The sequence below is a fragment of the Nonomuraea deserti genome (genome assembly GCF_004348685.1).
GTDB lineage: Bacteria > Actinomycetota > Actinomycetes > Streptosporangiales > Streptosporangiaceae > Nonomuraea > Nonomuraea deserti.
On record NZ_SMKO01000010.1, the window covers coordinates 1 to 53,728 of the forward strand.

Here is a 53,728-nt window from a genome sequence, read left to right on the forward strand (position 1 = left end):
AACCGGTGACCAGCCAGCCCTGGTGCCCGTCGGGGAAGGGGAAGCGGCTGATCGGGCCGTGCTCGCGGGCGTCGATCAGCCCTGCCGGCGGGTCGAAGGGACAGCCGGGCTGACGCGCCGTCGGCATCGTGGAGACGATGTGTTCCATGGTCATTCCTCTCAAGGGCAGGCCGCACTGGCTGAACGTGTCCACCATCGCCGACCGCTCTGATACCGGGCCGTCGCCGTGCTGACACGGCCGCTGACACGACACCTCCATGGCCGGCGAGGCCGGAGCCGATCGGCCCCGGTGATTGGCCCGGCGACCGCCACGGCGACCGGGCACGGCGACAGCTGGGCGATCGGCCCCGTGATCGGCCCCGTGATCGGTCCCGTGATCGGCCCCGGTGATTGGCTCGTGATCCGTCCGGTGATCGGCTCGGGATGTCGTCGCGGTTCGGCAGAATGACTGATGTGCGCGTCGAATTGCTGGGACCGTTCGCGGTGCTGAACCGCGGTGGGGCCGTCGTGGAGGTTCCCGGCGTCCGGCTGCGTGCCCTGCTGGCCGCACTCGCCCTCCAGCCTGGCCGGATCGTCACCCGGTCGAGGCTGGTGGACTGGATCTGGGGGCAACGCCCGCCCGCCGACGAGGTGAACGCTCTGCAGGCGCTGGTGTCCAGGCTGCGCAGGGTGTTGCCGGAGGGTGTGATCGAGGCGGAGTCCGGCGGCTACCGGCTGGCCGTGGATCCCGACGCCGTGGACGTGTGCCGGTTCGAGCAGCTGGTGGGTCAGGCCCGTGCCGCCGAGCCCGCGGCGCGGGCGGAGCTGCTGCGCTCGGCCCTGGCGTTGTGGCGCGGCGCGCCCATGGCGGACATCGCCCTGGAGGGCAGCGATGCGTTCGACGCCGCCGTCGCGCGTCTGGACGAGCTCCACGTCGCCGCGCTCGGGGATCGGGTGGATGCCGACATCCGCCTCGGCCGTGGCTCGGCGCTGGTCTCCGAGCTGACCGGGCTGGTCGCCGCGTACCCGCTGCGGGAAGGGTTCGTGGCGGCGTTGATGCGCGCGCTCGCCGAGGCGGGGCGCGCGAACGAGGCGTTGACCCTCTACCAGCGGACGCGCGAGCGGCTCGCTGAGGAGCTGGGCGCCGATCCGTCGGCCGCGCTCTCCGCGCTGCACACCGCGCTGCTGCGGGGCGAGCTGGGCGAGCGGGCGGAGCACCGCAGGACGAACCTGCGCGCCGAGCTGACGAGTTTCGTCGGCCGGGACGATGATCTTTCCGCGGTCGCGGGTCTGGCCGTCAGGCACCGGCTGGTCACCTTGACGGGGGCGGGCGGCTCCGGCAAGACCAGGCTGGCCACGGAGACCGCGCGCACGATGCTTCCCGAGCTGCCGGACGGGGTGTGGCTGGTCGAACTGGCCTCGGTGCGAGCGGGCGGCGAGCTGGCGCAGGCCGCACTCACCGCGATCGGCCTGCGTGACCAGCCGCTGCTCGGTGGTGGTGCGCGGGGCGGGGAAACGATGGATCGGCTCGTCGCCGCGGTCCGGGAGCGCGCGATCCTGCTGATCCTGGACAACTGCGAGCACGTGATCGAGGCGGCCGCGGCCTTCGCGGACCGGCTGCTGGGGGAGTGCCGGAGGTTGCGGATCCTGGCCACGAGCAGGGAGCCGCTCGGCATCACAGGGGAGGTGCTGTGGCAGGTCGAGCCGCTCGCACTGCCCGTTGAGGGAGCGGACCCGTCCGAGGTCGGGGCCTCGCCCTCGGTGCGGCTGCTGCGGGACCGCGCGGATCTGGTGCGCAAGGACATCGGCTCCGACGCGCGCGCACTGTCGGCCATGGCGCGGATCTGCCGGGCGCTCGACGGGGTGCCGCTGGCGATCGAGCTGGCCGCGGCGCGGCTGCGTACGATGTCCGTCGATCAGCTGGCCCGCCGGCTCGACGATCGCTTCCGCCTGCTGACCGGCGGCAGCCGTACGGCGCTCGCCCGGCACAGGACGCTGCGCGCGGTCGTGGACTGGAGCTGGGATCTGCTGACCGAGGCCGAGCGCGGCGTGCTGCGGCGGCTGTCGGTGTTCGCCGGCGGGGCGAGCCTGGAGGCGGCCGAACGGGTGTGCCGGGACGAGGGGGTCGCCGGGGAGCAGGTGCTCGAACTGCTGACCGCGTTGATGGAGAAGTCGCTGGTGCTCGCCGACGGCGCCGGCGCGCCACGCTACCGGATGCTCGACACCATCAGGGAATACGCGGCGTACCGGCTCGCCGAGGCCGGGGAGACCGAGGCGGCGCGCCGGGCGCACCTTGACTACTTCACCGAGCTGGCCGAGACGGCCGACCCGCACCTGCGCCGGGCCGAGCAGCTGGAATGGTTGTCCACGCTCGAGGCCGAGCACGACAACATCAGCGCGGCCCTGCGCGGGGCGATCGCCGAGGGACGGGCCGAGGAGGCGATGCGGCTGGCCGGGGCCGCGGGCTGGTACTACTTCCTCAGCGGGCACAGGGCGGAGGGCGCCGAGTTGAGCATCGCGGCGACCTCGCTGCCCGGCGAGGTCGCCGATGAGGTGCGGGCGCTGGCGTACCTCATCGTGACGGTGTTCGTGACGTCCGGAGTCAGCGGCGATCAGTATCAGGCGCGGGAGTTGATCCACGAGGCGCACCGGTTCGCCCAGCGCAGTGGGGCGAGCCATCCGCTGCTCAAGTTCGCCAGGGTGCTGGAGCTGACGCTGCAGGGCCCGGCGGAGCTCCTGCCCGCGTTCGAGCCGCTCATCGCGGGTGACGATCCCTGGGTGCGCGCGCAGGCCAGGCTCACTCGTGGCCGGTTCCGGCTCACGTTCGGCGGCGACGAGACCGACGTGGACAACGACGCCGAGATCGCCCTTGCCGAGTTCCGCACGCTGGGCGACCGGATGGGGATCTCGCTGGCGCTGACCTTCCTGGCCGATCGGCTCGCCACGCGCGGCGAGTTCGCACGCGCCTGTGAGCACTACGAAGAGGCGGTCGTGGCGCTGTCCGAGGTGGGCGCGACCGAGGACGTGGTCGGCATGCGGGCGCGGCTGGCCCAGCTGTACTGGCTGCTCGGCGATGAGCAGTCCAGCGCTTCCGCCACGGCGGAAGCGCAGCGGTGCGCGGGCGGGATCGCCTGGCCGGACGCGCTTGTCGAGCTGGCTCTCTCGAATGCGGAGCTGGCGCGCTGGCGCGGCGAGCCGGACCAGGTACACGAGCACCTGGCCACAGTGCGGGGGGTGCTGGGCGACGCGGCGATGGCCGACTCCGTCCGTGCCATGACCATGCACCTGTACGGCTACCTCACCGACGATCTGGAGAAGGCCCGCGCGTATCGGGCCGAGGCGTTGCGCGCGGCCCAGTCCGTGGAGCGCACCTTCCCACCGACGATCGCCAACATGTTGATCGGGATCGCGGACCTCGCGCTGCGCCAGGGGCAGTACGAGCAGGCCGTGCGACTGCTCGCGGCGAGCGAGGGCGTGCGCGGTACACCGGACCGTTCGCAGCCGGACGTTTCCCGGATCGCCGCGGAGGCGCGCGACCGCCTCGGCGAGAGCGCGTTCGCCGAGGCGGCCCGTGACGGGCGGCGGCGCGATTGGCGTGAGCTGGCCGCGATCACACTCGCTTCGTGAACGACACGCGCGCCCACACGTAGCCGATCGACGCGAGCCCCGCACACCAGGCGATCGCCGTGATCGCCGAGCCCGCGGATGGCGTGCCGGTCAGCAGCCCGCGCAGCGTCTCGATGATCGACGTGAACGGTTGGTGTTCGGCGAACTGCCGCGCGCCCGGCCCCATCTTGTCGGCGGGCACGAAGGCGCTGCTCAGGAAGGGAAGGAGCATCAGCGGGACGGCGGCGAGACCCGCGCTTTCCGGCGTTTTCGCCGCGAGTCCGAACGCGACGGTCAGCCAGCCGATCGCCACCACCGTCAACACGACGAGGCCGATCGCGCCGAGCCACTCCGGAAGACCCGCCGACGGCCGGAATCCCATCAGGAACGCGACCCCGACGACGAACGCGATGGCCACCAGGCTCCGCAGCATGGTCGCGATCACGTGCGCGTTCAGCAGCGCGGCCCTGGACACGTCCATGACGCGAAGCCGGTTGACGAACCCGCTCGTCATGTCGGAGTTCACCGCGGTCGCGGTGGGACTGATGCCGTAGCAGATGGTCGTCATGATCAATCCGGGCGTCGCGTAGTCGGCGTAGTCGACGCCGACGTCGAACGCGTCGCCGAGGATGTAGACCATCAGGAACATCAGAACGATCGGCATGACGATGGCGTTGAACAGCGCCAGCGGGTTGCGCATCGTGTGCCGGAAGTTGCGCCGCAACATGGTCGCGGAATCCACCATGACCTTCATCGTGCGTTGACCTCCTTGCTCGCGTGACCGGTGAGGGCCAGGAAGACGTCGTCCAGGTCGGGTGTGTGCACCGAGAGTTCCTCGGCTTCGACGGAATGCGCGTCGAGCCGTTCGAGCAGCGCGCGCAGCGACCTCACCCCGCCGTCGCCGGGCACCCGCAGGGTCAGCTCTTCGTCGTCCCTCGTGGACTCGGGCAGGATCCGCGCCGCGAGGTCGAGTGCGGGCCGGTGAGCGAACCGGAGCCGGACATGGCTGCCGGGAACGCGGCGCTTGAGCTCGGCGGCGGTGCCCTCGGCGACCAGCCGGCCCCGATCGAGTACGGCGATCCGGTCGGCGAGCTGGTCGGCCTCCTCGAGATACTGGGTGGTGAGGAAGATGGTCGTGCCGTCGGCGACCAGTTCCCGGATGATCTCCCACATGGTGCGGCGGCTGCGCGGATCGAGACCCGTCGTGGGCTCGTCCAGGAAGATGATCTGCGGCTTGCCGACCAGCGTCATGGCGAGATCCAGCTTGCGGCGCATGCCGCCGGAGTACGACACGGCCGGCTTGCCCGCCGCCTCGACCAGGTCGAACCTGTCGAGCAGCCGGCCGGCGACGCGTCGGCCCCGATCCTTGGGCAGGTGCAGGAGGTCCGCCATCAGCAGCAGGTTCTCCTCGCCGGTGAGCAGGTCGTCCACCGAAGCGAACTGCCCGGTGACCCCGATCGCCGCGCGCACCGCCCTGGTCTCCGTGGCCCCGTCGTGCCCGGCGACGACCACCTTGCCGGCGTCCGGGGCCAGCAGCGTGGTCAGCACGTTCACCGTCGTGGTCTTCCCCGCGCCGTTGGGCCCGAGCAGGGCGAAGATCGTGCCGGCCCGGACATCCAGGTCGATGCCGTCGACCACGACCTTGTCTTTGTACGCCTTCCGCAGCCCCGAGGCCGCGATCGCTGAACCGTTCATGGCGTCCACCATCGGCGACCGCTCTGACACCGGGCCGTCGCCGTGCTGACGCCGCCGCTGACACGACCGTTCGGCGACGACCCGCAGGGGGTTGCATCCGGTACCCAGGTACAGGTTTACCGTCGAGACATGGCACAACACATCGACCTGGCCTGGGCCCCTTCGTCGTGCACGCTGCCCACCGCGGAGCAGCCGCTGCGCCTGGCCGAGTTCGACACCCTGTTCGCCGACGCGGTGCGGAGCGTGGCCCGGCCCGATCGCACGCGGCTACGCCTGGACCTCGTCCTCAGCCCCGGCAACGCCTCACGGGCCGCCGGGCTGGCCGCGCGGGAGAACGGCTGCTGCTCGTTCTTCACCTTCACCCTCACCATCGCGGAGGGCGGCCTGGCGCTGGACGTGACCGTACCGCCCGAGCACGTCGAGGTGCTGGACGCCCTGCAGGCACGCGCCGGCGCGGCGGGGCGGCCGACGTGAGGCAGGACATCGACGGTCCGTACCTGCGCAGCGGGCAGGTGGCCGAGCAGGCCGGGGTCAACCCGCAGACCTTGCGTTACTACGAGCGCCGCGGCCTGATCGCCGAACCGCGGCGCAGCCCCGGCGGGCACCGCGCCTACCCGCCCGACACCGTCACCCTGCTGACCGTGATCAAAGCAGCCCAGCGGCTCGGCTTCACCCTGGACGAGGTGGCCGAGCTGATCGACACCGGCCGGCGCGGTCACCCCACCCCGGACCTGCGCGCCCGCGCCCAGGACAAGATCGCCGAGGTGGACGCGAAGATCGCTGACCTGACCACCATCCGGGCGGCGCTCACCGCGGTGGTCGACGCCGGCTGCGACAGCCTGACCCACTGCACCTGCCCCGACTGCCCGCTGCCGTTCGCCGACCTGGCCGAAGGCCGGGCCCGCGACGAGAACTGATCGCCTGGGCCCCCGCTCCGGGCCAGCCGCAGTTTCCTCCTCCGGAGGCGGACACCTCGGCCAGCGGCAGCGGGGTGGACAGCAGGCCGCCGCTGATGCCGGTGGCCAGGCCGGCCCGCTGCCGCTGCGCTTCGGCCAGGCCGGAGGAGCACACGCCGGTCTCGAACAGTTCGAGCTGGACGTCGCCGGCCGGCCCGACCGGGCCCGCGCCGATCACGACGACGCGGCCGGTCAGCCGCACCCGCCGCCGGGAGTCTCCTCGGCCGGCGGGCAGCAGGCGTCGAGGCTGGCCTTCAGGTCCATCAGCGCCTTGCGGATCCGGGCCGGGTCGGCACGGTAGTAGACCGTCTTCCACTCCCGCCGGGAGGTCAGCACGCCGCCCTCGCGCAGGGTCGCCAGATGGGTGGAGGTGGCCGACTGGGCCAGCGACATGCGTTCGGCGACCTCGTTGACGGTCAGCTCGGCGCCGCCGTCGAACAGCTCCATGATCTGCTGGCGCGTCTCGCTGGCCAGCGCTTTGAGGAAGCCGCGAGCCTCGGTGCTCAGCTCGAACGCATTCGTCGCCATGGTCATAGCATCACCCCGACCGAATCATATTGTGATTTCTGGATATGAGGATATGATGCGGCGGTCATCGGAGCCGGCCAGTCCGGCCTGCCGCTTACAGCGCCCTGCCCGGCCAAGCGTTCCCCGGCGATCCCGATCACTACCCCAGCCGGGACGAAGTCGTGGCCTACGTGCGGAGTCCGGCGGCGCCGGTCAGGACAACCGTCTCCATCGTCATGCCGGCAGTATGCCGACGCCGTCCGACACTCCCGCCCGCAGGAGGGGCCCTTCGCCGCCGCACGCCGTTCGGGCCCGCTCGCGATCGGGACGTCACACCCTCCAGGTGCTGGTGCACTTGGCCGCGCTGCCACCGAGGCCGGGCTGCTTCGTGCAGGCCTTGTACAGCCAGTTGGCTTTGGCCCGGTGTCCCTGGCTGTAGGTCGTGTTCTTGATCGACAGCGGTTGCGGCGAGCTCTCCCACTTCCCCTTCGAAGGGTTGTAGACCGACAGCCACAGATGATTGCCGTTCGCTCCGGAATTCTTCGGGACACGAGCCCAGATGTAGGTGTTCGCTCCCCACTTTCCCGAACGAAGCTGCAGCGTGTAGGTCTTCTTGGCGACGGTGACCTTCTTCGTCGTCAGGTTGCCGACGTTGGTGGCGTATTTCGGCGCGCTCGCCGACCAGTAACCCGCCGCCTGGGCGCTGGAGGCGGACATGGCCAGAGCGGCCGACGCCGCCAGGACGACAGTGCCCATGGACGCGACGCGCCCCACGATTCTCCGCATGCGTGCGATCTTCTCCTTCTCCCGGCCTCTTGGGTCCGGGTCGGCTGACTCCGGCCCGTCAAACGCTAGGGAGCGGCGGTATATCCGGGGTATGCCGCCCGATTGATCTGTCCGGGCGGGTCCGGCCTCGTCACCTGCGTCGGCAGCACGTTCATTGGCTGCGCCAACGATGTAGGGTGGCTGTCGTGGAAGAGACCCCTGCACGCCTGAGCGCTAAGCCGAGCTGGCTGCTCACCCAGCTGGCAGTGCACGCTCACCGGTTGGCGTCCGACGGCTTCGGCAAGGCGGGTGCGCGCGGATACCACTACCGCATCCTGGCCGCGCTGGCCGAGTTCGGGGTGGCCAGCCAGGCCGAGCTCGGCCGCCGGTGCAACATGGACCGCAGCGACGTCGTGGCGGCGATCAACGAACTGGCCGAGCAGGGGTTCGTCGAGCGCACGCCGGACCCTGACGACCGAAGGCGCAACATGGTGACCCTCACCGGGGCGGGCGACCGGCAACTGCGACGCCTGGACCGAGCCCTCGAGAAGGTGCAGGACGATCTGCTCGGACCGCTTCTGGCCGAGGACAGGCAGACCCTGACCCGCCTGCTCGCTCGGCTGCTCGCGCACCACCAACGGGGGTGAGGGGAGCCGGTCCGGGGTAGGCGCCGACGCGCCGCCACCGCGACCCGGCACAAGCTGACCTCCAGGCCTCGCCGCCCGGCCGGGCCGCGCGAAAAGATCGAGCATGAACGGCGCGGCTCGTGTCAGGATGCTCGGCATGTCCAACCGCGCATTGAGCTTCGGGGTGATGGCGGAAGCATACGAACGGTTCCGGCCGGGATACCCTGTGCAGCTTTTCGACATGGTGATGGCGTACGCGGCCCAGCCCGTTCCGACCGCCCTCGAGATCGGCGCCGGCACGGGCAAGGCAACCCGCCTGTTCGCCCAGCGAGGGATCACCGTCACCGCCACCGAGCCTGATGGGGCCATGCTCGCCGAGCTGCGCAAGCACGTGCCTGCGAACGTCAGCACCGTGCGAGCCGCCTTCGAGGACCTGCGGCCGGGCGAGACGTACGGGCTGGTCTACGCGGCGGCGGCGTTGCACTGGACGAACCCGGAGGACCGGTGGTCCCGCATGGCGGCGCTGCTCGAGCCGGGCGGCGTGTTCGCCTCGTTCGGCGGTCCCGTGCGGCCGGCTGACCCGGCCGTGGAGGAAGCCGTTCGCGTGGCACGGTCACCGTTCCTGGCCGGCGACGAGATCCCGTCTCCTGACGGGACGCCTCCGGAGCAGGACATGCAGTGGCCGGGTACGGAGCTCCAGCGGTCCGCGTGGTTCGCCGATGTCCGGCAGTCCGTGGTCGAGCGGCGGTTGACGATGAGTGCTCGCGACTACGTCGGTTATCTCTCGACCGTCTCGGCGTATCTCGTCCTGCCGGCCGTGGAGCAGGAGCAGGTGTTCAGCCGCATCATGCGGGCTCTGCCCGCGACGGTCGAGATCGTCGCCGACGTCACCGTCCATGTCGCGCGCCGGCGCCGGGAGCCCTAGTCCGCGCTGGTGGAATACGTGACGACACTCATCCCCGGCGGCGCGCGGAGACCTACGTACGAGGGTGCAGGACGACGAACAACCCCCGGGCCCGGGAGCCGTCCGGCAACCGCCAGGAGCCGGCGACGTGGCCGAGCGCTCGCGGGGGAAGGGACGGCGCGTCGTCCGGTGAGGGACGCAGGGCCCGGTGCAATCGGAGGGCCGTAGCCCGCGACGCGGGCAGCAGGGTGCCCTCCTGGTCGTCGGTGGCGGCGGTGAAGCCGGCGAGGCCGTCACCGCTGTAGGACCGGGTGACCTCCCGGTCGGGGGTGTCGCTGGTGTTCTGGTCCTGGGCCTGGACGCGGCCCTCGATCAGGGCCAGCAACTGGGCGACGAGCACCGGGTCGTGGCAGCCGTCGTAGGCCCAGCGCCGCCCCAGCACGCCGTGCTCCATGGTGCCGACGAGAGCGTGCTCGGCCCCGTCGAGCGGGGCGCCGCGATAGGTGAGCGGCACCAGGTAGCTGGTCGGGTGGGCGCCGGAGCTGTCGGTGACCACCATGAACTCGATCCCGACCTCACCCTGCGGGTCGTCCAGCCGGAAGCCGCCGGCCTTGGCCAGTTCGGGTGCGCCCGCGCCGCCGAGGTACCACGGCCGGGTGGGGAGCCACGAGGTGAGGAGCTCCAGCTTGGTCGGCTTGAGGGCGGTGCGGTGGATGACGGCCATGCCGGGTTCTCTTCCGCTGCGGGCGTACGGTCTGGTCGTTGCTGGCAAGGCCCACGAGCTCCCCCGGAGATCGTGGACCCGGCCATCGTGCCACGTCGTCCCGGCTCACGCGTCGCCGGGGTCGCGCAGCGCCAGTGCCTGGGCGTCGGCCAGCCCTTTCCTGGCTGCGATCCTGCGCCGTGCCCGCACCTGCGCGCTCGTGTGCGGGCGGTATTTCGGCTCCCTCCCGCAACCGCACGTCTCGAAGCCTTCGTACCGGAGCCCCGCTCCCAGCACGGCCGCGACGGCCGCCCATTCGCGGTCCTTCGTCCTGCGCGGGGCGGCGAAGTCATGGCCGGCGAAGAGCATCGGCCGGCGGCAGCGCGTGCACAGGTGCTCCGCGCCGTCCCAGGCCAGCTTGCGGCTCTGCCGGCAGGAGACGCACACGTAGTGGACCTTGTAGGTGACCTCCGCGTATGTGCACACATGACCAGAGTACCCGCGGGCTTCGGCGAAGATCGTCACGCTTGCGCCCCCAGACCCGAGGCGCCCGGGCCACGGGCGAGGAGACCGTCGCCCGCCGCCGACGTCAGGAGCTCGTGAGGATGACGAGTTGCCGGGTCGCTCGGGTCATGGCGACATAGTGGTCGACCGCTCCTTCGACGCCCGTGCCGAACGCCTCCGGGTCGACGAGCACCACGAGGTCGAACTCGAGCCCCTTGGCCAGCTCCGGGGTCAGCGACCGGACGCGGGGGGCCGCCTGGAACGCGGGGTCGCCGATGACGCAGGCGGTCCCGTCGGCGTGGGCGGCGAGCCAGGCGTCGAGGATCGAGCCCAGATCCGAGGTGGATCCGTGTACGACGGGGACGCCGCTGCTGCGGATGGAGGTCGGCACGTTGGCGTCCGGGAGCACGGCCCGGATGACCGGCTCGGCTTCCGCCATGATCTCTTCCGGCGTCCGGTAGTTGATGCTCAGGGAGGCCAGGTTGACCCGGTCGAGCCCGATCCGTTCGAGCCGTTCCTGCCACGACTCCGTGAACCCGTGCCTGGCCTGGGCGCGGTCCCCGACGATGGTGAAGCTCCTGGACGGGCACCGGAGCAGCAACATCTGCCATTCCGCGTCGGTCAGTTCCTGGGCCTCGTCCACGACGATGTGGGCGAACGGGCCGGCGAGCAGGTCGGGTTCGGCGCCGGGCAGTGCGTTCTCGTCGACCAGGGCGTCGCGCAGGTCCCGTCCGTGCAGCATCGTCACGACGCCTTCGCCGTCGTCGTCGGCCTCGAGAAGGTGGTCGACGACGCCGGCCATGCGCTCGCGTTCGGCGGCGATGGACGCTTCTTGGCGGCGCCTACGCCGTGACGTCTCCGGATCGCCGAGCCGTTGCCGTGCGGCGTCAAGGAGCGGCAGGTCGGACACCGTCCAGGCCTGGGCGTTCTCGCGCTGCAGCAGCAGGACGTCCTCGCGGCTGAGCCAGGGGGCGCACTTGCGCAGGTAGGCCGGCACCGACCACAGGTCTCCGACCAGGTCGGCCGCCTCGATCACCGGCCACGCGCGGTTGAAGGTCGTGAGCAGTTCCCTGTTCTGCAGCAGCGACCTGCGGAGCAGGTCGAGGGAGATGTCGCCGTCGTGCTTGTCGGCCACGATCGTGAGCAGTTCCTCCCAGATCTGGTCACGCGCCTCGTTGTGCGGGGTGCCGGGTTCCGGCGCCTCGAACGCCTCGGCCCAGTCGTCGGCGCTCAGCCAGATGTCGGACCAGTGGGTCGTGACCGCCATCCCCTTGGTGGGCGGGTTCTCGTAGAACCTGACGGCCGGCTCGATCGCCTTGATCAGGTCCGCGGACGACTTCAGGCGGGCCACGTCCGGGTCGGTCTCGATCGCCGCGCCGGCTCCCTCGGCGACGAGGTCCCGCAGGGTGCAGGTCTGTACGCCCTCCTCGCCGAGGCTGGGGAGCACGTCGGAGACGTAGGCCAGGTAGGGCTGGTGGGGGCCGACGAACAGCACGCCGCCCCGGCGGTGACCGAGGCGCGGGTCGGAGTAGAGGAGGTAGGCGGAGCGGTGCAGGGCGACGACGGTCTTGCCCGTGCCGGGGCCGCCGTCGACGACGAGGGCGCCGCGGGATCCGGCGCGGATGATGGCGTCCTGGTCGGCCTGGATGGTGCCGAGCACGTCGCGCATCCGGGGTGACCTGCTGCTGCCCAGGCTGGCGATGAAGGCGGACTGGTCGTCGAGCGCGGCGTGCCCTTCGATCCGGTCGGGGGTGAACACCTCGTCCCAGTAGTCGCTGATCCGGCCGCGGGTCCAGCGGTACCTTCGGCGGCTGGCCAGGCCCATCGGGTTGGCGTGGGTGGCGCCGAAGAACGGCTCGGCCGCGGGGGAGCGCCAGTCGAGCAGCAGCCGGCGGCCCGCGCTGTCCGTGAGGCCGAGCCGTCCGACGTACACGGGTTCGGGGTGGTCCGCGCCGACCATGTGCCCGAGGCACAGGTCCAGGCCGAAGCGGCGCAGGGCACGCAGGCGAGCGGTCAGCCGGTGGATCTCCAGGTCCCGGTCCAGCGCCTGCCGCCCTTTGCCGCCGGGCGCCCTGCGCTCGGCTTCGAGGCGGTCCGACAGCTCGGCGATCGACTGCTCGAGGCTCTCCGCGATGGCCGCGAAGTGCTGCTCATCGCCGGCGATCAGCGCCGGGTCGGCCTTGGGGGCGAGGTGGTCGGGAAGGTCAAACGCGCTGGTGGTCAGCGGGTTCACGTCAGCAGCTCCGATCTGAGGGCGCGTGGGCCATCGCCGTCCTGGGACACGCCGGCTGGGGCGGCCTTGGTCGTCGCGCCCGCGCCGCCGTGGCGTACGACGGCGCATCCCCCGTTCACGCAGGTTGTTCCGGCCTTGGCCGACGATTGTGCGGCACGACCCGGGTCTTGCCGCAAGCCCCCCGGTGCGCTATAGGTTGAGAGTGGAAAGGAGTGGGAGTCCCCTTTCCCCTCTGGTCCGCTGTGGACGGACGACCTCTTCGCGAAGCCGCCGCCCTCGTTCCGGACGCCCAGGACCGGAGAACGGCTTCCGGCGTCCTTCAGAGCCGTATGTCGGCGGAGCGCGACGGCACTACGTCGAGAGCGGCGAGCGTCGCGTCGTCGAACGTGATGGCGCCGGCGGCGACGTTCGCCTCGAGGTGGCCGGGGTTCGCGGTGCCGGGGATGAGCAGCACGTTCGGGGCGTGCCGGAGCAGCCAGGCGAGGCCGACCTGTGACGGGGTGCAGCCGATGGACGCGGCCGCGTCGCGGACCGCCGGCTCGTCGGTCACCTTCGGCATCTGCGGGAACGCGCCGCCGAGCGGGAAGAACGGCACCCAGGCGATCCCTTCGCCGGCGCAGAGCCGGACCAGGTCCTCGTCGGCGCGCGTCACGAGGCTGTACGCGTTCTGCACGCAGGCGATGCCCGCAGGGAGCGCCCGGCGCAGCCCGTCGAGGGTCACGCTGCCCAGGCCGATCGCGCCGATCTTGCCTTCGTCGCGCATCGCCGTCATCACCGCGAGCTGGTCGTCGAGGTCGACCACCTGGTCGCCCACGGCCCGGACTCCGGGGCCGATGTCGAGCCGCCGGAGGTTCACGACCGGCAGCCGGTCGAGGCCGAGGCTCCTGAGGTTGTCCTCGACGCTCGCCCGGAGCTCCTCGGGACGTTGCGCGGTGCGGAGCGGGAGGGGGCCGCCGGGGTCGGGGTCGGCGCCGATCTTGGTCACGACGACGACGCCGTCCTCGGGGCGCACGGCCTCGCGGATGATCTCGTTGACGAAGCCGTTGCCGTAGAACTGGGCGGTGTCGATGTGGTCGACGCCGAGCTCGACGGCGCGCCGGAGCAGCGCGACGGCTGCGCTCCTGTCGCCGTGCAGGCGCTCGATCTGCATCGCGCCGTATCCGACTCGGGAGACGGTGTGGCCGGCGAGCCGGCCGGAGCCGCCGGGGCGCGGAACGCCGGTGGCCGTGACGTCGAAGGATGAGGTGCCGGTTGGCATGATGGAAGTTCCGTCCGTCCTACGTGAGAGGGCAGAGAAAGCGGAGGGGCCTCCGCTGCGACCGACTGTAGCACTATCGGAGGTGCCTCCGTTTTGAGTTCCCCGGAATCGACGCCCACCGCTGCCCGTACCGGCCGTCCTGTCCGCGCCCATGCCCGGCGCAACCGCGAGACCCTCATCGCCGTCGCGCGGGCCACCTTCGCGGCCGCCGAGGGCACCGTCTCGCTCGAGGGCATCGCCCGGGACGCCGGGGTCGGGATCGGCACGCTCTATCGCCACTTCCCCACCCGCGAGGCGCTCGTCGAGGCCGTCTACGCCGCCGAACTCGACGACGTCACCGCCGGCGCCTCGACCCTGCTCGACGAGTTCCCTCCCGAGGTCGCGCTCCGCGAATGGATGGACCGTTACGCGGCGTTCGTCGCGACGAAGCGCGGAATGGTCGACACGCTCCGCGCCGGCTGGGCCTCCGGACGGATCGCGACACCGACCACCAGAGAGCGCATCACCGCCGCGCTCGGGATGATCCTCGCGAGCGGCGCACAGGCCGGCACGCTCCGCGCGGACGTCGATCCCGACGATGTCACCGCGATGCTCCTCGGGGTGTTCCTGTCCACGGCCGCGAGCGACCGGTGGGAGCAGACCGGCCGGCTGCTCGACCTGGTGATAGACGCCCTCCGCCCCTCAGGAGCACCCACCCGGCCCTGCCGCGGCGGGGACGCGGCGGGCGGGAGCCGGCCCTCTCCCTAGTCGCTGAAGGTCACGAAACTCTGGATGGCGACCACGGCGCCGCCGCGGGCCCATTCGCGGAAGTCGTCCGCCTCGATCACCACGTCGGCCGAGCCCGGCACGCCCCGCCGGTTCGCGGTGAGCGCCGAGTCGAGGTCGTCCTTGCCGACGCGGGCCAGTTCGACGCCCTCGCCCGCCAGGATCACCGTCTTCACCATGGAGATCGTCGTGATGTGCGCGATGAGCCTGCCGAGGGCCCGCGCGGCCTCCCGGACCACGCCCAGGCACACCTGCTCGCCGGCCGCGGCGCCCCGCATGACCTCCTCGTACGTCACCGCCCGCCGCAGCCCGAGCCCGGCGGAGATCTCGATCGAGTCGCTGGACAGGTACGCCGAGGCGCAGCCGCGGTGACCTTCCGTGCACATGGGCCCGCCGGGGCTCAGCACGGCCGCCGCGACGACAGCGCCGGGCTCGGCGACTGGCACGTCGACGCGGACGTGTGACCCGATCGGGCTGCATCCGCTGGTCGAGCGGGTCAGGGAGCTCGGCATGCAGTTCGGGCTCTGGCTGGAGCCCGACATGATCAACCCGGACTCCGACCTGGCCCGCGCCCACCCCGGCTGGATCCTGCGGACCGGCGACCGCCTCCCGCCCGGCACCAGCAGGTCCTCGACCTCACCAATCCCGAGGCGTACGCCGCTATCAAGGAGCGGCTGCTCGCCCTGATCACCGAGTACGACCTCGACTTCGTCAAGTGGGACCACAACCGCGACCTCGTGGACGCCGGGTCCACGATCCGCGAGGGCCGCGCCTCGGTCCACGCCCAGACCCTGGCCGTCCACCGGCTGCTCGACGAGATCCGCGCCGCGCACCCCCGGCTGGAGATCGAGTCGTGCTCCTCCGGCGGCGCCCGCGTCGACCTCGGCATCCTGGAGCGCACCGACCGCGTCTGGGCCAGCGACTGCATCGACCCCGCCGAACGCCGGCAGATCATGCGCTGGACCGCCCAGCTGCTGCCGCCCGAGCTGGTCGGCAGCCACATCGGCGCCGGCCGCTCCCACACCACCGGCCGCCGCCATGAGCTCTCGTTCCGGGCCGCTACCGCCTTCTTCGGCCACTACGGCATCGAGTGGGACCTCACCTCGCTCACCGACGCCGAGCTCGACGAGCTGGCCGGCTGGATCTCCCTGCACAAGCGGCACCGCCGCCTGCTGCACACCGGCACGATGGTCTGCCTGGACGACACGCCGGAAGGCGTGTCGGCGCACGGCGTCGTCGCCGCAGACGCCGGCGAGGCCGTCTACGAGATCGCCGTGCTGGACCGCCCGGCCACCTGGCCGCCCGGCCTCATCCGGCTCCCCGGGCTCGACCAGGACACCGTCTACCGCGTTCGCCCGCTCGTGCCCGTGACCTCACGCGGGGCCGCGCCCGCCTGGCTGTCCGGCGGCGCCGAGCTGCCCGGTTCGGCGCCGGCCACCGCGGGCGTCGCGGTGCCGCCGCTGTTCCCCGAACAGTCCGTGCTCGTCCACCTCGAGGCCGTGACCCCGGCCGCTACGGCGTGACGGCGCCGCTCTCCCACGCCCAGACGGCGATGCCCACGCGGTTGCGGGTGCCGAGCTTGCGCTGGATGCCGGCGATGTGGTTCTTGACCGTGCCGGGCGAGATGAACAGGACGGCGGCGATCTCGGCGTTGGTGTGGCCGCGGGAGACCAGCCGGGCGATCTGGAGCTCGCGATCGGTGAGGGCCGGTTCCCCCCGCGCCGCCCTGGGAGGGGGCGTCATGAGGTGCCGCAGGAGCCTTACGGTGATCTGCGGGCTGATGAGGGTATCGCCGGACATGGCGGCGCGGACGGCCTCGGCCAGCAGGGCCGGGCCCGAGCGTTTCAGCAGGAAACCGCAGGCGCCGTTGCGCAGCGCGGTGTGGACGTACTCGTCGAGGTCGAAGGTGGTGACGACCACGACGCGGATGGGGTCGGCCACGTCCGGTCCGGCGAGCAGGCGGGTGACCTCGAGCCCGTCGACGCCGGGCATCCGGATGTCGGCCAGCACCACGTCCGGGCGCAGGTGACGGGCCTGTTCGACGGCGGTGGCGCCGCAGGCGGCCTCGGCGACGACGGTCATGTCGGGCTGGCTGTCCAGGATGATCCGGAAGGCGTGGCGGATGTTCTCCTGGTCGTCGGCGATCAGGATGCGCGTCGGACCGGGGGTCATGCGCGGACCTGCCGGGTGCCTTCGGGCGCGGGAGCCAGCGGGACGGTGGCGGCGACGCGCCATCCGCCGGGAGCGTGCGGGCCGGCGGTGAGCGTGCCGCCGAGGGCTTCGACGCGTTCGGTCAGACCGGCCAGGCCGAGACCGCCGCCACGGGCCACGCCGCGGGGGGAGTGCCCGGCCACGGCGTCATCGGTCACGGTGACCACGAGAGCGTCGGCGGCCGGGGTGCCGCGGACGCTCACCTCCACCCGGCTCGCCGTCGCCGCGTGGCGGCGTACGTTGGTCAGCGACTCGACGACGACGCGGTACGCCGTGGCGGCCACCTCGCGGGATACGCCGCCGGGGGCGTCGACGTCGAGGTGGACCGTCGCGGTGCCCGAGGACGAGAACCTCTCGGCCAGCTCCCGGAGGTCGGCCAGGCCGGGCAGCGGTGTGCGGTGCGCCGGCTGCTCGGCGGCGAGATCGTCCTCGTGCAGCATCCGTACAGTCCGGTCCATCGACGCCAGCGCCTGCAGCGCGGCGTGCTCGATGCGCCGGAACGCCGCCACCGACTCCCGCGGGTCCCGCTCGGCGAGGATCTGCCCGGCCTGGGCCTGGGCGAGCATCTCGCTGACGTCGTGGGCGACGAAGTCGTGCAGGTCGCGGGCGAGCTGTGCGCGCTGCGCCTGGCGGGCCGCACGCACCGAACGGGCCCGGTAGTCGTCCAGCGACCGCAGATAGAGCCCGACCATGGCCGCGAGCACCGCGGACAACACCCATACGGCGAAGCCGGCCAGTGCCGCCAGAGTCGGTGTTCCCGTGCCGAAGCGCAGCAGGAGGACCGGCATGGCGCAGCCGGCCAGCGCCGCGGAGACCAGCGCGTGCCGGGCGGGCGCGACCCGGACCGTCACCAGGATCAGGATCAGCAGGCAGGCGGACTCGCCGAGCAGCCAGCCACTCGCGGCGCCCTCCTGCCGCTGCTCCTCGCCGAGCAGCAGGAGGCCGCCGGTCACGGCCAGCGACACGACGCCCGCCGCGCACGTGGCCGCCGCGACGCGCCGGCCCGCGACCGCACCGGCCCGCCGACGCCACCACAGGGCTCTTCCGCTTTCCGCGCGCACATGTCGAGCTTAGACATCCGGTACCGCATCTCACCTGTGCCGAACGGCACATTCCGGGCCCGGATCCGCGTGCGGCCGTGCCGTTCGGCCCATGGGCCGCTCGCCCGGCCTCCTCGATGCTGAACCCGGGACGTGATCGGTTCATGACAGAGGATGTGGTGAGGCGTGTTTCGCTGGCTGGCGAGCTGGCCGGCCTGGTCGGCATACGCGGCGGCCGGGTGGTCGGCGCTCTACGGGGCGCTGGGGCTCTTCTGGGCACGGGGTGGCGGCGGTTTCCCGTTCGCGCCCGTCGACGACGACCATGCGTCGGGCTCGGTCCTTGAAGGCAGCACCGCGGGGTCGGTCGCGCCGGCCATGGCCGCCATCGGGCTGATCGGCGTGCTGGCCGCGCTGGCGATGGCCCGGCAATGGGGACGAAGCGGTGCGCGCATGGCGCTGCTCGCCTTCGGGTGGGCCCTGGCCGGCACGCTCGCCCTGGTGATCCAGGACTACACCATGCTCGCGCTGGTCGCCTTCGCTCCGTTCCTGCTGGTGTTCGCCTTCACCGGTGTCCCAGGCCCGCAGGAGGGCATCGGGGACATCCTCTACTGGCACCGGGTCAACCTGATCATCATGTTCGCCGGCGGGGTGCTCTGGGCCCTGGCCACCCTCGCCTACCAGCGGCGCACCAGGCGGGCCTGCGCGCACTGCGGCCGGGGCGGCCAGGCGATCGCGCGCTGGACGACGCCGGAGGCCACGCGCCGCTGGGGCCGGTGGGCGGTGTACGTGGCGTGCGCCGCGCCCGTGCCGTACGAGGTGACGCGGATCGCCTGGTATTTCGGCATCCCGCTCGGCATCTCCGACGACTTCCTCCGCATGATGCGGGAGACGCCCGGCATGGCGGAGGTGGGGCTCGGCTGCGCCCTCGCCTCGATCGGCGGAGCCATCCTCACCCACGGCCTCATCCGCCGGTGGGGCGAGGTCTACCCGCGCTGGGTCCGGTTCAGGGCGGGGCGGCGCGTGCCGCCGGCGCTCGCCGTCGTCCCGGCGTCCATCGTGGCGATCGTCGCGATACCGGCCGGCTTGATGAACCTCCGCATGGGCGTCGAAGCCGGCGCCGACCGGACGTGGGGCATGAACGCGCCCGGCGCACTGTGGATCGTCTGGGGCGCCGCCCTCGGCGTCGCGGCGTGCGCCTACGGCCTGCGCCGGCGGCGGCCCTGCCGGCACCACCGGCCGGAAGCGCGGCGGGAGGTCCCCGCGTGCCCCGGATGACCGCGGCCGCTGCCTGGATGGCGACTCCGCAGGTGTTCGTGGTGGACCTCTGGGTGCAGGCCGCCTGGAGGGGACCGTACCCCGTGCTGGACGGATACCTCAGCGACCTGGGGAACACGGCATGCCTGCCCGACGCGTGCTCCGCACGGCACGCGCTGATGAACGCCTCCTTCGTCTGCCTCGGCCTGCTGCTGGGAATGGGCCTGCCGCTCGTTCCCGCCTCCCCGCGCCGCGTGCGAACGCTGGTGGGCCTGGCCGCGCTGGGCTGGTGCCTGGTCGGTGTGGCGCCGGAGAACGAGAGCATGCCGCTCCACCTGGCCGGCGCGCTGCCGATCTTCTTCTGCGGCAACGCGGGGATGATCCTCGACGGCCTGCACTCGTGGAGCCACGACCGCCGGCGGGCCGTGTGGAGCGGGTTCACCGGCGCGGTCGGATCGGCCGCGACAGGGCTCTTCCTCGGCGGCCAGTTCCTCGGGCTCGGGCAGGGCGGGATGGAACGGCTGGCCGTGTACGCGCCGGCGCTCTGGGCCGCGGGGCTCGGCGCGGCGAGCGTGCTGACCCGCGCGGACACAGGTCGAGCCGCGCCCCTGCGATGAGCCGGCGACGTCAGGCGATGCGCAGCATCGCCCGGCTGTTGTGCAGGATGCGGAAGCGCCCGTCGGCCCCGGGGTCGAGGAAGACGACCTCCCGGCGCTCCCCGTGGTCCTGGCCGACCTCGACGAAGCGGGAGTCGTCGAGCGCGGCCAGCGTCGCGACCGGGTTCGTGACCAGGGATTCGATGTAGCTGTAGCGCGGGATGGTGGTCATCGTCAACGCGTTCCGCCCGTCGTGGTCGATCCTGATGGTGGCCAGCCCCATGTCGAAGTCGCCAATGTACCGGCGGGGGTCGATGGGCGCCCCGGTCTCCGGAGGGGTCGCCGGCACGGGGGCGCGCACGCCGGCCAACTCGTTCAGCAGCGGATGGACGAGGTCGGCGTGGAGCTCGTCAGCGGCGCCGCCGTTGGTGAGCAGGGCCACGGCCACGTCCGCTCCGGGGACCATGCGCAGGTAGGCCTTCTGCCCGATCGTCGCCCCGGAGTGGCCGGTCACCGTGCCGCCGTCCCAGTCGTGCACCTCCATGCCCAGTCCGTACGAGCGGGGGAAGGCGGACAGCGGCGGCGGCGTCACCTGCGGCGTGCTCATGGCCTCGACGGCGGCGCGCGAGAGCAGGCGCGTGTCGTCGCGGGCGAGCCCGTGGCGCAGGTGCAGGCGCGCGAACTCCAGCAGGTCCGAGGCGCTCATGGCCAGCCCCCCGGCCGGGTCGAGCGCGCGCGGGAGCGACCAGACGGGAGCCGGGTTCGTCGTCCCCGCCGTCTCGACGTGGCCGACCGCGGCGCGGTGCATGAGCGCCTGCTCCGGCAGGGTGACGACGGTTCCCAGCCGCAACGGCCCGGCCAGCTGCCGCTGTGTCACCTGGCCCCAGGCGCCGTCCCGCAGCACCTCGACCAGGCGGCCGAGGACGACGAAACCGGCGTTGTTGTACGAGAACAGCGCCCCGGGCCGGGTCACCTTGGGAGCACCCGACAGGTTGGCGACGAGGGCGGCCACGGCGTCCTCGTTCCTGCCGTAGTCGGCGAGGTCCTCCCCCGGGAATCCCGCGGTGTGCGTCAGCAGGTGACGAGGGGTGACGGCGGCCGCGGCGGCGTCGTCGGCGAGCGTGAACTCCGGGAGGTGGTCGCGGACCGGCCGGTCGAGGTCCAGCCGCCCCTCGTCCACGAGCTGCATGACGAGCGTGGCCGTCCACGTCTTGGTGACGGATCCGATCTGGAAGACCGAGTCCGGGGTGGCCTCGACGCCGGTGCGGGTGTTGAGCACTCCCGTGGCCGCCTCGAGGACGGTCCCGTCGTGCAGGGCCGCGAGTGCGGCGCCCGGCACCCGGTGCCGGCCGGCCAGCGTGGCGAGGCGCTCGCGCAGGTCTGATGCGGTGATCGTCATGGTGTTCCCCCCAGGTCGATTGATCTCACATTTAAGACCATAGCCAAAAATGGAGTCAATGGGGCGCTACGATTTGCGCCAGGACGATCGGAGGAATGCCCGTGAGTGATGTCGGTGTGCTGCACCCGGTCCGAATCCGGCTGGCGCAGATCCTGGCCCTCGGCCCCCGCACCGGGACACAGCTGCGCCGTGCGTTGCCGGACGTCCCCTACAGCAGCCTCTACCGGCACATCCGATGGCTCGTCGACGCGGGCGTCATCCGCGTCATCGGCGAGCGCAAGGTGCGCGGAGCGGTCGAGCACACCTATGAGCTGGACGAACGCGCCGTCCAGGGCGCGGTGCCCGATCCGGCGGGGTTGTCGGCCGGCGACCACGAGCGGGCGGTGACCGCCTTCGTCACGGGCCTGATGGCGCAGGCGCACGCCTACCTGGAGGGCGACCCGGACGATCCGGTCGCCCAGGGGCTGACCTACACGTCCGTCCACGTGTGGGTGGACGACGAAGAACTGGCCCGGCTCCGCGCGCGCCTGCGCGACCTGATCGACCCCCTCGCGCATGCCACCCCCGGGCCCGGGCGGCGGCAGATCACCCTCGGCGTCGTCGCGATCCCGCAGCCGGGCGGCGCGGACCCCCGGTGAGGCCTGGTCCGGCTCCTACGGCGCGGTGAGCGGTTCGGCCTCGTACGCGTCGTGCAGCAGCTTCACGAAGGACGGCGCTTCTGGCAGGGACACGGGCCCGATCCGGTGCACGGCCAGCCCCGGCGTCCACGAGTTCATCACCACGGCGCCCGCCAACGCCGGCAGGCCGGCGAGCGTGACCTCCTCGACGCGCTGGGGCACGCCGAGGCGATCCAGCTGCCTGCGTACGATGCCCATCGTGATCCCGGCCAGCATCTCGGCCTCGGGCCACACCACCGCCGAGCCGTCCCAGAAGGCCACGTTCCAGATCGAACCCTCGCTGATCCGGCCCCGGTGGTCGACGAAGGCGGCGTCGTCGAAGCCCTGGTCGACGGCCTGGCGGAGGTAGTAGGTCTTGGCCACCTCTCCGACGTGCTTCACGGCAGGGAGGACTCGTTCGTGCTCGACCGCCGCCAGGGCGAGCGGGCCCAGCGGGCCGGTCGCGGCGGGTCCGGTGCGTACGAGCAGCCCCGGCTCCACCTCGGGGCTCGCCACGGTGAACTCGCCCGCCGGGGAGTAGACCGTGGCGCTCAGAGAGAGGTCGGCCGGCCCTGCCTGGATCGCCGCCCGCAGGCAGGCGCGCACCCGGTCGTCGGGCAGGGCCCGGCCGAACAACTGCAGCGAGGCGGAGCGCAGCCGTTCCAGATGGAGGTCAAGGCCCCGGACCCGGCCGCCGCGCACCTGCATGGCGGTGAAGTGGGCGTAGCCGGCGAAGGCGAGCGGCGCCAGGTCGTCAGCACTCGCCGCGTGGCCGTCGCGTTGGACAACGAAGGAAGACATACGTCGCTCCAGCAATGCTCATCAGGTGGAATGTCCGTTACCACAGCGACGTTAAAGCTTGACATCGATGGAAAGGTCAAACCCCATGCTGATCGGTGAGTTGTCCCGGCGCACCGGGGTCAGCGCGCGCCTGCTGCGCTACTACGAGGCTCAGGGGCTGCTCCACACCAGCCGCGGGCCCAACGGTTACCGCCACTTCGACGAGGATTGCGTGGTCACGGTACGGCAGGTGCGCGCCTTGCTGAGGGCCGGGCTGTCCACCGAGGTGATCCGGTCGGTGTTGCCGTGCGCGCGGGGCGAGCGCCCGGACATCGAATGGTGCGCCGAGCTGTGGGACATCCTGAACGGTGAGCTGGCGACCATGGACCAGCGCATCGACGAGCTCCAGAGCAGCCGTGACGCTCTCGCCGGTTTCCTGGCGCGGCCCTGAGCCGTCAGGAGGTGGCGGTCCGTGTCGCGGTGATCACCACGGCGGTGTAGCGCATCGTGAAGGCGCCGCCGTTCGCGTCGATCGCCGCGCCGATGGCCGACAGCAGCTCGTCCAGCTTGGCGGGCGGGAGCCGGTTGCTGCCTCCGTGCGTGGGCACCTGGTCCAGCCACTCCTCCCGGGTGTAGGAGCGTTCCCAGTCGAAGTGCCACTGCTCCGGATCGCTGAACGCGCCGACCTCGCGAAACCCGTCCGCCGCGTGGGTGAACATCGCCGAGTACGCCTCCATGAGCGGCATCACGCTGTCGTACGCCGGCATTTCGGGTAGCACCCGGCGATAGGCCGCGGCGAAGGCCTCGTTCAGGTCGGCCGGGGGCTGGAACACGTTCCAGAACAGCGCCAGCCGTCCCCCGGGCCGCAGCACCTCCGCCGCCTTGGCCGCGCCGGCGACCGGGTCCACCCAGTGCCAGGTCTGCCCGGCGGCGACCGTGTCGAAGGTCCGGCCCGCGGCGTCCCAGGTCTCGAACGTCGACACCTCGCATTCGACCCCGGTGTGCCGGGCCAGGTCGGCCATGCGCTCGTCGGGCTCGACGCCGAGCACCTTGCAGCCGGCGGCCTGGAACTGGCGGGCGGCGATGCCGGTGCCGGTGCCGACGTCGAGAAGCTCGGGACCGGGGCCGGCGGCGACGATCCGCTCTATCAGGGCGTCAGGGTAGCGGGGGCGGGTGCGGTCGTAGCGTTCGGCGTGCGTGCCGAACGACTCCGCCACCTGCCGGAGACGATGGGGCTGGTTACCGCCGGGCGGTATAGTGGGCATGTGCCCACCATAGTGGGCAAGCGCCCACTCGTCCAGTCGCGTGGGCCCGGCGAGGTCGAAGGGAAGGACGCGCGGTGCCGACAGGGGTGGCCATGCGCGACGTGCGCGAGCAGTTGTTCACCGCCGCGGAGCGCATCCTGCTCCGAGCCGGGCCGAGCGGGCTGACCAGCCGGGCGGTCACCACCGAGGCCGGCTGCGCCAAGGGCGTGCTGCACCGGCACTTCGCCGACTTCGACGCCTTCCTCGCCGAGCTCGTCCTCGACCGCATCGGCCGCATCGACGCTCAGGCGGTCGCCCTGCGCGACTCCGCCGGCACCGGCACCGTCGCCGGCAACCTCACCGGAGCGCTGACCGGCGTGTTCGAGTCGGTCGCCGTGGCGATCGTCGGCCTCATCACCTTCAGGGACGAACTGCGGGCCCGGCTGCGCCAGACCCGCCCGGCCGGGATCCCGCTCCTGGCCGAGGCCACCACCATGATCGCCTCCTACCTCGCCGCCGAGCGCGAGATGGGCCGCATCGCGGTGGACGCCGACGTCGACACGCTCGCGCTCACGCTCATCGGGACCGCGCACCTGCTGTACGCCGGCAGGGAGGGCGCCCCGCCGGAGGCCGGAGCCGTCGAGAAGGTCGTGACCACGGTCATGGCCGACGTCGTGCAGAGACGGTTGCTCTGACCCCGCGTGACGGCTGCTCAGCCGGCGTCGGGAACGTACGTCAGGTTGAGCACGCCGGTCTCGAAGGTCTCCGACTTGACCAGCTTGAGCGGGTGGGTCGGGGTGTCCTCGAACAACCGCTGGCCGTGACCCACGGCGATCGGATGGACGAGCAGGTTGAGCTCGTCGAGCAGCCCGTTGGCCAGCAGCCACCGCACGGTCGTCGCGGAGCCGGACATCTGGATGTCGCCGCCGCTGATCTCCTCCTTGATCTCGCGCAGCCTGGCCGCGACGTCACCGGAGACGACGGTGGTGTTGTCCCAGTCGGCCTTGTCCAGGGTGCTGGACACGACGAATTTGCGGGCGTTGTTGATGGACGCGGCCACCTCCGGGTCGGCGTCCGTCGTCGTCCAGTACGCGGACCACTCGTCGTACAGTCTGCGGCCCATCAGCATCGCCGCCGCGCTCTGCATGCCCGCCTGGACCACGGCGCCCATCTCGTCGTTCCAGTAGGGGAAGTGCCACTGGTCCGGCGACTCGACCACGCCGTCCACGGAGATGAAGAAGCTCGAAATGATCTTAGCCATCGTTGGGTTCCCTAGTCGTCGGAGTTGCTCAGGGGTGGCGCGCATGCGCCCGAAGTGAAGGTTAGGCGGGAGGGGCGCTCACGTCTTGTACAGAAGCGACAGCGGCTCACCCGGATGCCGGCCGCTCAATTGCGTGGCGGTCCGCCCGACATAGCGGGTCAGCGACCGCGCCAGGTGCGGCTGGTCGAAATAGCCGAGCCGGTGGATCACGTCGCTGACCGGCGTGCCCTCCTGGATCAGGATCGCCGCCTGCCTGGCGCGGGAGATCCGCTGGGCGGCGCCGCGCGTGAGGCCGGTCGCCGCCATGAAGCGCCGCTGGACGGTGCGTTCCGACACGTCCGGCGCAGCGCCGCTGAGCACCGAGGCGACGACGGGGTCGCAGTCCACCACCTCTTCGCGCACCATCCGCCGGACGAACGCCTCGGCGTTGTCGTAGCCGGGAAGGTGCCAGGTGGAGCCCTTCAGCCAGAACGACCTGCGCGTCGCGCCGGGGATCTCCACGGCGCCGTTGACGAGCCGGCCGCTGGGAAGGTGGGGCATGGACGTGCCGAGCGAGAACGTGATCCCGAAGAACGTCGCGTCCTCGGGCACGGGGGCGGCGCTCGCCGCCGTCTCGGGGCCCCGGACGGCCACGCTGACCTGACCGCGATGAGCCCAGACCACCAGCTCGCAGTGCGCGGTCGCGATCGACGTCATCCGGGCGATGTCATGGCTGCTGCTGCGCCACACCCGCTCGATGTACGGCGAATCGGATGGTCGACTCTCGACGTCCAGCCCCATCCGGGTCATCCCCCCTTCGCCGCATATAGGCCACTGAGCAGGCAGTCTGGCACGATTCTGGCCGGCCGTGTAGGGCGCAGGGGGGCACGGATCGCCGGGAGAAATAACAGTCCTTATATAAGAGCTGTTATAGTTACCTCATGGCTGACCCCAACACCCCCGATCCCACCCGCGAGAGCCTCTGGCGGCCGCTGCGCGTCCTGCAGGCTTCGATGGACGCCGACATCGCCCGGCTCTACTCCGAGAAGCGCATCGACGGGCTCAAGCCGAGCTTCGTGATGGAGCTGCTCCGGCTCAACGCCCTCGGGCCGATGACCATCACCGAACTGGCCGAGTCGGTCGGCCGGACGCACTCGGCGCTCAGCCAGAAGGTGGCCGCCATGCGGGAGGCCGGCTGGGTCGAGACCGTGCCGGGTGACGACGCGCGCAGCAAGAAGGTGACGCTCACCGACCACGCCCGCGGCGTCGTCGGCCGCCTGGCGGCGGAGTGGCGGGCCACCGAGGCCGCCGTCGCCGAGATCGAGGCGGAGATCCCCTACCCGCTCACCCGGGTCGTCGCCGACATCGAGCAGGCCCTGGCCCGCAAGAGCTTCCACGACCGCATCGCCGAGAAACTGGCGCAGGACCCCGCGTGGGAGTGACGCGCGCCGGACCTGCCTGTCAGGCCCGAGCGTGGGAGCGACGCGCTGACCTGCCCGATCGAACCCGAGCGTGGGAGTGACGGCTGGACGTGCCTGTTCAGGCCTGAGGGCCGCGGGGGAGGGTGGCGGTGTACGCCGCCCAGTCCGCCGGATGCGCCATCCCCTTGCGCACGGGCACCTTCCGGGCCCCGCCCGCCTCGTCGATGACGATGCGGTTGCCCTCCAGGCGCGGGCTCCCGCCCGTGGGGATGTGGAATCTGCGTTCGGCCGGTCCGATCGGCGCGGTGAGAACGATGGCCTGGGGCTCGACCAGGAAATACGGCCGCCGCAAGTAGACGGCGCCGACTCCGGCGAAGATCAACCCGACGACGATCGTCGGGCTGAACGAGCCGAGCAGGAGGAGCCAGAGCTGTAAGAGGACCATGACCGTACCGAGGACCAGGAACGTCCAGCCCACGAGCGGGTTGTAGCGGATCTTCATGGAGTGAGCCGTCCTTCGCCGACGATGCGTGCCGGCTCATGATCCTCGCCGCCGGCGGCTCAGGGGGCAAGGGCCCAGGCAGGGCCGGGCAAGGGCCCAGGCAGGGCCGGGCAGGGGCGCCAACGAGACGTCCGAAGGCCGCCAGCGCCCGGCCCTGGTCTGCCGCAAGAGTGGGGGGCCATGAGCACTCTCGCCGACACGCACACCCTCATCGAGCCGAACATCCTCTACTTCGGCACCCCCGTGGTCCTCATCTCCTCCACGAACGAGGACGGGACCCCCAACCTGGCCCCCATGTCGTCGGCGTTCTGGCTGGGCTGGCGTGCGGTGCTGGGGCTGGGGGCGCGGGCCAAGACGGCACAGAACCTGCTCAGGACCCGCGAATGCGTGCTCAACCTCCCGTCCGACGCGCTCGCGCCGGCCGTCGACCGGCTGGCGCTGACCACCGGCTCCGACCCCGTGCCCGAGCGGAAACACGCGCGCGGCTACCGGCACGTGGCGGACAAGTTCCGGCGGGCGGGGCTGACCGCCGTCCCGTCCGAGACGGTGGCGCCGCCCCGGGTGGGCGAGTGCCCGGTCAGCATGGAGGCCGTGCTCGAACGCCATCACCCTGTGGGCGACGACGGTGGGATCCTGTCGTTCGAGGTGCGGGTGCAGCGGGTCTGGGTGCACGAGGGGATCCGCATGGCGGGCACGGACGACCGCATCGACCCCGACGCCTGGCGCCCGCTCATCATGAGCTTCCAGAAGTTGTACGGGCTCGGCCCGCAGGTGCATCCGTCCACGCTCGCGCGGATCCCCGAGCGGCTCTACCGCAGCGCCGACCTAGAGCGGGCCCGCGCCGTCCAGCAGGGCCAGCCATGAGCGGCCGGCGCAGACCCGGTTGATCTCCTCGATCGCCAGCCACTCGGCGGCGCTGGTCTCCGACCCGGCGGGCGGCCGGGTCGGGGAGCCCAGTGCCGGGAGTGAGGCCCGGAACATCACCATGTACGCCAGCGGCGGGTAGCGGTAGCCGTCGGGCGCCGGGGCGAGGAGTTCGATGCGTTCCCAGGCGAAGACGGACAGCGCGGACGAGGGCAGACGCAGGCCGGTCTCCTCGTAGAGCTCGCGGGCCGCGGCGTCGGCCGCCGTCTCCCCGGCTTCGAGGTGGCCACCGGGGAGGTCCCAGCCGCGCCCGTCCACGCGCGTCATGAGGGTGCGGCCCGCCCGGTCCGACACGAACGCGAACGCGCACGTGGTCTGCTCCAGCGGCGGGAGGGACCCGGAGCGCATCAGGTCCATGCGGTGCGCCACGGGGATGTAGGGGAGCGTGCCGGTCACGACCAGATGAGTCATGCCTCCATCGTGCCCGCGATCAGACGCCCCGGCGCATGGCCCGGTTGCCGAGGTAGAGGCCGGCCGCGGCCACCGCGCAGGCGGCGGCGGTTCCGTACAGGATGGAGGGGCTCGCGAGGTGGCCGGCGAACAGGGCACGCTGGGCGTCGACGATGTACGTGACCGGGTTGGCGTACCCGATGGCCCGCAGCCAGGCGGGGGCGGTGTCCAGCGGGAGGAGCACCCCCGAGCACAGGAGCAGCGGGAACAGGATCGACTGGCTGACGATGTAGAACAGGGTGCCGCCGGGCGCCGACTTGATGGCGAGGACGAACGAGAGGGAGCCCAGCCCGACCCCGAAGATCACCAGCTGCACCAGGCCGGCCAGCACGCCCGCCGGATGGAGGTCGAAGCCGAGGGGCAGCGCCAGCAGGATGATCAGCACGGCCTGGGCCAGCAGGATGATCATCTCTTTCATGGTCCTGCCGACGAGCATCGCGGTGCGGTTGAGCGGTGTGACCATCAGGCGCTCCATCGAGCCGCCGATCAGCTCGACCAGCAGCGTGTAGCCGGCGGCCATCGGGCCGGTCAGGCACATCATGACCAGGATCCCCGGCACGAACCACTGCCACGACGAGCCGACCGCCCCGTCCAGCAGCGACCCGAACAGGAACAGGAACAGCAGCGGCTGCCCCATCTCGAAGAGGAGCCCGACGGGCTCGCGCAGGGTCGGCCTGAACTCGCGCGAGAAGATGGTGGCGGTGTCACGCAGGAATGTCGTCATCGGTGAGGCTTCTCCCGGTAAGCGCGAGGAACACGTCGTCAAGGGTGGGGCGGGCGGTCTCGGCGGTGGTGACCCTGATGCCGGAGCCGTCCAAAGTGCGGAGATAGTCGGGCAGCGCCGCGGCGGCGTTGGGCACCTGGAGGCGCACGGTGGTCCCGGTCGCGGTGCCGTTGCCGATGCGGGCGGCCGTCGCCGCCTCCTGCTCGGTGCTGGTGGTGATGGTGATGTGGTCGCCGGCTAGGTCGTTCTTGAGCCGTTCTGCGGTGCCGTCCGCGATGATCTTCCCGCCGTCGATGATCACCACGCGTTCCGCCATGTTGTCGGCCTCCTCCAGGTAGTGCGTGGTGAGGAAGAGCGTCGTGCCGAACGTCTCCCGAAGCCGGAGGATGTGCTGCCAGATGTCGGCGCGGCTCTTCGGATCGAGCCCGGTCGAGGGCTCGTCCAGGAAGAGCAGGTCGGGGCGGTGGATGAGGCCGAGGGCGATGTCCAGGCGGCGGCGCTGGCCCCCCGAGAGGGTGCCGGGCTTGCGCCTGGCCAGCGGCACGAGGTCGAGCAGGTCCAGCAGTTCGTCGGCGCGGGCGGCCGCGTCGCGGGTGCTCAGGCCGTAGCAGCGGCCCTGGGTGATGAGCTCGTCGCGGACGAGGAAGTTCTCGCCCGCGCTGTTCTTCTGGCCGACGTAGCCGATGCGGGCGCGCACGCCGGCCGGGTTCTGGCCCACGTCGTGGCCCGCCACCGTGGCGGTGCCCGAGGTGGGCGGCAGCAGTGTCGTGAGCATGCGCAGGGTCGTGGACTTTCCCGCGCCGTTGGGGCCGAGGAACGCCACGAGCCGGCCGGCCTCCACGTCGAGGTCGATGCCGTGAACGGCGGTGACGGTCTCCTTCTTGACTTTGAACTCTCGGGTCAGGCCCCGGGCGTGGATCATGGTCGGTCTCCTCTGGGCATGGCGAAGAAACCCCTGGTCGGGGCGCGAAAAGCAGGAATGAGACCAGTTTGGGCAGGGGAAACCCGGTTTGGCAAACGCGAATGTCACGTTCATAAACGGATGTGACCTGCGGAAACGACGTCTTCGACGTCCCCTCCTACAAGGGCGATTTCGGGGCTCTGAGGTGCGGGTTTCCCGGTGACGGAGAAGTTTTTCCCGAGCGGGGCCCGGGGGCGGCGGTTCTGGCAGCATGTCGGGGCATGCGCAGGCTTGCCGTGCTGGTGAACGGGTTGCCGGGAGCGGGGAAGAGCACGCTGGCCCGGGCCCTCGGCCGTGAGCTCGGGCTGCCCGTCTTCTCCAAGGACGTTCTCAAGGAGACGCTGGCCGACGTGCTCCCCAGGCCCGACGGGGTGGAAGGGCGGGAGTGGAGCAGGCGCCTCGGGATGGCCGCGGGCGAGAGCATGTGGACGTTGCTCGCGAACTCCCCGCCGGGCGCGGTGCTGGAGAGTCCGTGGCTCGCGCCGCTGCGTCCCGTGGTGCTGGCCGGGCTCGACCGCGCGGGCGTCCCGCCCGCGGGGGTGCGGGAGGTCTGGTGCGAGGTGCCGCCCGACGTGGCGAGGAGCCGGTACGAGCGCCGGGTGCGGCATACGATCCACCATGACGCCGAGGTCGACGACGAGCGGTGGCGGCAGTGGACGGCGGCGGCGCGGCCGCTCGCGCTGGGGCCGGTCTATTCAGTTGATACGTCGAAGGACGTGAATATAGCCCGACTTGCACATTTGTGTGTGGCTCCGGAAGGATCTCCGGCGTGAAACGTCTGTGGTTATCAGCGGTGATTCTGGCGACCGGGATGACGGGAGTCGCCGAGGCCGCCGACGGAGTTCCCGGGGTCGACGTCAGTAACTGGACCGGTGACGTCGACTGGGAGAGCGTGGCCTCCGAAGGCGGCAAATTCGCGTTCGTGCAGGCCACCGAGGGGGCCGACTACCGCAACCCACGTTTCGACACGCAGTTCGGCGGTGCGGCGGAGGCAGGGCTCTTCCGCGGCGCTTATCACTTTGCGCAACCGCACGAATCCGATGGGATGACTCAAGCCGACTATTTCCTCCAGAATGGCGGCGACTGGGTCAGTGATGGCCAAACCCTGCCGGGGGTCCTCGATGTGGAGGACAATCCGTACAAAGACAAGAACGGCAAGAACTCCTGCTACGGCCTGTCGACGAAGGACATGGTCACCTGGATCAAGGACTTCACCGTCAGATACCGCAGGGCGACCGGCCGGCACGCGATCATCTACACCACGACGAGCTGGTGGCGGACCTGCACGGGAAACTCGGCCGCGTTCACATCCAACCCCCTCTGGCTGGCCCGCTGGGGCAGCGAGCCTGGTTCGCTGCCGAAGAGCTGGAAGAGGCACACGTTCTGGCAGTCGGCGGAGAAGGGCACGCTGTCCGGCGGCCAGAACTCGTTCAACGGCAGCGAGTCCCAGCTCAAGGCGCTGGCCAACCCGCCGGCCGAGGTCATGGTCTCGGGCGAGGCCACGAGCCGGACGTCGTACAGGGTCGTCGTGACGAACACGGGCCCGCACCCGGTCAAGGACATCAAGGTGTCGGGGCGCGCGTTCGGCGGGCAGCGGGTGGTCGAGGCGCCGGCGTGCAAGTTCAGCGGCACGGCGGTGTCGTGCCGGATCGAGGAGCTGCCCCGGGCGAAGAAGGTGATGTTCGTGTTCACCACCAAGCCCAGGAAGCCGAAGGGCACGGTCGGCATGAACGTCACCGTCGGTTCGGTGAAACTCACTCTCAAAGCGCGATAAGGCAGGATTAATCCCAAGTCCCGGTGTTGGAGGGGGTTTGGGATGAAGCGGCGGTTGGCTGTGGCGGCGGCGCTGATCCTGCTGACCGCCACGGCCTCGGTGCCGCTCGGCCTGTCCCTGCCGCCCAGGATCGTCCAGCTCGCCTACGAGATCGAGCGGTACGGCATCGCGTACTCGTGGGGCGGCGGCCACGCCGAGGAGCCCGGTCCTTCGAAGGGCACCTGCAGGGGTTACCGGGGCAGGATCAAGCCCTGCCCGGCGGCCAGGACACGCGGCCTCGACTGCTCGGGGCTGGCCAGGTGGGTGTACGCGCTGGCGCACGGCGAAGACGTGCTGGGGCCGGGTAACACCGACGCGCAGGTACGGAAAATGCGCCGGGTGAAGTCCCCGAAACCAGGGGATCTAGCGTTCTTCGGAAAGATCACCAAAAAGACTGTCAAAACCCATCACGTCGGCATCTATCTGGGCAATGGGACGATGATGAACGCACCCGAGACCGGGGCGATCGTGCGCGTCGACGACATTAAGGAGAAGGAGGACTTCGCCGGCTTCTACCGGTACCGCCCGCCGCGCAAGGGCTCCCGCTGACGATCCTTCAGACCGGTGACGCGTGTGACTGGCCGGAAATTGAGAGACCCGACGGCTAATGTGTGCCGCTATGGACAGGCGATGGGTCGGCCTCGACGGTTACGAGGTCGTGGCCGCCGTGCGGGGCGGGCGGCAGGTGCTGCGGGTGCGCCGGCACGGATGGATGGTCGCCGACTGCGTCTCCGTCGCGGAGGTGGCCAGGCTCGTCGATCTGGCCGACCTGTGCGAGGTCATCGAGCTCCCCGCCCGGCGCCGCGCGGAGGTCCCCGCGGAGGCCGGAACAAGTTCGCATCAGGGCTGAGCGCCGTGTATGGTTACACCTGTCCGCAGCGCCGGACAGGCCCCTATAGCTCAGTCGGCAGAGCGTCTCCATGGTAAGGAGAAGGTCAACGGTTCGATTCCGTTTGGGGGCTCGCAATCCGAACAGGCAGAACGCCCGGTCCAAGAGATCTTGGAGCCGGGCGTTTCCCGTTGTGCGCGATGAATTCGCCCTGAGAGCCGGCCGCGCGGAAGCGGTGTCCCGCGCACCTGCACCGTAGCCCGGGGGTGTCGAGGCTTCAGGAGGTGCGGTGCTGCCGACTCGGCGGCGGGCTCGGGCAGCGCACGGGCCTGGTCTGCGGCCGGAGCGGTGAGGGTGTCCGACCCTCTCCCACCCTGGCGCTTGCGGAGCAGCGGCTCCATCGCGTGCTCGCCGTACCCGGACGGGGTCAGCCGTCGACGATGGCGGGGGATGTGCGGATATATGCGACTTGTATGGGTGGGCGGAGGAGGTCTATCGTCGCTGGTGATGCGCGAGCCCCTACTGCGCTCCTGATTTCGGTTGCCGGGGATCCTGAGGCATACTGGAGAGACCCCGCCCGATGGAGCGAGTTGCTGATGTGCTCGCCGCGTCGGGTATTCTCTACGATGGTCGGTGTCGTTAACCGGCTCAAAGGCGGAGTAGCTCAGTCAGGCAGAGCAAACGGCTCATAATCGTTGTGTCGCCGGTTCAAGTCCGGCCTCCGCTACTGCCCAATCCCAGGTCGACGGCCTGGGCACGGGCGTGTCCATGTCCCGAACGTAGAAAGGCACTCCCAAGTGGCTGCCACCGACGTTAGGCCGAAGATCACGCTGGCCTGCCAGGAGTGCAAGCACCGCAACTACATCACGCGGAAGAACCGGCGCAACGACCCGGATCGGCTTGAGCTGAAGAAATACTGCCCTAACTGCCGCTGCCACCGCGCGCACCGCGAGACCCGCTAGGTTCGCACCGGGCAGGGGCCTCGGCCCCTCTCATACGCTCCATCGCACAGCCGGCGTCCCCTTCGCAGGGCGCCGGTTCGTCGTGTCCGCCCCCCGGCAAAATCACGGCCATCTCCCGCGACAGCCGAACGTTGTTCTGTTACCGTCGCCCTCAGCAGCGCTCGGTTGGAGACTACGAGGAGCCACTGATGGCCTTGAACCGTGACTTCGTGGGCCGGAGCTATCCGCCCAGCGCCCCTTACGAGGTCAGCCGGGTGAAGATCAGGGAGTTCGCCACCGCGATCGGCGACAACAATCCTCTCTACCGCGACAAGGAGGCCGCGCAGGCCGCCGGCTATCCCGACGTGATCGCGCCGCCGACGTTCCCGATCGTCTTCAGCCTGCAGAGCGGCGGCGAGGCACTCGCCGACCCCGGCCTGGGGCTCAACTTCGCCATGGTCGTCCACGGCGAGCAGCGCTTCGAGTACGTACGCCCCGTCATCGCCGGCGACGAGCTGGTCACGACCGCGACGATCACCGACATCCGCACCGCCGGCAGCAACGAGCTGCTGACCGTGCGCAGCGACGTGACGACCGTCGAGGGCGAGCCCGTCTGCGTCACCTACAACACGATCGTCGAGCGCGGAGGGGCCGCCTGATGACCGCCACGGTGAAGTACGACCAGGTCGAGGTCGGCCAGGAGCTCGCGGCCATCGACTACCACGTGCGCCGCTCCAACCTCGTCATGTACGCCGGGGCCTCCGGTGACTTCAACCAGATCCACTGGAACGAACGCTTCGCCAAGATGGTCGGGCTGCCCGACGTGATCGCGCACGGCATGTACACGATGGCGCAGGCCGGCCGGTACGTCACCGACTGGGCGGGAGATCCCGGGGCGGTCGTCGACTTCGGCGTGCGGTTCTCGTCGATGGTGGTCGTGCCCGATGACGACCAGGGCGCCACGATCACGGTCAGCGGCGTGATCGAGGAGAAGCTCGGGGACAAGCGGGTGGTCGTCGGGCTCGTCGCCAGGTCGGGTGAGGCGCAGGTGCTGTCCAAGGCGCGCGCGGTGGTGCAGCTGTCCTGACCGTCGGTGCGGGCCGGGATGATAGGTCGGCCCGCTTCCGGGTACTCCGTGACGGTATGTCTGAAGCCGCGCGAGAAGTCTGGCCCACGGTCCGATCGATCCCCGTCTCCGCCGTCACCGACGCCAAGCCCCCTGGGCACCTGCGGCCGCCGCGCCTCGAGGACGTGGCCGGCACCTCAGGCTCCGGCCGCGACACCGCCGGCGGCCCCGGCCCGGCGGGCGGTTCCGGTGCGACGGGCGGCTCTGGCTCTGGCTCTGGGTCGGGGGCTGGCTCTGGTGCGGCGGGGAAGGCACGCGGCTCCGGTGCGGGTGCGACTGGTGTCGGTACGGCCGGGGCCAAGCGGCGGGGCACGCACGCCCGCCAGAACCCCGCCGCCGAGCTGGGCTTCTCCGGCGACCCCGGCCAGCACGGCGACGACGACGGCGACGGCATGCTGCACGCCCAGCGCACCTGGGACGCCTCGCTCGCCACCAGCCGCCTCGACGACCTGGGCGTCAACACCGAGCGGCAGCGCGTCGAGACCGCGGACATCACCACGAGCGTGGGCCTGCTCGTGGACGGCTGGCCCGAGGACGTGCAGCGGTGCGTGCAGTCGCTGCTCGACCACACGAGGGCCCGCGTGCTCGCCCTCGACCTGGGCAACGTCGACGGCGCCGGCAACGTGCTGGACGACCTGGCCCGCCGCTGTCCCGACCGGATCGCCGCCTGGCACGTCGCCGAGCGGCCGCACTGGCGCGGCGGCACCGCCACCTGGGGCGAGAGCCGGGCCAAGCTGCTGCGGCTCGACATGTCCGAGGTGCACGTACTGATGGAGACCACCACCGTGCTGCGCGGCGACGCGCTGACCCCGCTGATCGCGGCCATCGCCGAAGGCGCCGTCGCGGCCGGCTGGTGGGGCGCGGAACCGCTCGACGACGGCCGGAGCTGGCGCGAGGCAGGGCCGGGCCGGGTGCGGGCGCTCACCGGAGACCTCATGGCGGTACGCCGGTCGGCGGCGCTCGGAGCGCTGCCCGAGGACGCCCATCACGGCACGAACGCCGACCTGGAGCTCTCGCTCGCCCTGCACGGCAAGCTGGTCGTGCCCCGCGACCGGGCGCCCGTGGAGCGCCTCGGCCGGCACGACCTGCCCGACGACTATCTGGAGCGGGAGTCGCGGCGCAACTATGACGGGGTGCTGCGCCTGCTGAGCGCCTCGGCCTGACGCAGCGGCAGTCCCTTGGGCGGATATCCCGTTAGTAAGCTGTGGATCCATGGAGATGCTCGCGCCGTACACCACGTTGGGCCTGGGCGGGCCCGCCCGCGATTTCGCCGAGGCGTCCACGGCGGAGCAACTCGTCTCCCTGGTGGCCGATGCCGACAGGAACGCCGTGCCCACCCTGGTGCTCGGCGGGGGCAGCAACGTCGTGGTGGCCGACGAGGGTTTCGACGGGCTGGTGATCAAGGTCGCCACCCGGGGCGTGACCGTGTCGCGCGACGGCGAGCAGGTGCTGGTCACCGTCGAGGCGGGCGAAGACTGGGACCCGCTGGTCGCCCGCGCCGTGGCAGAGGGCTGGTCGGGCCTCGAGTGCATGTCCGGCATTCCCGGGCAGGTCGGGTCGACCCCGATCCAGAACGTCGGCGCGTACGGCCAGGAGGTCGCCCAGACCATCAGGTGCGTGCGCGCCTACGACCGGCGCACCCGGCAGGTGGTCGACCTGGAGGCGCGGCAGTGCGGCTTCTCCTACCGCGACAGCGTCTTCAAGCGCGATCTGGCGCGGCACGTGGTGCTCGCGGTGACGTACGCGCTGGACGTCTCGGAATTGTCCGGCCCGCTGGCGTACGCGGAGCTGGCCGGCCGGCTGCGGGCCGAGCCGGGGAGCCGGGTGCCGCTCGCCCGGGCGCGTGAGGCGGTCCTGGAGCTGCGGCGGGGCAAGGGCATGGTGCTCGACCCGGGCGACCCCGACACCCGCAGCGCCGGGTCGTTCTTCACCAATCCGGTCCTGACGGCCGAGCAGGCGGAAGCGCTGGCGGTGCGCGCTCCCGGCCATCCGCAGTGGGACATGCCCGACGGATCGGTCAAGGTGCCCGCCGCCTGGCTGATCGAGCAGGCCGGCTTCCCGAAGGGTTACGAGCTCGGGCCCGTACGCATCTCGACCAGGCACACGCTGGCGCTCACCAACCCCACGGGGGCCGCCACCACCGCCGACCTGCTGGCGCTGGCCAGGCAGGTCCGCGACGGGGTGCGGGAGAAGTTCGGGGTCACGCTGGTCAACGAGCCGGTGCTGGTCGGCTGCGCCCTCGGGGAATAGCGGCCCGATCTGGTCTGTTATGGTGTCTCGGAATTACCGAAGGGGAGTAGTCCCAATCGTGTGATCGACACACTGGCGCTTCATCGCGCCCGGTCGCACGGGCCTTAGACGGGCGGACGAGACCTTCGGCCTGGCAGCCATGCGACAAGTCGCTGCCGGGCCGAAGCCGTGCCCGCATCTCCCCGGGTTTTCGCTTCCGGCCCGGTCGCGCGGAAGAGGACCGTTGGAAGCGTTCTGGATCAGTCTCGGCGTCATCTTCGTGGCCGAGCTCGGCGACAAGAGCCAGCTGATGGCGATGACGTTCGCCACCCGTTTCAAGACCTGGCCCGTGCTGCTGGGCATCACGATCGCCACGACCGTCGTGCATCTGCTCAGCGTCGCCGTGGGCGGCCTGATCGGCGACGCGTTGCCGACGACGGCCATCTCCGTGGTGGCCGGGCTGGCCTTCCTCGGGTTCGCGGCGTGGACGTTGCGCGGCGACGAGCTGACCGAGGACGAGGCGCAGAAGGCCCGGCGCACCACCAGGAACGCCCTGATCGCGGTGACGGTGGCGTTCTTCCTGAGCGAGCTGGGCGACAAGACGATGCTGGCCACGATCACGCTGGCGACGCAGCACGGCTGGGTCGGCACCTGGATCGGCTCGACGGTCGGCATGGTGGCGGCGGACGCGCTGGCCATCGTCGTGGGGCGGCTGATGGGCAGGCACCTGCCCGAGAAGGCCATCAGGTACGGCGCCGCCGCGGCGTTCGCGGTGTTCGGCGTCGCGCTCCTGGTCGAACCGCTGGTCTGAAGGCTGTCGTGTCCGTGGTCGAGCCGCTGCTTGTAGGCCGTCGCGCTCCTGGTCGAACCGCTGGTCTGAGACCTACGGTGACAGCAGCGACAGCCGGTGGGCCGCCGCGGCCGCCTCACCCCGGGTGGTCACGCCCAGCTTGGCCAGGATGTTGGACACGTGCACGCTCACCGTCTTCGCCGAGATGAACAGTTCGGCGGCGATGTCCCGGTTGGTCCGGCCCTGGGTGACCAGGCGCAGCACCTCCAGCTCGCGCGGCGTCAGCAACTCCGACTGCTCCTGCCCCTGTGAGAGCCCGCCCACCCGGCGGGACAGCGCCTCGATCTCCTCGACGAGCGGCGTCGCGCGCAGCGCCTCGGCCAGGGGCAGCGCCGTCTTCAGCCGCGCCGCCGCACCCTCGCGGTCGCCGCCGCGCGCCACCACGGTGGCCGCCTGCAGCAGCGCCTTGGCCTGGTTGTGCGGGCGCTGGAGCCGCTCCCAGGCCGCCGCCGCGGCGTCGAACTCCCCCGAGTACGACAGCCGGTACGCCTCCACGACCGGCCCGATGACCGACAGCTCGGCCGCCACCTCGGCGGCCTGCCGGCGCACGGCCGCGGTGCCCTCGGCCGCGGCGGGTTCGGCGGTCTCCGCGGCGTCGCAGACCGTGCGCAGCAGGGAGAGCAGCCGCCAGCCGAGCATGGCCTTGCTCGACTGCCGGGGACGCGACAGCACCCGCTCGGCCACGTCCAGGGCGGCGTCCGGCTCGCCCTTGGCGAGGTGCCAGCGCATGAGCAGGCGGGCGTTGTTGGTGACGTCCTGGACGAACTCCTCGGGGCGCTCCTTCAGGATGCCGACCTCCGACAGGATGCCCTCGACCAGCGGCAGCTCGCCTCTGGCCAGCGCGATGTCGGCGCGCACCCGCAGCAGGGCGTAACGGGTGCGCAGGACGGGCCCGTGGCCGAGCGCGGTTTCGACGGCCTCGACGGCTTCGTCCCAGCGGCCGAGCGACTCCAGCACCTCGGCCCGGTTGTTCAGGATGAACAGGCCGCTGCCGCGCAGCCTGCCGTACTGCTTGGCGAGCCGCCAGCCGTCCTCCGCCATGCGCAGGGCCTCGTCGTCGCGGCCCATGTCGGTCAGGGCGTCGATGTTGTTGCCCATGGCTCTGGCGATGATGCGGCCGGCGTTCGCCGTCCTGCCGAGCTCCAGGGCCTGCTCGTTGACCATGATCGTGGACTCCAGCTCGCCGTTGAGCGAGTGGCCGAGCGCCAGGTTCATCAGCAGGTCGGCTTCGAGGCTCCGTTCGCCGTGCTCCCTGACCAGCCGCAGGCCGTCGGCGATCAGCTCGCCCGCCTCGGCGATCTCGCCTCTCAGCATGAGGTGGCGGCTCAGCGGCGTGACGACCTCGGCCCAGTCGAGGCTGTTCTCGGGGACGAGCCGCAGCGCGTGCCTGAGGTCGTCGATGACCCCCGGATGCCCCTTGGAGTTCTTGATGCCGGCCCGCCGCACGATCAGCTGGGCCACCCGCGCCGGCTCCGCTTCCTCGTCCAGGTCGCACAGCGCGCCCTTGACGAACTTCAGTGCCGTGTCGACGTCGCCGCCGGCGTTGGCGGCCTCGGAGGCCCGTTCCAGCACGGCGGTGTGGTCGGCGCCGATGAGCTCGGCCGCGTCGGGCACGCGGTCCCACAACATGAGGACGCGTTCGAGCAGGGGAACGGCCTCGGTGTAGGCGTACGCCTTGAACGACTTCTGCGCCGCCTCCCAGGCGGAGATCAGCGCCCAGTGGTCGTCGCGGGCGCCGTACCAGTGGTGGGCCAGTTCGACGGCGGCGCGGCCGGGCGGGACCAGCCTGCGGTCCTTGGAGATCTCCTCGGCGTACCTGGCGTGCAGCCGCTGGTGTTCGCCGGGCAGCAGCTCGTCGTGGACGGCCTCGCGGATCAGGGAGTGGCGGAAGACGTAGGCGCGGTTGTCGGCGATCTGCAGCACGTTCCCCGCGATCGCGGGGCGCAGCGCGCTCTCCAGCTCGATGTCGGACAGGCCGCTCACGGCGGCCAGCAGCGCGTGGCTGACCCTGGTGCCGCCGGCCGCGGCGACGCGCAGCACGCGCTGGGTCTCCTCGGGCAGGCGTTCGACGGCGCTGAGGATGAGGTCCTGCATGGAGTCGGGGACCGTGCAGTCCTCGCCGCCGTCCAGCAGGGCCTCGACGAACAGCGGGATGCCCTCGCTGCTCTCGTAGACCTTCTGCACCTTGGCGTACTGGGGGACCTCGCCGAGGATGCCGGTCATCTGCTGGGCGACCTCGTCCCTCGACAGGCGGGGCAGGTCGAGCCGGTGCACGCCGTTGACCCGGCCCAGCTCGGCCAGCACGGGCCTGAGCGGGTGCTGGCGGTGCAGGTCGTCGGAGCGGTAGGTCATGACGATGAGGACCTGCGGCGTGTGCAGGTTGCGGCTGAGGAAGGCGATGAGGTCGCGGCTGGACCTGTCGGCCCAGTGGATGTCCTCGATGACGAGGATGGTGGGACGGCTTGCCGCGAGGCGTTCGAGCAGGGTGAGGAACTGCTCGAAGAGCCTCGCGCGGCCGGCGTCGGTCTCTCCGTCGCCGTTGAACTCCCCGAACTCGGGCAGCAGCCGGGCGAGATCGCGTTCGGCGCCGTCAGGCAGCAGCCCGGTCACCGTGCCGGGCCCCCGCTCCCTGACGAGCTGCCGGAGCGCGGCGGTGAAGGGCGCGTAGGCCAGGCCCTCCGTGGACAGCTCGACGCAGCCGCCGTACAGCACGTGAGCGCCTCCGGCGGCGCAGTGCTCGGCGAAGCGGTGGACGAGCCGGGTCTTGCCGACCCCGGCCTCGCCGCCGATGAGGACAGCCGTCACCGTGCCCTTGAGCGCCTCGTCGAAGGTCTCGGAGAGCGCCTTCAGCTCCTCTTGCCGCCCGACGAAGACGGGACTGACAGATCGTCCCCGCATGTCATCCAGCATGTCATGCCTTATCGGTTGCTTTCGACGCCTTTATGGGGCTGCGCAGACCCTGTTATGGGGGTGCGTAGGCCCGGCCACGAGGGAGGATGTGGCCGGGCACTCGTGGGACGGTCATGAGGAACGGCGCTTGCCGAAGACCGAGCGGCGCCCGGCCTTGTTCGCCCGCTGCGCCTCGCGTACGCGGCGGTGCTCGGCGGCCGCCTTGCGCAGCTCGCTGGCCTGGTTCTTCATGAGCTCGAATTCGATCTCGGGATTCATGGTGTCTCCTGCTTTTTCGTGCTTTTCCTGACACCCTCAAGACTCGTCCTAAGGCCCGGCCCGCCACATCGGGTGGATGCCTTATCTCTGGTACGCGGACACGCCAGGCGTACCTAGGACCTGGGGCACGACCGCCCTAAGGTGGTCCGGTTTGGAGCTGGAGGCCCTGGTCGGCGATGCTGTGATGGTGTCAACTGTGACTACCTCGCTCACGGACGTCGCTTCGTCCGACACCGCGTTGCGAGCATTCCTGCACGGCCTGCCCGGTGTCGACCGGGTCGGCGCGGACCAGCGGGCGGCCATGCTGGGCACCCGTTCGATCAAGACCACGGCCAAGGCGCAGGCCATCGACCTGGCCATCTCGATGGTCGACCTGACCACGCTGGAGGGGGCCGACACGGCCGGCAAGGTGCGCGCGATGTGCACCAAGGCCGTGCGGCCCGGCGGCGACGCGCCCAAGGTGGCGGCCGTCTGCGTCTATCCCGACCTCGTCCCGGTCGCGGTCGAGGCGCTCGGCGGCGCCGGGGTCAAGGTCGCCTCGGTGGCGACCGCGTTCCCGAGCGGCCGCTCCTCGCTCGAGGTCAAGGTCGCCGAGACCACCGGAGCGGTTTCGGCGGGCGCCGACGAGATCGACATGGTGATCGATCGGGGGGCGTTCCTGTCCGGCCGCTACATGAAGGTGTACGAAGAGATCGTCGCGGTGAAGGCCGCTTGCGGGGCGGCCCACCTGAAGGTGATCCTGGAGACCGGGGAGCTGGCCACCTACGACAACGTCCGGCGGGCCTCCTGGCTGGCGATGCTGGCCGGCGCCGACTTCATCAAGACCTCGACGGGCAAGGTGTCGCCGGCGGCGACACCGCCGGTGACGCTGATCATGCTGGAGGCGGTGCGCGACTTCCGTGACGCGACCGGCCGCCAGGTGGGGGTCAAGCCGGCCGGCGGCATCCGCACCACCAAAGACGCCATCAAGAACCTGGTGCTGGTCAACGAGACGGCCGGCGACGACTGGCTCACGCCGGAGTGGTTCAGGCTGGGCGCGTCGTCGCTCCTCAACGACCTGCTCATGCAGCGCCAGAAGCTGGCCACCGGCCGCTACGCCGGTCCCGACTACTTCACCCTGGACTGATGATGGCGATCTTCGAGTACGCCCCCGCGCCCGAGTCGCGCGACGTCGTCGACATCAAGCCGTCGTACGGACTGTTCATCAACGGTGAGTTCGCCGACGGCTCCGGCACCCCCTTCAAGACTGTCAACCCCGCGACCGAGGAGCAGCTGGCCGAGGTGGCCACGGCGACCTCCGACGACGTCGACAGAGCCGTGCAGGCCGCGCGCAAGGCGTTCGGGGTCTGGAGCGCGCTGCCCGGCGCGGAGCGGGCGAAATACCTGTTCAGGATCGCGCGGATCATCCAGGAGCGGGCTCGCGAGCTGGCCGTGCTGGAGTCGCTCGACAACGGCAAGCCCATCCGCGAGTCGCGCGACGTGGACGTGCCGCTGGTGGCGGCCCACTTCTTCTACTACGCGGGGTGGGCCGACAAGCTGGCCTACGCGGGGTTCGGCGGCGCCCGGCCGCTGGGCGTGGCCGGGCAGGTCATCCCGTGGAACTTCCCGCTGCTCATGCTGGCCTGGAAGATCGCGCCCGCGCTGGCCTGCGGCAACACGGTGGTGCTCAAGCCGGCCGAGACGACGCCGCTGACCGCGCTGGCCTTCGCCGACATCTGCCGTCAGGCCGACCTGCCGCCGGGCGTGGTCAACATCGTGACCGGCGCGGGCGAGACCGGCGCCGCCGTGGTGGGCCACCCCGACGTGAACAAGGTGGCCTTCACCGGCTCCACCGAGGTGGGGCGGACCATCGCGCGGGCGGTCGCGGGCACCGACAAGAAGCTGACCCTCGAACTGGGCGGCAAGGCGGCCAACATCGTGTTCGAGGACGCCGCCGTCGACCAGGCCGTCGAGGGCATCGTCAACGGCATCTTCTTCAACCAGGGCCACGTGTGCTGCGCCGGGTCGCGGCTGCTGGTGCAGGAGTCCGTCCACGAGGAGGTGCTGGAGTCGCTGCGCAGGCGGCTGAGCACGCTCAGGCTGGGCGACCCGCTCGACAAGAACACCGACATCGGCGCGATCAACTCCGCCGAGCAGCTGGCGAAGATCCGTTCGCTGAGCGACCTCGGCGAGAGCGAGGGAGCGCAGCGCTGGTCGCCCGCGTGCGAGCTGCCGGACAAGGGGTTCTGGTTCCCGCCGACCGTCTTCACCGGGGTCGCGCAGTCGCACAGCATCGCCAGGGACGAGATCTTCGGTCCCGTGCTGTCCGTGCTGACCTTCCGCACGCCCGCCGAGGCCGTCGAGAAGGCCAACAACACCCCGTACGGGCTGTCCGCCGGCATCTGGACGGAGAAGGGCTCGCGCATCCTGTGGATGGCCGACCGGCTCAGGGCCGGGGTCGTCTGGGCCAACACGTTCAACAAGTTCGACCCGGCCTCGCCCTTCGGCGGCTACAAGGAGTCCGGGTACGGCAGGGAAGGCGGGCTGCACGGGCTGGAGGCGTACCTCGATGTGTGAGCGTCACCAACCGGGCCGCACGCCCGGCTCCAGGTGCGGGCTGCGCCGCGCCCGTCGCGCGCAGGCCACAGGAGGGCACGCCTTCGCCAGGGTCGGGCGTCCCGTGCGCACCGGCTGGTTCGCCCACCGCTGCGGCGTGAGCCGGTGCGGCCAGGTCTTCGTGCCGGTCCAGATGTCGCAGGAGTCCACGTGGAGGGGGCGCGGCGATGAGTAGGTTGTCCGTCAGAAAGACCTACAAGCTGTACATCGGAGGGGCGTTCCCGCGCTCGGAGAGTGGGAGGTCCTACCCTGTGACCTCGGCCAAGGGCGACTTCCTCGCCAACGCTTCGCGCGCCTCGCGCAAGGACGCCCGCGACGCCGTGGTGGCCGCCCGCAAGGCGTTCCCCGGCTGGTCGGGCGCCACCCCCTACAACCGGGGGCAGATCCTCTACCGCGTGGCCGAGATGCTGGAGGGCCGGCGCGGCCAGTTCGCCGAGGAGCTCGGCGGCGGCAAGCGGGCGGCGGCCGAGCGGGTCGACGCGACGGTCGACCGGCTGGTCTGGTACGCGGGGTGGTCCGACAAGATCGCCGCCGTGCACGGTGCGGCCAACCCGGTGGCGGGACCGTACTTCAACCTGTCGTCGCCCGAGCCGACCGGCGTGGTGGCCGTGGTGGCGCCCGCCGATCCGCTGCTCGGGCTGGTGTCGGTGGTCGCCCCCGTGATCGTCACCGGCAACACCTGCGTGGTGGTGGCCTCCGAGCCGTCCCCGCTCGCGGCGATCACCCTGGCCGAGGTGCTGGCCACCTCCGACCTGCCGGGCGGGGTGGTGAACATCCTCACCGGGTCGCAGGCCGAGCTGGCTCCCTGGCTGGCCGCCCACATGGACGTCAACGGGCTCGACCTGACCGGGGTCGACGACGCCGACCTCGCGCTGCGGTGCGAGCAGGCGGCGGCGGAGAACCTCAAGCGCGTGTTGCGCCCCGCGCCGGAGGACTGGACGGCCGACCCCGGGCTCGGGCGGATGACCCGGTTCCTGGAGACCAAGACCGTCTGGCACCCGATCGGCATCTGACCCCGCCATCCCACGCCGTCCCCCCGGTTCAGGCCGGGGCGGTTCCTCTCAGGATGCTGAACGGGACGTGCATAAGTCCAAAAGATAGATCGTATGAGATCTAGAAGAACTGGTTATCAGAAACCGAGGCCCGGCGGCCGCAGCGGCGGATGGGCGGCCTGCAACTGGGCCGCCAGGCCGAGCAGATGAGGCTCCCCACCGGGCGGGGCGACGATCTGCACCGCGATGGGCAGCGCGGTCGAATGCGTGGCGATCGGCACGGTGATCGCGGGCCAGCCGCACATGTTCCACGCGCCGGTGGCGGGGGCGTACCTGACGTTGGTCACCGCGTTGCGCACGAAACCGCGCCTGCCCCAGCGGTCGGCCAGGGGCGGGATCGCGGCCAGAGCGGGCATGACCATGGCGTCGGCGTTGCCGAACCACTGGTCGGCGCCGTAGCCGCTCCAGCGCTCGCGACCGCGCGCGCCGTCCAGCTTGAGCGCGCCCAGGGCCCGGCCCGCGCGGCTCAGCGCCCGCGTACGCCGCTCCAGCCGGTTCCTGTCCAGGCCGTCCGCCGCCGCCGCGGCCCTGACCAGCCACGCCGCGACCGACGCCGGGCCCAGCCAGCCCGGCAGCTTGCGGGTGTGCTCGACCACCGTGTGCCCGGCCACGCGCAGCGTCTCGCCCGCCGCGCGTACGGCGGCCTGGAACTCCTTGTCCACGGTCATGCCCGCGGGCAGCGGCTGCGGGGCGTACGCCACCCGCAGGTCGAACGGCTCAGGGCCGTCGGACGGCGGCTGCGGCTCCCACACCTTGTCGTCGTCGGCCCAGACCGAGCGCAACATGGGCGGGCTCGGCTCCTCCCGCCGCCCCGACCGCCACGCCCGAGCCAGCGACGGGTCCGCGGCCAGCACCGACAGCGCCAGCGCCAGGTCGGGCGCCGTCCGGGCCAGCGGGCCGTTCTCGCACAACCGGTCCCAGTCGTCGGAGGGCGGCGGCACCAGCCCGGTGCCCGGCTTGATGCCCAGCACCCCGCAGCACGCCGCCGGGATGCGTACCGAGCCCATGCCGTCGTTGCCGAGCGCCAGCGGCACCATGCCCGCCGCCACGGCCGCGGCGCTGCCCGCCGACGAGCCGCCGGGCGTGCGCGCCAGATCCCACGGGTTGCGCGCGATGCCGTAGGCGCTGTCGCCGAACGCGACCAGCCCCAGCTCGGGCAGGTTCGTCAGGCCGACGACCACCGCGCCGGCCGCGCGCAGGCGCGCCACCGTCTCGTGATCCTGCCGCGCGGGCACGTCCGGCGTCGCCCTGGACCCGGCGCGCATGGCCTCACCGGCCACCTCCAGGTTGTCCTTCACCGCCACCGGCACGCCGGCGAGCGGCAGCTCCGCGAGGTCGCGCCGCTTCTGCAACGCCCGTGCCTCGTCCACCGCCTGCTCTCTGACCAGCCGGAACGCCCGTAATCTGGGATCGCGCTCCGAGATGGCGTGGAGATGCTCCTCGACGACGGTCGCGGCCGTGACGTCCCCGCTCCTGACGGCCGTCGCGATCTCGACAACGGACCTGCCTGCCCACAACATGACTAGAGTGTGCAGCTTTTCCTTGTGAGTTGCGAGCCTGGATAGAGTCGGTACGCGTGAACGGACCGTCTCTCGCCCGCCGCCAGCGCTCCCTCGGTGACCCCTCGGCCGAATATCCGCTGTTCCCGCCGCTGACCCGGGGCTGCCCTCGGACCAGCACCGCCGAGATCGCCTATCCGCTCGACGTCGACTACGACTACGACCAGGTCGACCCGGGCCTTTTCGCGCAGGAGCCGGGCACCGACATCGCGCGCTGGTCGCCGCTCCTGCCGCCCCTGGAGGCGCCCACGCTGGGGGAGGGCGGGACACCGCTGGTGGCGTTCGACGGCGTGTACGTCAAGGACGAGTCGCGCAATCCCACCTGGTCGCACAAGGACCGCCTCAACCGGGTCACCGTGAGCGCCGCCCTTGCCTCGGGCGCGCCCGGCGTGGTCGTGGCCTCCTCCGGCAACCACGGCGCCTCCGCCGCCGCCTACGCGGCCAGGGCCGGCCTGCCCGCGATCGTGCTGACCTCCGCCGCGTCGCCGCCCGCCGTCCAGGCGTTCGCGCGGGCGTACGGGGCCAAGGTCGTGTCCGTGCCCATCGAGGCGCGCTGGCCGCTGCTCCGCGAGGTCGTCGACCGGCTCGGCTACCACCCCGTCAGCAACCAGACCGTGACGCACACCGGGCACCCGTTCGGGCCCGAGGGCTACAAGACGATCGCGTACGAGCTGTTCCGGCAGCTCGGGCGGCCGCCCGCGGCCGTCTTCGCGCCCACCGGCTACGCCGAGCTGCTCTACGGGGTGTGGAAGGGGTTCACGGAGCTGCGGCGGCTCGGGGTCGCCGAGACCGTGCCGCGGATGTTCTCCTGCGAGACCGCCGCGGGCGGTCCCCACGCCAGGGCGCTGGCCACCGGCGTGCCCGCCGCGATCGTCGAGCTCGGGCGGAGCGACGCGTACGGCATCGCCGGGCCGGTCGGCGGGCACCGGGGGGTGCTGGCCGTGCGGGACAGCGGCGGTGAGGCGGTGCTGCTGACCGACGAGGAGCTGCGCGCCGCGCAGCGCGACCTGGCCAGGCAGGGGATGTGGCAGGAGTTGTCGGGGGCGGCGGGGGTGGCCGGGTACCGGCGGCTCGGGCGCGACTTCGACGGGCCCGTGGTGTGCATCGCCACGTCGAGCGGGTTCAAGGACGTGGGAGTGGGGTCCGGGAGCTTCCCCGCCCTCCCCGAGCCGACCCTGGACGATCTCCTGGCCTGAGCCCGTCTCTGAGCGATCTCCTGATCGGAGCCCGTCTCCGCGTCCGGCCGGGCGTGATCAACGTCGGGGTGGTGGCGATCAGGGTCTGAGCCACACGCGGAGCGGGCCGATGCAGGTGAAGCCGTGGTTCACGGCGGCCTCCGGGTCGCTTTCGTAGCCGACCAGCGGGCGGCCGGGCAGGAGCTCGGCCGCCATGGCCAGCGTGCCCGCCCACGCGGTGTCCAGGTCGCAGCCGGAGGCGAACACGTTGGAGACGCCCGCCACCGCACCGCTCGCGGTGAGCACCGAGCCGCAGACGATCTCGCCGTCGATCCGGCCGCAAAGGATCTCCACGTGGCCGAGGAGCGAGGCCGGGAAGAGGCCGTTCACCTCGCCGGAGAAGGCCGTCCGTTCCCAGTCGGCGAGCGTGGCCGCGTCGCCGACGACCTCCCACCCGACCACCTCAACCGGGCGCCGCCGGGCCGCCGGTCCGGTGCTCGTCCGGCTGATGCCCGTCCGTCCGGGAGCGGAACGCCACAGCCACTGGGCCTCGAACAGCACGTCGAAGCCCGGTAGGTCGAGTGTGGCGTAACTGTCCTTGACCGAGGCGCCAGGGCCGGAGTCGATGCGGTCCAGCACGTCGGCCGCCGTCGCGGCGGGGGAGAGGGTGACGGCGTCCGGATAGAAGAGCGGGGTCCTGACAGGATTGGTCCAGGCACTGCCGGTGAACGTGCCGGGAGAACCGTGGGCGCGGCACATCAGGTCGCACCACTCGGCGTTGTCGCGCACGGCCTCCGCCAGCATGCCGGTCACGATGCGCTCCGTTTCACCCGCCGGGTCGGCGTGGCCGTGAGGGGGTCCTCGGGCCACGGGTGCTTGGGGTAGCGGCCGCGGAGCTCGGCGCGTACGGACCGGTAGCCGTCGCGCCAGAACGACGCCAGGTCCGCCGTGACCGCCACCGGCCGGCCCGCGGGGGAGAGCAGATGCACCAGGACCGGCACACCGGAGATCTGCGGCGTCTCCTGCAGGCCGAACAGCTCCTGCAGCTTCACCGCCAGCACCGGCTGCTCGCCCGAGTAGTCCACGCGGATGTGGGAGCCGCTCGGGACCTCGACGCGTTCGGGAGCGGCCACCTCCAGACGCTCGCTCCACGGGATCAGGCGCCGCAGCGCGGAGGCCACGTCGATGCGTTCGAGGTCGGCGCGGCGGCGGGCCCTGGACAGCTCGGGTTCGAGCCACTGGGCGGCCCACTGGTCGGCCGGGTCGGTGAGCGCGTCCGTCGGGGGCCACGGCGGGCCGATCGCGCGGTGGCAGAAGGCCAGGCGGTCCCTCAGGTCCTTGGCCTGCTTCGTCCAGGTCAGTACGTCTTCCGTGGCCAGGCCGTACAGGACGGCCTCGCGGACGTCGGCGTCCTTGAGCGGGGCCGAGGAGAGCTCGATCGCTCCCAGCCGCTCCACCCGGCGGGCGGACACGTCACCGCGGCGCTCACCCGGCGGGACCCGCCAGGTCACCTCGTCCTCCGTGGTGACGGGGCAGGCCAGCCTGGCGGTGGCCTCGTCGATGACGACCGCCTGCCGGACGCGGGCCGAGGCCGAACCGGTCGGGCGGTCGGCGACGGCAACGGCCAGCCAGGGGGCGGTGGCCAGCCTCGACCCCTCGGGGAGTTCGGCGCGGGTGCCGGACGCCATCAGGTAGCCGCCGCCGCTCCTGCGCGCCACCCGTTCGGGGAACGCGAGCGCCACGACCGTCCCCGCCAGCACGTCATCCGTCCCGCGCGCCGCCGCGCCCTCCCGGTCGGTGCTGCTCGCCGGCCCGCCTGGCTTCTCGCCCGTCCTGGCCGTCGCGCCCGCCGGTTCGCCGCTCCCGTACGTCCCGGTGGCGGTGCGGCGCAGGCGGGCGGTCTCCTGGCGCCAGCGGGCCGCGTACGGGGTGCCGCCGCGCCGGGCCGTACGCCAGAGCTCCACCAGGTCGTCGCCCGCGTCGCGGGGCGGCTGCTCCGACAGCAGGGCCACCACCTCGGCGGCGCGCGGCCCGAGATCGAGCAGGGCGCGGGCCAGGCGCGGGTGCACGCCGGCGAGCGCCATCCGCCGTCCCCGGCGGGTCACCCGCCGCCCTTCCACAGCCCCGAGAGCATCCAGGACGCGGGCGGCGGCGGACATCGCCGCGGCCGGCGGCGGGTCGAGGAGCGCCAGGCCGGACGCGTCGGGCGTGCCCCAGCAGGCCGCCTGCAGCGCGAACCCCGTCAGGTCGGCCAGCACGATCTCCGGCCTGGCGCGGTCGGCGAGGCGTTCGTGGTCGGCCGCCGCCCAGCAGCGGTAGACCGCGCCGGGGGCCTCACGGCCCGCTCGCCCGGCCCGCTGGTCCGCGGACGCCTTCGAGACCCTGACCGTGGTGAGCGAGCCGAGGCCGCGGGCGTGGTCGGTGCGCGGCTCCCGGGCCAGCCCCGAGTCGACCACCACCCGGACGCCGGGGACGGTCAGGCTCGACTCGGCGACCGACGTGGCCAGCAACACCCTGCGGGCCGTGCCGGGCGACAGCACGGCGTCCTGGACGCGGGCCGGAGCCTGGCCGTGCACCTGAAGGACCTCCACGCCGGCCCCCGCCAGCAGCCCCGCGACCTTCGCGATCTCGCCCACGCCGGGCAGGAAGCACAGCACGTCGCCGTCCCGCTCCGCGAGCGCCACGCGCACCGTCGCGGCGACGTGGGCCAGCAGGGCGGGATCGACGCGCAGGCCGTGCGGCGGGGCGACCGGGCGCGGCGGTGGCGCCCACACGGTCTCGACCGGGTATGTGGCGCCGGTGGCGGCGACGACGGGCCCGCCGAGCAGCCGCGACCACGGCCCGGCGTCGGCGGTGGCGGACGTGGCCAGCAGCCGCAGGTCGGGCCGGAGCGTGTCGCGTACGTCGAGGAGGAACGCCAGCGCGGTGTCGGCGTCCAGGTGGCGCTCGTGGCACTCGTCGAGCATGACCGCGTCGATCCCGGCCAGCTCCTGGTCCCGCTGGAGGCGCTGGAGGAGCACGCCGGTGGTGACGACCTCGACCATGGGGTTCGCGCCCGTGTGGCGTTCGCCGCGGATCGTGTAGCTCACCCCCATCCGCCGGGCGGCGGCGCGCACGGCCAGGCGCCGCGGCTCGGCCACCAGCACCCGCATCCCGGTCTCGGCCAGGGCGAGCGGGACGACCGTCGTCTTGCCGGTGCCGGGCGGGGCGGTCAGGACGGTGGCGCCGTGCCGGTCGAGTGTGCCGAGCAGCTCGGGCAGGACGTGACGGATGGGCAGGTCGGGGCCGGTCATGGCGATCGGGTCAGCGCCGGCCCCGCTCGCCGGACGCGGCGAGAACCGACTGGTCGCGGGACGCGGCGGAGGGCGAGGCGTCGCCGGACGCGGCGAGGATCGAGTCGAGCAGGCCGGGGAAGCGGGCGTCGAGGTCGTCGCGGCGCAGGCTGATGTATTTCATCCGGCCCTCCTGCTTGGTGCAGACGACGCCGGCCTCCCTGAGAGTGCGGTGGTGGTGTGAGGTCGTCGACTTGTGCACCCCGAGGTGGTCGCCGGCCTCTCCGCAGGTCATCTCGCCGACCGTGGCCAGCCGGGCGACGATCTTCAGCCGGATGGGGTCGGACAGCGCCCGCAGGACCTCGGTGAGCTCGATGTCCTCCGTCGCCGGGTGCGGAAGCAGGCGCATGGATCCCATCCTACCTCCGTCGCATTGTTTGACAACCATAAAACAATGCGACAGTTTGATATGTGTCCAACTGTATGGGGGAGGCTCTCTTGAGCACACGGCTCTACCCGCTGGCTGCCGGAAATTTCGCGATCGGTACGGGCATGTTCGTCACCGCCGGACTCCTGCCGCCCATCTCGACGGACCTCGGCATCTCCACGGCGGCGGCGGGTCAGCTCATGACCGTGTTCGCGCTGGCGTACGCGGTCCTGTCACCCCTGCTCGCCGCCGTGACCGCGCAGCTGCCCCGCAGGACGTTGCTGCTGGCGGGGATGGGCGTGTTCGTGCTGGGGAACGCGTTGACCGCGCTGGCGCCGACGTACACGCTGATCATGGTCACCCGGGTGCTCGCGGCCGCGGGCGCCGCCATGTTCACGCCCACCGCGTCCGCCGTGGCGAGCGCGCTGAGCCCGCCGGAACGCCGCGGCCGCGCGCTGGCGCTGGTGATCGGCGGGGTGAGCATGGCGTCCGCGATCGGCGTGCCGCTCGGCACCTGGCTGGGCGGCGCCGCGGGCTGGCGGGCCACGCTCTGGCTGGTCACCGGGCTCGGCGTGGCCGGGCTCGCCGGGGTGGCCGCCCTGGTGCCCGACGTCGCGATCCCGATGTCGGGGCGGCTGAAGGAGCGGTTCGTGCCGCTGGCCGACCGGCGGGTGCTGGCCGTGCTGGGCACGCACGTGCTGGTGTTCGCCGCGAGCTTCGCCGCCTACACCTACATCGGGTCGCTGTTCGACCTGCCGCTGGCGGCCGTGTTGTGGGCGTGGGGGCTCGGCGGCGTCGTCGGCAACACGCTCGGCGGGCGCCTCACCGACGCGTACGGGCCGCGCCGCATGATCCTGATCGGGCTGGTCGCGAGCACCGTGTTCCTGGCCCTCGTCCCCGTCGCGAACCTGGCGCTGCCCGTCGCACTGGTGTGGGCGTTCCTGTGGAGCGCGCTCGGCTGGCTGATCGCGCCCGCCCAGCAGTTCAGGACCGTCGCCGCCGTGCCGGGCGACGTCCCGGTCGGGCTGGGCCTGCTGTCGTCGGCGCAGTATTTCGGGTTGTTCGTGGCCGGGCTGGCGGGCGGCGCGGCACTCGGCTGGTACGGCAGGACGGGCGTGATCGTGCTGTCCACCGGGCTGGGGCTGGCGGCACTGGTGTTCACGCTGGCCACCTACCGGGCCGTCGCGGCGCCCGTGATCTCCTCCAGGGAGAGCTCGCCCGTCAGGTAGCGCTGGATGGCGGGCGTCACCGTGGCCGCCACCAGGTGGGCGGGCATCGAGGCGAGCGGGTCGACCTTGAGGATGTAGCGCATCATCGCCACGCCGATCAGCTGCGAGGCGGCGAGGAGCCCGCGGATCTCGGGGTGGTCGTGTGACAGGCGACCGGCGAGCGGGGTGAGGAGTTCCTCGCGCATCAGCTCTTTCAGCAGGTCGGCCGCCGCGGGGGTGGCCGAGGCCGAGTGCAGGACGGCGGCGAGCGTGGGGCCGTGCGACGGGCTCTCCCACAGCTCCAGGTAGCGCGTGACGAGCCGCTCGGCGAGGTGGTCCTCGTCGCCCTCGAAGGACTCGGCCAGCAGCGCGACCGGCATGCTCTTCTTGATCGCCGCGTCGAACAGGCCGTCCTTGTTGCCGAAGAAGTGCATCACCAGCGCGGGGTCGACGGCCGCCTCGCGGGCCACGCCCCTGATCGTGGTGCCGGGGTAGCCCCGGGACACGAACGACGCGATCGCCGCCGCCAGGATCAGCTCCCTGGTCTGCGGGTTTCCCGGGCGCCTGCCCCGTTCTTCGGCCATGGGGCCATTCAACCAGCGACGCCGCTCGCGGCCCCGCCCGGCCGTACGTCGGCCAGAATGGTCGCCGTGGCTGACGACAACGACCCCCGCGACGAGCCCGTGCCCGCCGGCGCCCCGCAGCCAGAAGGCGCCCCGTCGCCGCCGGGGAACGACCCGCGTGACGAGCCCGCGCCCTTCGGAGCCGTCGTCCTGCTGACGGCCGGCTCCGCGGTGGCGGTCATGGTGATCTCCGCGCTCATGTCGGACCCGCCGGGAATGAGGTTCCACCTCGGCGGACCGATCGCCCTCGTGGTTTTCGAGGTGGTCACGAACGAGGTGTGGTGGCAGCGCTGGTGGGGCGCGATCCCGGGCGCGATCGGCGGCCTGGCCTGCTATTTCGAGGGCCGGGCCGCGCTGGCCGACCTCGTCGGCGACACCTGGGGCCACCCGATCGCGTACGTCGCCGCCTGGACGTTGTTCGCCGTCGTCTTCGCCCTGTGCAGCCGCTATCCCCGCACCGTCAGCCGTTGGCGGGGATCCACCCCAACGTGACCGCCAGGATGACGAAGAACCCCAGGATGATCCGGTAGATCACGAACGGGGTGAAGCGGTGGGTGCTGATGTATCTCAGGAACCAGGCCACGGCCAGATAGCCGACGGCGAACGAGATGATCGTGGCCAGGATGGTGGGCCCCCACGCGGGTGCCGGGCCCTCGCCGATCTCCCGCAGCTCGAACACGCCCGAGGCCAGGACGGCGGGGATCGCCAGCAGGAACGAGTATTTCGCGGCGTCCTCGCGGCGGTAGTCGAGCAGCAGTCCCGCGGTGACCGTGCCGCCCGAGCGGGACACGCCGGGGATCAGGGCGAGCGCCTGGGCGCAGCCGTAGACGAGGGCGTGGGGGAGGCTCAGGTGCTTCTCCAGCGTGAGCTTGTTGCGGGCGGTGCGGTCGGCGAGCCACAGGATGCAGGCGAAGACGATCAGCGTGGTGCCGACCAGCCGCAGGTCGCGGAAGCCGGT

General features: G+C 71.8%; 58 protein-coding genes, 2 tRNA genes and 2 pseudogenes (1 of these 62 cut by a window edge). 33 read left to right on the top strand and 29 right to left on the bottom strand.

The genetic code is table 11. The features are described 5' to 3' along the window. A pseudogene (locus tag E1292_RS53520) lies at positions 1–148 on the bottom strand (cytochrome P450); the annotation flags it as partial. 305 nt (positions 149–453) lie between these two features. Here E1292_RS53520 and E1292_RS06285 point away from each other — a divergent pair. After that, complete coding sequence (locus E1292_RS06285; protein ID WP_165974414.1) at positions 454–3,606, top strand: BTAD domain-containing putative transcriptional regulator; 3,153 nt, start codon at positions 454–456, stop codon at positions 3,604–3,606. Here E1292_RS06285 and E1292_RS06290 read toward each other — a convergent pair. After that, positions 3,590–4,330 carry an ABC transporter permease gene (locus E1292_RS06290; protein ID WP_220446686.1) on the bottom strand — a complete coding sequence of 247 codons (741 nt, stop codon included), beginning with the start codon at positions 4,328–4,330 and terminating at the stop codon, positions 3,590–3,592. The genes E1292_RS06285 and E1292_RS06290 overlap by 17 nt on opposite strands. Positions 4,331–4,335: 5 nt before the next feature. Further along, the gene (locus E1292_RS06295; protein WP_132592950.1) at positions 4,336–5,280 is read right to left on the bottom strand and encodes an ATP-binding cassette domain-containing protein; all 945 of its coding nucleotides are present in this window, start codon (positions 5,278–5,280) and stop codon (positions 4,336–4,338) included. A gap of 129 nt (positions 5,281–5,409) precedes the next feature. Between E1292_RS06295 and E1292_RS06300 the strand changes: the two genes are divergently transcribed. After that, on the top strand, positions 5,410–5,754 hold the full coding sequence (locus tag E1292_RS06300; RefSeq protein ID WP_132592952.1) for a hypothetical protein: 345 nt from the start codon (positions 5,410–5,412) through the stop codon (positions 5,752–5,754). After that, the gene (locus E1292_RS06305; protein ID WP_220446687.1) at positions 5,751–6,197 is read left to right on the top strand and encodes a MerR family transcriptional regulator; all 447 of its coding nucleotides are present in this window, start codon (positions 5,751–5,753) and stop codon (positions 6,195–6,197) included. Before E1292_RS06300 ends, E1292_RS06305 begins: the two co-directional genes overlap by 4 nt. A 231-nt stretch (positions 6,198–6,428) precedes the next feature. Here E1292_RS06305 and E1292_RS06315 read toward each other — a convergent pair whose 3' ends face one another. Both E1292_RS06315 and E1292_RS06320 read right to left on the bottom strand, forming a co-directional pair. Beyond that, on the bottom strand, positions 6,429–6,764 hold the full coding sequence (locus E1292_RS06315) for an ArsR/SmtB family transcription factor (RefSeq protein ID WP_132592954.1): 336 nt from the start codon (positions 6,762–6,764) through the stop codon (positions 6,429–6,431). A 309-nt stretch (positions 6,765–7,073) separates the two neighbouring features. Beyond that, positions 7,074–7,529 (bottom strand): hypothetical protein, encoded by a 456-nt coding sequence (locus E1292_RS06320; RefSeq protein ID WP_132592956.1) that lies wholly within the window; start codon positions 7,527–7,529, stop codon positions 7,074–7,076. A 185-nt stretch (positions 7,530–7,714) separates the two neighbouring features. Between E1292_RS06320 and E1292_RS06325 the strand changes: the two genes are divergently transcribed. Continuing rightward, positions 7,715–8,155, top strand: a complete 441-nt coding sequence (locus E1292_RS06325) for a MarR family winged helix-turn-helix transcriptional regulator (RefSeq protein ID WP_132592958.1) — start codon at positions 7,715–7,717, stop codon at positions 8,153–8,155. Positions 8,156–8,258: 103 nt separating this feature from the next. Continuing rightward, positions 8,259–9,059, top strand: coding sequence for a class I SAM-dependent methyltransferase (locus tag E1292_RS06330; protein WP_220446688.1), 801 nt, complete (start codon positions 8,259–8,261; stop codon positions 9,057–9,059). 52 nt (positions 9,060–9,111) lie between these two features. Here E1292_RS06330 and E1292_RS06335 read toward each other — a convergent pair whose 3' ends face one another. The 4 genes from E1292_RS06335 to E1292_RS06350 form a co-directional block, all read right to left on the bottom strand. After that, positions 9,112–9,762, bottom strand: a complete 651-nt coding sequence (locus E1292_RS06335) for a maltokinase N-terminal cap-like domain-containing protein (RefSeq protein WP_132592960.1) — start codon at positions 9,760–9,762, stop codon at positions 9,112–9,114. Positions 9,763–9,867: 105 nt separating this feature from the next. Then, positions 9,868–10,227, bottom strand: coding sequence for a hypothetical protein (locus E1292_RS06340; RefSeq protein WP_220446689.1), 360 nt, complete (start codon positions 10,225–10,227; stop codon positions 9,868–9,870). 103 nt (positions 10,228–10,330) lie between these two features. Then, positions 10,331–12,478: an RNA polymerase recycling motor ATPase HelR gene (helR, locus tag E1292_RS06345; protein ID WP_132592962.1), complete on the bottom strand. Its 2,148-nt coding sequence runs from the start codon at positions 12,476–12,478 to the stop codon at positions 10,331–10,333. A 319-nt stretch (positions 12,479–12,797) separates the two neighbouring features. Further along, entirely contained in the window at positions 12,798–13,736 is a 939-nt protein-coding gene (locus tag E1292_RS06350) for an aldo/keto reductase (RefSeq protein ID WP_132592964.1), read from the bottom strand. 93 nt (positions 13,737–13,829) lie between these two features. Between E1292_RS06350 and E1292_RS06355 the strand changes: the two genes are divergently transcribed. Beyond that, positions 13,830–14,483 (top strand): TetR/AcrR family transcriptional regulator, encoded by a 654-nt coding sequence (locus E1292_RS06355; RefSeq protein ID WP_132592966.1) that lies wholly within the window; start codon positions 13,830–13,832, stop codon positions 14,481–14,483. On the opposite strand, the gene E1292_RS52560 is transcribed toward E1292_RS06355, so the two are convergent. Next, the gene (locus tag E1292_RS52560) at positions 14,480–15,013 is read right to left on the bottom strand and encodes an ROK family protein (RefSeq protein WP_246089961.1); all 534 of its coding nucleotides are present in this window, start codon (positions 15,011–15,013) and stop codon (positions 14,480–14,482) included. The two genes, E1292_RS06355 and E1292_RS52560, sit on opposite strands and share 4 nt — an antisense overlap. Here E1292_RS52560 and E1292_RS52570 point away from each other — a divergent pair. After that, positions 15,012–16,024 (top strand): annotated as a pseudogene (locus tag E1292_RS52570) (alpha-galactosidase). The gene E1292_RS52560 and the pseudogene E1292_RS52570 sit on opposite strands and share 2 nt — an antisense overlap. On the opposite strand, the gene E1292_RS06365 reads toward E1292_RS52570, so the two are convergent. Together E1292_RS06365 and E1292_RS06370 are read right to left on the bottom strand one after the other, a co-directional pair. Then, positions 16,014–16,673, bottom strand: a complete 660-nt coding sequence (locus tag E1292_RS06365; RefSeq protein ID WP_132592968.1) for a response regulator — start codon at positions 16,671–16,673, stop codon at positions 16,014–16,016. The pseudogene E1292_RS52570 and the gene E1292_RS06365 overlap by 11 nt on opposite strands. Then, entirely contained in the window at positions 16,670–17,773 is a 1,104-nt protein-coding gene (locus E1292_RS06370; protein WP_220446692.1) for a sensor histidine kinase, read from the bottom strand. Before E1292_RS06370 ends, E1292_RS06365 begins: the two co-directional genes overlap by 4 nt. Positions 17,774–17,938: 165 nt before the next feature. Here E1292_RS06370 and E1292_RS06375 point away from each other — a divergent pair, with 165 nt between their 5' ends. Together E1292_RS06375 and E1292_RS06380 are read left to right on the top strand one after the other, a co-directional pair. Beyond that, entirely contained in the window at positions 17,939–19,027 is a 1,089-nt protein-coding gene (locus E1292_RS06375; protein ID WP_132592970.1) for an NYN domain-containing protein, read from the top strand. Next, positions 19,024–19,623, top strand: a complete 600-nt coding sequence (locus E1292_RS06380; protein ID WP_165974415.1) for a DUF998 domain-containing protein — start codon at positions 19,024–19,026, stop codon at positions 19,621–19,623. The genes E1292_RS06375 and E1292_RS06380 overlap by 4 nt, the downstream gene beginning before the upstream one ends. Positions 19,624–19,633: 10 nt before the next feature. Here E1292_RS06380 and E1292_RS06385 read toward each other — a convergent pair whose 3' ends face one another. Next, positions 19,634–21,001, bottom strand: coding sequence for a serine hydrolase domain-containing protein (locus tag E1292_RS06385; RefSeq protein WP_132592974.1), 1,368 nt, complete (start codon positions 20,999–21,001; stop codon positions 19,634–19,636). A gap of 101 nt (positions 21,002–21,102) precedes the next feature. On the opposite strand from E1292_RS06385, the gene E1292_RS06390 reads away from it, so the two are divergent. Continuing rightward, positions 21,103–21,639, top strand: coding sequence for a helix-turn-helix domain-containing protein (locus E1292_RS06390; RefSeq protein ID WP_165974416.1), 537 nt, complete (start codon positions 21,103–21,105; stop codon positions 21,637–21,639). A gap of 15 nt (positions 21,640–21,654) precedes the next feature. Here the strand turns inward: E1292_RS06390 and E1292_RS06395 are convergent, their stop codons facing one another. Then, on the bottom strand, positions 21,655–22,458 hold the full coding sequence (locus tag E1292_RS06395; RefSeq protein ID WP_132592978.1) for an aminotransferase class IV family protein: 804 nt from the start codon (positions 22,456–22,458) through the stop codon (positions 21,655–21,657). A gap of 85 nt (positions 22,459–22,543) precedes the next feature. Here E1292_RS06395 and E1292_RS06400 point away from each other — a divergent pair, with 85 nt between their 5' ends. Further along, positions 22,544–22,888, top strand: coding sequence for a MerR family transcriptional regulator (locus E1292_RS06400; RefSeq protein WP_132592980.1), 345 nt, complete (start codon positions 22,544–22,546; stop codon positions 22,886–22,888). 4 nt (positions 22,889–22,892) lie between these two features. Here E1292_RS06400 and E1292_RS06405 read toward each other — a convergent pair whose 3' ends face one another. After that, positions 22,893–23,702: a class I SAM-dependent methyltransferase gene (locus E1292_RS06405; protein WP_132592982.1), complete on the bottom strand. Its 810-nt coding sequence runs from the start codon at positions 23,700–23,702 to the stop codon at positions 22,893–22,895. Between the two features lie 74 nt (positions 23,703–23,776). Between E1292_RS06405 and E1292_RS06410 the strand changes: the two genes are divergently transcribed. Then, positions 23,777–24,376 (top strand): TetR/AcrR family transcriptional regulator, encoded by a 600-nt coding sequence (locus E1292_RS06410; protein WP_132592984.1) that lies wholly within the window; start codon positions 23,777–23,779, stop codon positions 24,374–24,376. A 17-nt stretch (positions 24,377–24,393) separates the two neighbouring features. Here E1292_RS06410 and E1292_RS06415 read toward each other — a convergent pair whose 3' ends face one another. Further along, the gene (locus tag E1292_RS06415; protein WP_132592986.1) at positions 24,394–24,942 is read right to left on the bottom strand and encodes a dihydrofolate reductase family protein; all 549 of its coding nucleotides are present in this window, start codon (positions 24,940–24,942) and stop codon (positions 24,394–24,396) included. A gap of 78 nt (positions 24,943–25,020) precedes the next feature. Beyond that, on the bottom strand, positions 25,021–25,722 hold the full coding sequence (locus tag E1292_RS06420; RefSeq protein ID WP_132592988.1) for a helix-turn-helix domain-containing protein: 702 nt from the start codon (positions 25,720–25,722) through the stop codon (positions 25,021–25,023). A 140-nt stretch (positions 25,723–25,862) separates the two neighbouring features. On the opposite strand from E1292_RS06420, the gene E1292_RS06425 reads away from it, so the two are divergent. Continuing rightward, on the top strand, positions 25,863–26,363 hold the full coding sequence (locus tag E1292_RS06425; protein ID WP_132592990.1) for a MarR family winged helix-turn-helix transcriptional regulator: 501 nt from the start codon (positions 25,863–25,865) through the stop codon (positions 26,361–26,363). Between the two features lie 97 nt (positions 26,364–26,460). On the opposite strand, the gene E1292_RS06430 is transcribed toward E1292_RS06425, so the two are convergent. Beyond that, positions 26,461–26,844, bottom strand: coding sequence for a hypothetical protein (locus E1292_RS06430; protein ID WP_132592992.1), 384 nt, complete (start codon positions 26,842–26,844; stop codon positions 26,461–26,463). 180 nt (positions 26,845–27,024) lie between these two features. Between E1292_RS06430 and E1292_RS06435 the strand changes: the two genes are divergently transcribed. Continuing rightward, positions 27,025–27,708: a flavin reductase family protein gene (locus E1292_RS06435; protein ID WP_132592994.1), complete on the top strand. Its 684-nt coding sequence runs from the start codon at positions 27,025–27,027 to the stop codon at positions 27,706–27,708. Here the strand turns inward: E1292_RS06435 and E1292_RS06440 are convergent. The 3 genes from E1292_RS06440 to E1292_RS06450 are packed head-to-tail and all read right to left on the bottom strand — an operon-like array spanning position 27,670 to position 29,864. Continuing rightward, on the bottom strand, positions 27,670–28,179 hold the full coding sequence (locus E1292_RS06440; protein WP_132592996.1) for an NUDIX domain-containing protein: 510 nt from the start codon (positions 28,177–28,179) through the stop codon (positions 27,670–27,672). The two genes, E1292_RS06435 and E1292_RS06440, sit on opposite strands and share 39 nt — an antisense overlap. Positions 28,180–28,198: 19 nt before the next feature. Beyond that, positions 28,199–28,942: an ABC transporter permease gene (locus tag E1292_RS06445; protein WP_132592998.1), complete on the bottom strand. Its 744-nt coding sequence runs from the start codon at positions 28,940–28,942 to the stop codon at positions 28,199–28,201. Then, positions 28,923–29,864: an ATP-binding cassette domain-containing protein gene (locus tag E1292_RS06450; protein WP_132593000.1), complete on the bottom strand. Its 942-nt coding sequence runs from the start codon at positions 29,862–29,864 to the stop codon at positions 28,923–28,925. Before E1292_RS06450 ends, E1292_RS06445 begins: the two co-directional genes overlap by 20 nt. A 260-nt stretch (positions 29,865–30,124) precedes the next feature. On the opposite strand from E1292_RS06450, the gene E1292_RS06455 reads away from it, so the two are divergent. From E1292_RS06455 to E1292_RS06510, 12 genes are all read left to right on the top strand, one after another. Further along, positions 30,125–30,676, top strand: coding sequence for a P-loop nucleotide/nucleoside kinase family protein (locus E1292_RS06455; RefSeq protein ID WP_165974417.1), 552 nt, complete (start codon positions 30,125–30,127; stop codon positions 30,674–30,676). Beyond that, positions 30,673–31,677, top strand: coding sequence for a lysozyme (locus E1292_RS06460; RefSeq protein ID WP_132593002.1), 1,005 nt, complete (start codon positions 30,673–30,675; stop codon positions 31,675–31,677). Before E1292_RS06455 ends, E1292_RS06460 begins: the two co-directional genes overlap by 4 nt. 42 nt (positions 31,678–31,719) lie before the next feature. Next, positions 31,720–32,265 carry a C40 family peptidase gene (locus E1292_RS06465; protein ID WP_132593004.1) on the top strand — a complete coding sequence of 182 codons (546 nt, stop codon included), beginning with the start codon at positions 31,720–31,722 and terminating at the stop codon, positions 32,263–32,265. Between the two features lie 70 nt (positions 32,266–32,335). Beyond that, positions 32,336–32,566, top strand: coding sequence for a transposase (locus tag E1292_RS06470; RefSeq protein WP_132593006.1), 231 nt, complete (start codon positions 32,336–32,338; stop codon positions 32,564–32,566). 39 nt (positions 32,567–32,605) lie between these two features. Further along, positions 32,606–32,678, top strand: a tRNA-Thr gene (locus tag E1292_RS06475). Between the two features lie 520 nt (positions 32,679–33,198). After that, positions 33,199–33,272 (top strand) — tRNA-Met (locus E1292_RS06480). 70 nt (positions 33,273–33,342) lie between these two features. Further along, positions 33,343–33,507: a 50S ribosomal protein L33 gene (gene rpmG, locus E1292_RS06485; protein WP_019632658.1), complete on the top strand. Its 165-nt coding sequence runs from the start codon at positions 33,343–33,345 to the stop codon at positions 33,505–33,507. A 188-nt stretch (positions 33,508–33,695) separates the two neighbouring features. Further along, on the top strand, positions 33,696–34,145 hold the full coding sequence (locus E1292_RS06490; protein WP_132593008.1) for a MaoC family dehydratase N-terminal domain-containing protein: 450 nt from the start codon (positions 33,696–33,698) through the stop codon (positions 34,143–34,145). Beyond that, positions 34,145–34,573: a MaoC family dehydratase gene (locus tag E1292_RS06495; RefSeq protein ID WP_132593010.1), complete on the top strand. Its 429-nt coding sequence runs from the start codon at positions 34,145–34,147 to the stop codon at positions 34,571–34,573. The genes E1292_RS06490 and E1292_RS06495 overlap by 1 nt, the downstream gene beginning before the upstream one ends. Positions 34,574–34,629: 56 nt before the next feature. Next, positions 34,630–35,775, top strand: coding sequence for a hypothetical protein (locus E1292_RS06500; RefSeq protein ID WP_132593012.1), 1,146 nt, complete (start codon positions 34,630–34,632; stop codon positions 35,773–35,775). A 49-nt stretch (positions 35,776–35,824) separates the two neighbouring features. After that, positions 35,825–36,862, top strand: a complete 1,038-nt coding sequence (locus E1292_RS06505; protein WP_132593014.1) for a UDP-N-acetylmuramate dehydrogenase — start codon at positions 35,825–35,827, stop codon at positions 36,860–36,862. A 223-nt stretch (positions 36,863–37,085) separates the two neighbouring features. Further along, positions 37,086–37,652, top strand: a complete 567-nt coding sequence (locus E1292_RS06510) for a TMEM165/GDT1 family protein (RefSeq protein WP_132593016.1) — start codon at positions 37,086–37,088, stop codon at positions 37,650–37,652. A 72-nt stretch (positions 37,653–37,724) separates the two neighbouring features. Here the strand turns inward: E1292_RS06510 and E1292_RS54810 are convergent, their stop codons facing one another. Together E1292_RS54810 and E1292_RS50935 are read right to left on the bottom strand one after the other, a co-directional pair. After that, positions 37,725–40,589 (bottom strand): ATP-binding protein, encoded by a 2,865-nt coding sequence (locus E1292_RS54810; RefSeq protein WP_281284007.1) that lies wholly within the window; start codon positions 40,587–40,589, stop codon positions 37,725–37,727. Between the two features lie 123 nt (positions 40,590–40,712). Continuing rightward, a complete protein-coding gene (locus E1292_RS50935) occupies positions 40,713–40,859 on the bottom strand; it encodes a hypothetical protein (RefSeq protein WP_165974419.1) in 147 nt (48 codons plus the stop codon). 184 nt (positions 40,860–41,043) lie between these two features. Here E1292_RS50935 and deoC point away from each other — a divergent pair, with 184 nt between their 5' ends. From deoC to E1292_RS06535, 4 genes are read left to right on the top strand one after another with little or no spacing between them, the layout of a single operon-like run. After that, a complete protein-coding gene (gene deoC, locus E1292_RS06520) occupies positions 41,044–41,985 on the top strand; it encodes a deoxyribose-phosphate aldolase (RefSeq protein WP_132593159.1) in 942 nt (313 codons plus the stop codon). Next, positions 41,985–43,415, top strand: coding sequence for an aldehyde dehydrogenase family protein (locus tag E1292_RS06525; RefSeq protein ID WP_181958193.1), 1,431 nt, complete (start codon positions 41,985–41,987; stop codon positions 43,413–43,415). Before deoC ends, E1292_RS06525 begins: the two co-directional genes overlap by 1 nt. Next, positions 43,408–43,629 (top strand): hypothetical protein, encoded by a 222-nt coding sequence (locus E1292_RS06530; protein ID WP_132593020.1) that lies wholly within the window; start codon positions 43,408–43,410, stop codon positions 43,627–43,629. Before E1292_RS06525 ends, E1292_RS06530 begins: the two co-directional genes overlap by 8 nt. Then, a complete protein-coding gene (locus tag E1292_RS06535; RefSeq protein ID WP_132593022.1) occupies positions 43,622–44,467 on the top strand; it encodes an aldehyde dehydrogenase family protein in 846 nt (281 codons plus the stop codon). The genes E1292_RS06530 and E1292_RS06535 overlap by 8 nt, the downstream gene beginning before the upstream one ends. Positions 44,468–44,583: 116 nt before the next feature. Here the strand turns inward: E1292_RS06535 and E1292_RS06540 are convergent, their stop codons facing one another. Beyond that, on the bottom strand, positions 44,584–46,026 hold the full coding sequence (locus E1292_RS06540) for an amidase (RefSeq protein ID WP_132593024.1): 1,443 nt from the start codon (positions 46,024–46,026) through the stop codon (positions 44,584–44,586). Between the two features lie 56 nt (positions 46,027–46,082). On the opposite strand from E1292_RS06540, the gene E1292_RS06545 reads away from it, so the two are divergent. After that, the gene (locus E1292_RS06545) at positions 46,083–47,261 is read left to right on the top strand and encodes a threonine synthase (protein WP_132593026.1); all 1,179 of its coding nucleotides are present in this window, start codon (positions 46,083–46,085) and stop codon (positions 47,259–47,261) included. A gap of 78 nt (positions 47,262–47,339) precedes the next feature. On the opposite strand, the gene E1292_RS06550 is transcribed toward E1292_RS06545, so the two are convergent. From E1292_RS06550 to E1292_RS06560, 3 genes are read right to left on the bottom strand one after another with little or no spacing between them, the layout of a single operon-like run. Continuing rightward, a complete protein-coding gene (locus E1292_RS06550) occupies positions 47,340–48,053 on the bottom strand; it encodes a hypothetical protein (RefSeq protein ID WP_220446693.1) in 714 nt (237 codons plus the stop codon). Continuing rightward, positions 48,050–50,533 carry an ATP-dependent helicase HrpB gene (gene hrpB, locus E1292_RS06555; RefSeq protein ID WP_132593028.1) on the bottom strand — a complete coding sequence of 828 codons (2,484 nt, stop codon included), beginning with the start codon at positions 50,531–50,533 and terminating at the stop codon, positions 48,050–48,052. The genes E1292_RS06550 and hrpB overlap by 4 nt, the downstream gene beginning before the upstream one ends. A gap of 10 nt (positions 50,534–50,543) precedes the next feature. Continuing rightward, a complete protein-coding gene (locus tag E1292_RS06560) occupies positions 50,544–50,921 on the bottom strand; it encodes an ArsR/SmtB family transcription factor (RefSeq protein WP_132593030.1) in 378 nt (125 codons plus the stop codon). An 89-nt stretch (positions 50,922–51,010) separates the two neighbouring features. On the opposite strand from E1292_RS06560, the gene E1292_RS06565 reads away from it, so the two are divergent. Continuing rightward, positions 51,011–52,168 (top strand): MFS transporter, encoded by a 1,158-nt coding sequence (locus E1292_RS06565; RefSeq protein ID WP_165974420.1) that lies wholly within the window; start codon positions 51,011–51,013, stop codon positions 52,166–52,168. On the opposite strand, the gene E1292_RS06570 is transcribed toward E1292_RS06565, so the two are convergent. Beyond that, entirely contained in the window at positions 52,111–52,731 is a 621-nt protein-coding gene (locus E1292_RS06570) for a TetR/AcrR family transcriptional regulator (protein WP_132593034.1), read from the bottom strand. The two genes, E1292_RS06565 and E1292_RS06570, sit on opposite strands and share 58 nt — an antisense overlap. A 66-nt stretch (positions 52,732–52,797) precedes the next feature. Here E1292_RS06570 and E1292_RS06575 point away from each other — a divergent pair, with 66 nt between their 5' ends. Further along, on the top strand, positions 52,798–53,262 hold the full coding sequence (locus E1292_RS06575; RefSeq protein ID WP_132593036.1) for a hypothetical protein: 465 nt from the start codon (positions 52,798–52,800) through the stop codon (positions 53,260–53,262). On the opposite strand, the gene E1292_RS06580 is transcribed toward E1292_RS06575, so the two are convergent. Beyond that, positions 53,231–53,728, bottom strand: partial view of an undecaprenyl-diphosphate phosphatase gene (locus E1292_RS06580; RefSeq protein WP_132593038.1) — the 3' portion only. The gene runs 333 nt beyond the window's last position; 498 of the gene's 831 nt are visible here — the last part of the coding sequence; its start codon lies beyond the right edge, outside the window; the stop codon is at positions 53,231–53,233. The two genes, E1292_RS06575 and E1292_RS06580, sit on opposite strands and share 32 nt — an antisense overlap.

What these genes read in the sequence shown, in the direction of transcription:
- E1292_RS06335 (WP_132592960.1), bottom strand. Translation starts at nt 9,762, where the DNA reads ATGGCCGTCATCCACCGCACCGCCCTCAAGCCGACCAAGCTGGAGCTC.
- E1292_RS06365 (WP_132592968.1), bottom strand. Translation starts at nt 16,673, where the DNA reads ATGACCCCCGGTCCGACGCGCATCCTGATCGCCGACGACCAGGAGAAC.
- E1292_RS06405 (WP_132592982.1), bottom strand. Translation starts at nt 23,702, where the DNA reads ATGCCCACTATACCGCCCGGCGGTAACCAGCCCCATCGTCTCCGGCAG.
- E1292_RS06505 (WP_132593014.1), top strand. Translation starts at nt 35,825, where the DNA reads ATGGAGATGCTCGCGCCGTACACCACGTTGGGCCTGGGCGGGCCCGCC.
- E1292_RS06470 (WP_132593006.1), top strand. Translation starts at nt 32,336, where the DNA reads ATGGACAGGCGATGGGTCGGCCTCGACGGTTACGAGGTCGTGGCCGCC.
- E1292_RS06400 (WP_132592980.1), top strand. Translation starts at nt 22,544, where the DNA reads ATGCTGATCGGTGAGTTGTCCCGGCGCACCGGGGTCAGCGCGCGCCTG.
- E1292_RS06385 (WP_132592974.1), bottom strand. Translation starts at nt 21,001, where the DNA reads ATGACGATCACCGCATCAGACCTGCGCGAGCGCCTCGCCACGCTGGCC.
- E1292_RS06315 (WP_132592954.1), bottom strand. Translation starts at nt 6,764, where the DNA reads ATGGCGACGAATGCGTTCGAGCTGAGCACCGAGGCTCGCGGCTTCCTC.
- E1292_RS06435 (WP_132592994.1), top strand. Translation starts at nt 27,025, where the DNA reads ATGAGCACTCTCGCCGACACGCACACCCTCATCGAGCCGAACATCCTC.
- E1292_RS06300 (WP_132592952.1), top strand. Translation starts at nt 5,410, where the DNA reads ATGGCACAACACATCGACCTGGCCTGGGCCCCTTCGTCGTGCACGCTG.
- E1292_RS06430 (WP_132592992.1), bottom strand. Translation starts at nt 26,844, where the DNA reads ATGAAGATCCGCTACAACCCGCTCGTGGGCTGGACGTTCCTGGTCCTC.
- hrpB (WP_132593028.1), bottom strand. Translation starts at nt 50,533, where the DNA reads ATGACCGGCCCCGACCTGCCCATCCGTCACGTCCTGCCCGAGCTGCTC.
- E1292_RS06440 (WP_132592996.1), bottom strand. Translation starts at nt 28,179, where the DNA reads ATGACTCATCTGGTCGTGACCGGCACGCTCCCCTACATCCCCGTGGCG.
- E1292_RS06295 (WP_132592950.1), bottom strand. Translation starts at nt 5,280, where the DNA reads ATGAACGGTTCAGCGATCGCGGCCTCGGGGCTGCGGAAGGCGTACAAA.
- E1292_RS06380 (WP_165974415.1), top strand. Translation starts at nt 19,024, where the DNA reads ATGACCGCGGCCGCTGCCTGGATGGCGACTCCGCAGGTGTTCGTGGTG.
- E1292_RS06525 (WP_181958193.1), top strand. Translation starts at nt 41,985, where the DNA reads ATGATGGCGATCTTCGAGTACGCCCCCGCGCCCGAGTCGCGCGACGTC.
- deoC (WP_132593159.1), top strand. Translation starts at nt 41,044, where the DNA reads ATGGTGTCAACTGTGACTACCTCGCTCACGGACGTCGCTTCGTCCGAC.
- E1292_RS06465 (WP_132593004.1), top strand. Translation starts at nt 31,720, where the DNA reads ATGAAGCGGCGGTTGGCTGTGGCGGCGGCGCTGATCCTGCTGACCGCC.
- E1292_RS06290 (WP_220446686.1), bottom strand. Translation starts at nt 4,330, where the DNA reads ATGGTGGATTCCGCGACCATGTTGCGGCGCAACTTCCGGCACACGATG.
- E1292_RS06490 (WP_132593008.1), top strand. Translation starts at nt 33,696, where the DNA reads ATGGCCTTGAACCGTGACTTCGTGGGCCGGAGCTATCCGCCCAGCGCC.
- E1292_RS52560 (WP_246089961.1), bottom strand. Translation starts at nt 15,013, where the DNA reads ATGCCGAGCTCCCTGACCCGCTCGACCAGCGGATGCAGCCCGATCGGG.
- E1292_RS54810 (WP_281284007.1), bottom strand. Translation starts at nt 40,589, where the DNA reads ATGCGGGGACGATCTGTCAGTCCCGTCTTCGTCGGGCGGCAAGAGGAG.
- E1292_RS06320 (WP_132592956.1), bottom strand. Translation starts at nt 7,529, where the DNA reads ATGCGGAGAATCGTGGGGCGCGTCGCGTCCATGGGCACTGTCGTCCTG.
- E1292_RS50935 (WP_165974419.1), bottom strand. Translation starts at nt 40,859, where the DNA reads ATGAATCCCGAGATCGAATTCGAGCTCATGAAGAACCAGGCCAGCGAG.
- E1292_RS06495 (WP_132593010.1), top strand. Translation starts at nt 34,145, where the DNA reads ATGACCGCCACGGTGAAGTACGACCAGGTCGAGGTCGGCCAGGAGCTC.
- E1292_RS06425 (WP_132592990.1), top strand. Translation starts at nt 25,863, where the DNA reads ATGGCTGACCCCAACACCCCCGATCCCACCCGCGAGAGCCTCTGGCGG.
- E1292_RS06330 (WP_220446688.1), top strand. Translation starts at nt 8,259, where the DNA reads ATGAACGGCGCGGCTCGTGTCAGGATGCTCGGCATGTCCAACCGCGCA.
- E1292_RS06535 (WP_132593022.1), top strand. Translation starts at nt 43,622, where the DNA reads ATGAGTAGGTTGTCCGTCAGAAAGACCTACAAGCTGTACATCGGAGGG.
- E1292_RS06540 (WP_132593024.1), bottom strand. Translation starts at nt 46,026, where the DNA reads ATGTTGTGGGCAGGCAGGTCCGTTGTCGAGATCGCGACGGCCGTCAGG.
- E1292_RS06560 (WP_132593030.1), bottom strand. Translation starts at nt 50,921, where the DNA reads ATGCGCCTGCTTCCGCACCCGGCGACGGAGGACATCGAGCTCACCGAG.
- E1292_RS06445 (WP_132592998.1), bottom strand. Translation starts at nt 28,942, where the DNA reads ATGACGACATTCCTGCGTGACACCGCCACCATCTTCTCGCGCGAGTTC.
- E1292_RS06455 (WP_165974417.1), top strand. Translation starts at nt 30,125, where the DNA reads ATGCGCAGGCTTGCCGTGCTGGTGAACGGGTTGCCGGGAGCGGGGAAG.
- E1292_RS06415 (WP_132592986.1), bottom strand. Translation starts at nt 24,942, where the DNA reads ATGGCTAAGATCATTTCGAGCTTCTTCATCTCCGTGGACGGCGTGGTC.
- E1292_RS06570 (WP_132593034.1), bottom strand. Translation starts at nt 52,731, where the DNA reads ATGGCCGAAGAACGGGGCAGGCGCCCGGGAAACCCGCAGACCAGGGAG.
- E1292_RS06350 (WP_132592964.1), bottom strand. Translation starts at nt 13,736, where the DNA reads ATGCCAACCGGCACCTCATCCTTCGACGTCACGGCCACCGGCGTTCCG.
- E1292_RS06395 (WP_132592978.1), bottom strand. Translation starts at nt 22,458, where the DNA reads ATGTCTTCCTTCGTTGTCCAACGCGACGGCCACGCGGCGAGTGCTGAC.
- E1292_RS06420 (WP_132592988.1), bottom strand. Translation starts at nt 25,722, where the DNA reads ATGGGGCTGGACGTCGAGAGTCGACCATCCGATTCGCCGTACATCGAG.
- E1292_RS06450 (WP_132593000.1), bottom strand. Translation starts at nt 29,864, where the DNA reads ATGATCCACGCCCGGGGCCTGACCCGAGAGTTCAAAGTCAAGAAGGAG.
- E1292_RS06530 (WP_132593020.1), top strand. Translation starts at nt 43,408, where the DNA reads ATGTGTGAGCGTCACCAACCGGGCCGCACGCCCGGCTCCAGGTGCGGG.
- E1292_RS06500 (WP_132593012.1), top strand. Translation starts at nt 34,630, where the DNA reads ATGTCTGAAGCCGCGCGAGAAGTCTGGCCCACGGTCCGATCGATCCCC.